This window comes from Anaerobiospirillum sp. NML120448 (genome assembly GCF_023050945.1).
Classification (GTDB): Bacteria; Pseudomonadota; Gammaproteobacteria; order Enterobacterales; family Succinivibrionaceae; genus Anaerobiospirillum.
Window position 1 is genome coordinate 1 of record NZ_JALKIM010000018.1, and the last position, 56,348, is coordinate 56,348.

The 56,348-nt window shown below is 40.7% G+C and carries 41 protein-coding genes, 3 tRNA genes, 1 other RNA gene and 1 pseudogene; 28 read left to right on the top strand and 18 right to left on the bottom strand.

Annotation, left to right across the window (positions count from 1 at the left end; genetic code table 11):
• The first annotated feature begins 321 nt into the window (after nucleotides 1–321).
• The 7 genes and pseudogenes from MXE38_RS04920 to MXE38_RS04950 all read left to right on the top strand — a co-directional run bounded on the left by MXE38_RS04920 (nucleotide 322) and on the right by MXE38_RS04950 (nucleotide 7,729).
• A complete protein-coding gene (locus MXE38_RS04920) occupies nucleotides 322–984 on the top strand; it encodes a flagellar protein MotX (RefSeq protein ID WP_246912777.1) in 663 nt (220 codons plus the stop codon).
• Between the two features lie 304 nt (nucleotides 985–1,288).
• Nucleotides 1,289–2,695: a signal recognition particle protein gene (gene ffh, locus MXE38_RS04925; RefSeq protein WP_246912779.1), complete on the top strand. Its 1,407-nt coding sequence runs from the start codon at nucleotides 1,289–1,291 to the stop codon at nucleotides 2,693–2,695.
• A gap of 274 nt (nucleotides 2,696–2,969) precedes the next feature.
• A pseudogene (gene rpsP / locus MXE38_RS04930) lies at nucleotides 2,970–3,200 on the top strand (30S ribosomal protein S16); the annotation flags it as partial.
• A 148-nt stretch (nucleotides 3,201–3,348) separates the two neighbouring features.
• A complete protein-coding gene (rimM, locus tag MXE38_RS04935; RefSeq protein WP_246912783.1) occupies nucleotides 3,349–3,879 on the top strand; it encodes a ribosome maturation factor RimM in 531 nt (176 codons plus the stop codon).
• 69 nt (nucleotides 3,880–3,948) lie between these two features.
• Nucleotides 3,949–4,695, top strand: coding sequence for a tRNA (guanosine(37)-N1)-methyltransferase TrmD (trmD, locus tag MXE38_RS04940; RefSeq protein ID WP_246912792.1), 747 nt, complete (start codon nucleotides 3,949–3,951; stop codon nucleotides 4,693–4,695).
• Nucleotides 4,696–4,724: 29 nt separating this feature from the next.
• The gene (gene rplS / locus MXE38_RS04945) at nucleotides 4,725–5,075 is read left to right on the top strand and encodes a 50S ribosomal protein L19 (RefSeq protein ID WP_246912794.1); all 351 of its coding nucleotides are present in this window, start codon (nucleotides 4,725–4,727) and stop codon (nucleotides 5,073–5,075) included.
• A gap of 176 nt (nucleotides 5,076–5,251) precedes the next feature.
• Nucleotides 5,252–7,729 carry a hypothetical protein gene (locus MXE38_RS04950; RefSeq protein ID WP_246912796.1) on the top strand — a complete coding sequence of 826 codons (2,478 nt, stop codon included), beginning with the start codon at nucleotides 5,252–5,254 and terminating at the stop codon, nucleotides 7,727–7,729.
• Between the two features lie 237 nt (nucleotides 7,730–7,966).
• On the opposite strand, the gene MXE38_RS04955 is transcribed toward MXE38_RS04950, so the two are convergent.
• The 4 genes from MXE38_RS04955 to MXE38_RS04970 form a co-directional block, all read right to left on the bottom strand.
• A tRNA-Met gene (locus MXE38_RS04955) sits at nucleotides 7,967–8,043 on the bottom strand.
• A gap of 87 nt (nucleotides 8,044–8,130) precedes the next feature.
• Nucleotides 8,131–8,207 (bottom strand) — tRNA-Met (locus tag MXE38_RS04960).
• Between the two features lie 163 nt (nucleotides 8,208–8,370).
• Nucleotides 8,371–8,691 carry an isoamylase early set domain-containing protein gene (locus tag MXE38_RS04965; protein ID WP_246912798.1) on the bottom strand — a complete coding sequence of 107 codons (321 nt, stop codon included), beginning with the start codon at nucleotides 8,689–8,691 and terminating at the stop codon, nucleotides 8,371–8,373.
• Between the two features lie 642 nt (nucleotides 8,692–9,333).
• On the bottom strand, nucleotides 9,334–10,050 hold the full coding sequence (locus MXE38_RS04970; protein ID WP_246912799.1) for a MutH/Sau3AI family endonuclease: 717 nt from the start codon (nucleotides 10,048–10,050) through the stop codon (nucleotides 9,334–9,336).
• A gap of 469 nt (nucleotides 10,051–10,519) precedes the next feature.
• On the opposite strand from MXE38_RS04970, the gene MXE38_RS04975 reads away from it, so the two are divergent.
• The 3 genes from MXE38_RS04975 to thyA all read left to right on the top strand — a co-directional run bounded on the left by MXE38_RS04975 (nucleotide 10,520) and on the right by thyA (nucleotide 14,773).
• Complete coding sequence (locus MXE38_RS04975) at nucleotides 10,520–11,047, top strand: RNA pyrophosphohydrolase (protein WP_246912800.1); 528 nt, start codon at nucleotides 10,520–10,522, stop codon at nucleotides 11,045–11,047.
• A gap of 296 nt (nucleotides 11,048–11,343) precedes the next feature.
• Nucleotides 11,344–13,653 carry a phosphoenolpyruvate--protein phosphotransferase gene (gene ptsP, locus MXE38_RS04980; RefSeq protein ID WP_246912801.1) on the top strand — a complete coding sequence of 770 codons (2,310 nt, stop codon included), beginning with the start codon at nucleotides 11,344–11,346 and terminating at the stop codon, nucleotides 13,651–13,653.
• A 325-nt stretch (nucleotides 13,654–13,978) separates the two neighbouring features.
• Complete coding sequence (gene thyA / locus MXE38_RS04985; RefSeq protein ID WP_246912803.1) at nucleotides 13,979–14,773, top strand: thymidylate synthase; 795 nt, start codon at nucleotides 13,979–13,981, stop codon at nucleotides 14,771–14,773.
• A gap of 238 nt (nucleotides 14,774–15,011) precedes the next feature.
• On the opposite strand, the gene MXE38_RS04990 is transcribed toward thyA, so the two are convergent.
• The gene (locus tag MXE38_RS04990) at nucleotides 15,012–15,338 is read right to left on the bottom strand and encodes a hypothetical protein (RefSeq protein ID WP_246912806.1); all 327 of its coding nucleotides are present in this window, start codon (nucleotides 15,336–15,338) and stop codon (nucleotides 15,012–15,014) included.
• A gap of 396 nt (nucleotides 15,339–15,734) precedes the next feature.
• On the opposite strand from MXE38_RS04990, the gene glmS reads away from it, so the two are divergent.
• The 4 genes from glmS to nagA all read left to right on the top strand — a co-directional run bounded on the left by glmS (nucleotide 15,735) and on the right by nagA (nucleotide 20,825).
• Nucleotides 15,735–17,624: a glutamine--fructose-6-phosphate transaminase (isomerizing) gene (gene glmS, locus MXE38_RS04995; RefSeq protein ID WP_246912808.1), complete on the top strand. Its 1,890-nt coding sequence runs from the start codon at nucleotides 15,735–15,737 to the stop codon at nucleotides 17,622–17,624.
• Nucleotides 17,625–17,761: 137 nt separating this feature from the next.
• Nucleotides 17,762–18,031 carry a succinate dehydrogenase assembly factor 2 gene (locus tag MXE38_RS05000; protein ID WP_246912811.1) on the top strand — a complete coding sequence of 90 codons (270 nt, stop codon included), beginning with the start codon at nucleotides 17,762–17,764 and terminating at the stop codon, nucleotides 18,029–18,031.
• Nucleotides 18,032–18,096: 65 nt separating this feature from the next.
• Nucleotides 18,097–19,500, top strand: a complete 1,404-nt coding sequence (locus tag MXE38_RS05005; protein ID WP_246912813.1) for a DEAD/DEAH box helicase — start codon at nucleotides 18,097–18,099, stop codon at nucleotides 19,498–19,500.
• Nucleotides 19,501–19,658: 158 nt separating this feature from the next.
• Nucleotides 19,659–20,825 (top strand): N-acetylglucosamine-6-phosphate deacetylase, encoded by a 1,167-nt coding sequence (nagA, locus tag MXE38_RS05010; RefSeq protein ID WP_246912828.1) that lies wholly within the window; start codon nucleotides 19,659–19,661, stop codon nucleotides 20,823–20,825.
• A 224-nt stretch (nucleotides 20,826–21,049) separates the two neighbouring features.
• Here nagA and MXE38_RS05015 read toward each other — a convergent pair whose 3' ends face one another.
• From MXE38_RS05015 to ptsP (MXE38_RS05030), 4 genes are all read right to left on the bottom strand, one after another.
• A complete protein-coding gene (locus MXE38_RS05015; RefSeq protein ID WP_246912829.1) occupies nucleotides 21,050–21,775 on the bottom strand; it encodes a hypothetical protein in 726 nt (241 codons plus the stop codon).
• A gap of 332 nt (nucleotides 21,776–22,107) precedes the next feature.
• Nucleotides 22,108–22,181: transfer RNA gene (locus MXE38_RS05020), tRNA-Gly, on the bottom strand.
• A gap of 86 nt (nucleotides 22,182–22,267) precedes the next feature.
• Nucleotides 22,268–23,587, bottom strand: a complete 1,320-nt coding sequence (locus MXE38_RS05025) for a four-carbon acid sugar kinase family protein (RefSeq protein WP_246912830.1) — start codon at nucleotides 23,585–23,587, stop codon at nucleotides 22,268–22,270.
• A 130-nt stretch (nucleotides 23,588–23,717) separates the two neighbouring features.
• Nucleotides 23,718–25,664 carry a phosphoenolpyruvate--protein phosphotransferase gene (gene ptsP, locus MXE38_RS05030; protein ID WP_246912831.1) on the bottom strand — a complete coding sequence of 649 codons (1,947 nt, stop codon included), beginning with the start codon at nucleotides 25,662–25,664 and terminating at the stop codon, nucleotides 23,718–23,720.
• A gap of 466 nt (nucleotides 25,665–26,130) precedes the next feature.
• On the opposite strand from ptsP (MXE38_RS05030), the gene gltX reads away from it, so the two are divergent.
• Nucleotides 26,131–27,546 (top strand): glutamate--tRNA ligase, encoded by a 1,416-nt coding sequence (gltX, locus tag MXE38_RS05035; protein ID WP_246912833.1) that lies wholly within the window; start codon nucleotides 26,131–26,133, stop codon nucleotides 27,544–27,546.
• A gap of 181 nt (nucleotides 27,547–27,727) precedes the next feature.
• Here gltX and glgA read toward each other — a convergent pair whose 3' ends face one another.
• Both glgA and glgC read right to left on the bottom strand, forming a co-directional pair.
• Nucleotides 27,728–29,182, bottom strand: a complete 1,455-nt coding sequence (gene glgA, locus MXE38_RS05040) for a glycogen synthase GlgA (RefSeq protein WP_246912835.1) — start codon at nucleotides 29,180–29,182, stop codon at nucleotides 27,728–27,730.
• Nucleotides 29,183–29,780: 598 nt separating this feature from the next.
• Nucleotides 29,781–31,025, bottom strand: a complete 1,245-nt coding sequence (glgC, locus tag MXE38_RS05045) for a glucose-1-phosphate adenylyltransferase (protein ID WP_246912836.1) — start codon at nucleotides 31,023–31,025, stop codon at nucleotides 29,781–29,783.
• Nucleotides 31,026–31,903: 878 nt separating this feature from the next.
• Between glgC and rcsF the strand changes: the two genes are divergently transcribed.
• From rcsF to MXE38_RS05070, 5 genes are all read left to right on the top strand, one after another.
• On the top strand, nucleotides 31,904–32,692 hold the full coding sequence (gene rcsF / locus MXE38_RS05050) for an Rcs stress response system protein RcsF (RefSeq protein WP_246912837.1): 789 nt from the start codon (nucleotides 31,904–31,906) through the stop codon (nucleotides 32,690–32,692).
• 213 nt (nucleotides 32,693–32,905) lie between these two features.
• The gene (tsaA, locus tag MXE38_RS05055; protein WP_246912842.1) at nucleotides 32,906–33,595 is read left to right on the top strand and encodes a tRNA (N6-threonylcarbamoyladenosine(37)-N6)-methyltransferase TrmO; all 690 of its coding nucleotides are present in this window, start codon (nucleotides 32,906–32,908) and stop codon (nucleotides 33,593–33,595) included.
• Nucleotides 33,596–34,168: 573 nt separating this feature from the next.
• Entirely contained in the window at nucleotides 34,169–35,458 is a 1,290-nt protein-coding gene (locus MXE38_RS05060) for an NUDIX hydrolase N-terminal domain-containing protein (RefSeq protein ID WP_246912844.1), read from the top strand.
• A 131-nt stretch (nucleotides 35,459–35,589) separates the two neighbouring features.
• On the top strand, nucleotides 35,590–36,336 hold the full coding sequence (locus MXE38_RS05065; RefSeq protein WP_246912848.1) for a phosphatase: 747 nt from the start codon (nucleotides 35,590–35,592) through the stop codon (nucleotides 36,334–36,336).
• 411 nt (nucleotides 36,337–36,747) lie between these two features.
• Nucleotides 36,748–37,296 (top strand): GNAT family N-acetyltransferase, encoded by a 549-nt coding sequence (locus MXE38_RS05070; RefSeq protein ID WP_246912852.1) that lies wholly within the window; start codon nucleotides 36,748–36,750, stop codon nucleotides 37,294–37,296.
• A 77-nt stretch (nucleotides 37,297–37,373) separates the two neighbouring features.
• Here the strand turns inward: MXE38_RS05070 and ettA are convergent, their stop codons facing one another.
• Nucleotides 37,374–39,038, bottom strand: a complete 1,665-nt coding sequence (gene ettA, locus MXE38_RS05075; RefSeq protein ID WP_246912857.1) for an energy-dependent translational throttle protein EttA — start codon at nucleotides 39,036–39,038, stop codon at nucleotides 37,374–37,376.
• A 393-nt stretch (nucleotides 39,039–39,431) separates the two neighbouring features.
• Here ettA and MXE38_RS05080 point away from each other — a divergent pair, with 393 nt between their 5' ends.
• Entirely contained in the window at nucleotides 39,432–40,373 is a 942-nt protein-coding gene (locus tag MXE38_RS05080; RefSeq protein WP_246912863.1) for a flagellin, read from the top strand.
• A 162-nt stretch (nucleotides 40,374–40,535) separates the two neighbouring features.
• Here MXE38_RS05080 and MXE38_RS05085 read toward each other — a convergent pair whose 3' ends face one another.
• Together MXE38_RS05085 and ssrA are read right to left on the bottom strand one after the other, a co-directional pair.
• A complete protein-coding gene (locus MXE38_RS05085) occupies nucleotides 40,536–41,519 on the bottom strand; it encodes a calcium/sodium antiporter (protein WP_246912864.1) in 984 nt (327 codons plus the stop codon).
• A gap of 150 nt (nucleotides 41,520–41,669) precedes the next feature.
• Nucleotides 41,670–42,034, bottom strand: a transfer-messenger RNA (tmRNA) gene (gene ssrA / locus MXE38_RS05090).
• Between the two features lie 189 nt (nucleotides 42,035–42,223).
• Between ssrA and nlpI the strand changes: the two genes are divergently transcribed.
• The gene (nlpI, locus tag MXE38_RS05095) at nucleotides 42,224–43,276 is read left to right on the top strand and encodes a lipoprotein NlpI (RefSeq protein ID WP_246912866.1); all 1,053 of its coding nucleotides are present in this window, start codon (nucleotides 42,224–42,226) and stop codon (nucleotides 43,274–43,276) included.
• Nucleotides 43,277–43,520: 244 nt separating this feature from the next.
• Here the strand turns inward: nlpI and MXE38_RS05100 are convergent, their stop codons facing one another.
• Nucleotides 43,521–44,618 carry a LacI family DNA-binding transcriptional regulator gene (locus tag MXE38_RS05100; protein WP_246912867.1) on the bottom strand — a complete coding sequence of 366 codons (1,098 nt, stop codon included), beginning with the start codon at nucleotides 44,616–44,618 and terminating at the stop codon, nucleotides 43,521–43,523.
• A 452-nt stretch (nucleotides 44,619–45,070) separates the two neighbouring features.
• Between MXE38_RS05100 and MXE38_RS05105 the strand changes: the two genes are divergently transcribed.
• The 6 genes from MXE38_RS05105 (at nucleotide 45,071) to MXE38_RS05130 (ending at nucleotide 52,693) form a co-directional block, all read left to right on the top strand.
• Nucleotides 45,071–46,639, top strand: coding sequence for a sugar ABC transporter ATP-binding protein (locus MXE38_RS05105; protein WP_246912868.1), 1,569 nt, complete (start codon nucleotides 45,071–45,073; stop codon nucleotides 46,637–46,639).
• Between the two features lie 50 nt (nucleotides 46,640–46,689).
• Nucleotides 46,690–47,712 (top strand): ABC transporter permease, encoded by a 1,023-nt coding sequence (locus MXE38_RS05110; RefSeq protein ID WP_246912869.1) that lies wholly within the window; start codon nucleotides 46,690–46,692, stop codon nucleotides 47,710–47,712.
• Between the two features lie 377 nt (nucleotides 47,713–48,089).
• Complete coding sequence (locus MXE38_RS05115; RefSeq protein ID WP_246912870.1) at nucleotides 48,090–49,007, top strand: substrate-binding domain-containing protein; 918 nt, start codon at nucleotides 48,090–48,092, stop codon at nucleotides 49,005–49,007.
• Between the two features lie 917 nt (nucleotides 49,008–49,924).
• Nucleotides 49,925–50,608, top strand: a complete 684-nt coding sequence (locus MXE38_RS05120; protein ID WP_246912871.1) for a D-lyxose/D-mannose family sugar isomerase — start codon at nucleotides 49,925–49,927, stop codon at nucleotides 50,606–50,608.
• Nucleotides 50,609–50,725: 117 nt separating this feature from the next.
• Nucleotides 50,726–51,679, top strand: coding sequence for an ROK family protein (locus MXE38_RS05125; protein WP_246912873.1), 954 nt, complete (start codon nucleotides 50,726–50,728; stop codon nucleotides 51,677–51,679).
• An 18-nt stretch (nucleotides 51,680–51,697) separates the two neighbouring features.
• Entirely contained in the window at nucleotides 51,698–52,693 is a 996-nt protein-coding gene (locus MXE38_RS05130; protein WP_246912875.1) for a hypothetical protein, read from the top strand.
• Nucleotides 52,694–52,780: 87 nt separating this feature from the next.
• Here MXE38_RS05130 and MXE38_RS05135 read toward each other — a convergent pair whose 3' ends face one another.
• The 3 genes from MXE38_RS05135 to MXE38_RS05145 all read right to left on the bottom strand — a co-directional run.
• Nucleotides 52,781–53,971, bottom strand: coding sequence for a cysteine desulfurase family protein (locus tag MXE38_RS05135; protein ID WP_246912878.1), 1,191 nt, complete (start codon nucleotides 53,969–53,971; stop codon nucleotides 52,781–52,783).
• Nucleotides 53,972–54,382: 411 nt separating this feature from the next.
• Nucleotides 54,383–54,841: a metalloregulator ArsR/SmtB family transcription factor gene (locus tag MXE38_RS05140; protein WP_246912881.1), complete on the bottom strand. Its 459-nt coding sequence runs from the start codon at nucleotides 54,839–54,841 to the stop codon at nucleotides 54,383–54,385.
• Between the two features lie 724 nt (nucleotides 54,842–55,565).
• On the bottom strand, nucleotides 55,566–56,348 hold a 783-nt coding region (locus MXE38_RS05145; RefSeq protein WP_246912883.1), incomplete at its 5' end, for a transposase.

Here is a 56,348-nt window from a genome sequence, read left to right on the forward strand (position 1 = left end):
GTGGGGAGCCATTTTAGAGCTTAAAAATAAGCAAGCTGATTGAGCTATTTATAAAATTAAATTAGCTATCAACATATTAATTAATTAAAAAAAATTTACCAATAAATAGCTAAATTTAGCGATTTATAGCCCCTTATGAGTTGATATTTCTTTATAATAGGGAAATTTTTGCCATCTTGGCAAAAAATTAAAGAATTGGCAAAGCCGTTCCGTTAGTACAAATATGAAAATCCGAAACTAAAACTATTTAAAGAGGGCTCATTTATGAGACAGCGCTTAGCACTAGCAATAGCCTTTTTGGCTGGCTTTTCTAGCTGTGCTATGGCTTCGGTTTCTTCTACCTATGATAAAGTCACCGATGCTCAAGCTTTAGTAGCACGTAAAGCTATTGAAAGTACACTAGAAAAATATAAAGACGATAATACAGCAGTTAATGTATACACTGTTGATGAGCTCAATACTTATGTAGACAGTGGTGTCTACGTTCAGGTTATTCGTGATCGTGATAAGTGTCAGTTTACCCCTGATATTGAAGATCGTGCACGTATTGTAGGCATGCCTGCTTTTGAATATGTTTGGGGTGATATGTTGATCTCAGGCATTTGTGTTAAGCAGGATGTTGAATTAGGTTTAGATTACCTACAAAAGTCAGTTAATCACGCATATGCTCCAGCAATGATTAAGTTATCTGACTATTATGAGCGTGGTTATTTAGTGCCACGTAATAAAGAAAAGGCTGTAACTTTAATGCGTACAGCTGCTTCTTTAGGCTCTCGTACTGCTCGTTTACAATGGGCTGATATGTTGGTACGAGGTCTAGGTGCCCCTGCATATTATGAGGAGGCTTATTCTTGGCTCTATCATTCTCTGTACTTTACAGAGTATGAGAAAACTAAGCGTAACTTCTTGCAAAATGAAATGCAAAAGTTAATGCCACCTAATATTGTCGCTAGAGCCATGGGTGATGGCTTCTACGATATCTAGCTAAGTTTTACGCAAAAAGATTTAGTTTCGGTTCAAACCCCGACATCAGTGCTGGTGTTGGGGTTTATTTTTTACCAACAGCGAAAATAATCATAGATTTAGCCTATATAGTTAGTAGTGTATAATATTGAAGCCGTGATTGAGCTGTGCTTTGCTTATTAGTGCTTTATACATAATAGTAGGGCTGTTTGATCTTGTTAACTGAGAATACCATTGTGAATAGTAAATGGGTTAAGCCATACTAATCAATAGCACAGACAAGGTAATTCTTTGTGTTTAATCTCGTTAGAGTTTAGTTATCTTTATGTTTGAAAGTTTAACCGACAGACTTAATAGAACCCTGAAAAATATCTCAGGTCAGGGACGTATTACTGAAGACAACATCAAAGATACCTTACGTGAAGTACGTACTGCTTTGCTTGAGGCTGATGTTGCTTTAAGCGTAGTAAAAGATTTTACTTCTAAGGTAAAAGAGAAGGCCCTTGGTGTAGAGGTTAATACCTCATTAACCCCTGGTCAGCAATTTGTAAGTATTGTGCATCAACAGCTCGTTGATACCATGGGTTCAACCAATAGTGAGCTTAATATTGCTCACCAGCCTCCAGCTGTTATTTTGCTCGCAGGCTTACAAGGTGCTGGTAAGACCACCTCTGCAGCTAAGTTAGCTTTATACATTAAAGAGCGTTTAAAGAAGAACGTCTTAATGTGTTCTGTGGATACTTATCGTCCTGCTGCTATTGACCAATTACATACTTTAGCTAAAGAAATTGGTGTTGATTCCTATCCATCAGATCCAACTAGCACTCCACAGCAAATTGCTAAAGATGCCTTAGCTGAGGCCAAGCGTCGCTTTATTGATGTTCTTATTATCGATACTGCTGGTCGTTTAGCTGTTGATGAAGACATGATGAGAGAGGTTCAAGAGCTCCATCAGATCTGTGAACCAACAGAAACCATGTTCGTAGTTGACGCTATGACTGGTCAAGACGCAGCTAATACTGCCAAGGCTTTTGCTGATGCCTTGCCTTTAACTGGTGTAATTTTAACTAAGGCTGACGGTGATGCCCGTGGTGGTGCTGCTTTATCTGTACGCCAAATCACTGGTAAGCCAATTAAGTTTATTGGTTTGGGCGAAAAGGTTGTTCCTTTAGATCCATTCCATCCAGATCGTATTGCTAGCCGTATTTTAGGCATGGGTGATGTGCTCTCTTTAGTTGAGACCTTACAAAACAATGCCGATAAGGAAAAAGCAGATCGTCTAGCCGCTAAGATCAAGAAGGGTGAAACCTTTGATTTAAACGACTTCTTAGAGCAAATCCATGAAATGAAAAAGATGGGTGGTATTTCTGAGTTATTAACCAAATTACCTGGTGGTGAAAAGTTAATGGCTCAGGCAGGTAGCACCTTTGGTGATAAGCAATTATCCCATGTTGAGGCTATCATTTACTCTATGACTCCAAAAGAGCGTGCTCACCCTGAAATTATTAAAGGCTCACGCAAAAAGCGTATTGCCAATGGTTGTGGCTTAGAGGTGCAAGAGGTCAATCGCCTGCTCAAGCAATTTGAAACCATGCAAAAGGTTATGAAAAAGATGAAGGGCGGTAAGGGCATGAGAGGCATGATGAACGCTATGCGTGGCATGGCAGGCATGCGTAACATGTTTGGTGGCGGTGGCGGTGGTATGCCTCCAATGGGTGGCTTCCGTCGTTAGTCTCTAGCAATCAATTAAAAAAATAAGGGCAGGATTTAATCATCCTGCCCTTATTTTTTAGCCATACTAATGAGGTAGTGAACTTTGGAAAATAACACACCCAAATTATTTTTGCTAGACTCAAATTGTAAAAAATGCGTTATTGATCTTGATTTTTTGTATAAAAGCTGTAAAATCGCTTTTCTGTATTGATAACTTGGCTGATGCGCAATCTAGATTTTTAATCAGATATGCACCTCTCAGCTGTGAACGTATTAAATAGGTAAATTACGAAATGGTAGTCATTCGTTTACGTCGCGCTGGCGCTAAGAAGCGTCCTTTCTATCACGTAGTAGTTGCTGATTCTCGTTATGCAGCAACTGGTCGTTTCATCGAGCAAGTTGGTTTCTTTAACCCAATCGCTCGTGGCCAAGAAGTTCGTTTAAACTTAAACATCGATCGTGTTAACTACTGGAAGGGCGTTGGTGCTCAGCCATCCGATCGTGTAGCTCGTTTAATCAAGGATTTCGAGTTAGGTCCAGAGGCTGTTGCCGCTTACAAGACCGCTAAGTACGAGAAGGCTGTTGCTGCTCGTAAGGCTGCTGCTGAGGCTGCCGCCGCTGAGGCTGCTGCTTCTGAAGCTGCTGAAGCTTAATTAGCATTACTTCCAGCTTATGGCTGATGATGCACCACGCTCCATGGGTAGACTAGGTTCTACTTATGGCTTAAAGGGCTACTTAAAAGTTCAGTCCTTTACCGAGCAACCTGAAAACCTTTTTGACTACTCGCCTTGGTTTATTCGTCGGCGTGGGGAAGATTGGCGTGAGGTTCAGGTCGAAGCTTGGAAGCCGCATGCTGACGGCTTTATTGTTAAGCTAGATGCGGTTAATGTCAAAGAAGAGGCTGCTCTTCTTACTGGCATGGATATCGGGATCAAGCGCTCAAGCTTGCCCCCACTTGAAGACGATGAAATTTATTTAGTGGATCTGGAAGGATGCACTGTCATCGGACTTGAAGGTGTTAACCTCGGTATTGTATCGAGGGTTGTGGATCAAGGAGCTGCCCCTTATATGGTGGTGTCTCCCTCTGACCAAACTAAGGGTGGACCTCGTCAAAGGCTCATTCCTTATGTTAAAGGCCCAATTGTTACGAAAGTTGATCTCGATGTCAAAACAATTTGGGTTGAGTGGGGCGAAGATTACTAAGCCATTCTTTTAAGGATGAATAGGTTTTAAACCTACGTTTATTTGTGTCATCTTTTTAAGGAAATTGCTATGTGGTTTGGTGTAATTTCGCTCTTTCCTGAGATGTTTAAAGCGGTAAGTGAATCAGGTGTAACTTCCCGAGCTGTCAAACGTGGTCTTATTGACATTAATGTTTGGAACCCTCGTGATTTTACTCATGACAAATACCAAACAGTGGACGACAAGCCTTATGGCGGTGGTCCAGGTATGCTCATGAAGGTTCAACCGCTTGCGGATGCAATCAGCGCAGCCCGCTTGCAAGCACCTCCAGGAACGAAAGTCGTCTATATGTCTCCGCAAGGAGAACGTCTTAGCCACTCACTGGTCACACGATTCCATAACTGGGGTTCGTTAATCCTCATAGCTGGTCGCTATGAGGGCATAGATGAGCGTATCCTTCAGAAAGAAGTCGATCTGGAGGTTTCGATCGGTGACTACGTGCTCTCGGGTGGTGAAATCCCTGCAATGTGCGTCATCGATGCGGTATCACGTATGGTTCCTGGTGTTTTAGGGGATATACGTAATGCCTATGAGGATTCTTTTGCCGATGGTTTATTGCACTTTCCTCAATATACCCGTCCTGAGGTAGTAAATGGGATGGGGGTTCCTGAGGTATTAATGAGTGGCAATCACGAAAAGATCCGCCGTTGGCGACTGCAGCAGGCTTTAGCCCGCACTTACGAGAGGCGTCCTGATTTATTGCAGTCAAGGTTACTAAATCGTGAAGAGCAAGAGCTACTTCGCGAATACCTAGAGCAAAAAGAGCTCAAGGTCTAAAAAAGATTTTATTTTAGGGTAGGTAAAAAATGGCTAGCCATCCAATTATTGACCAGCTTGAGAAAGAGCAACTCCGTCAGGATATTCCACAGTTCAATCCTGGTGATACCGTTCGTGTAGAAGTTCGTGTAGTTGAAGGCGACAAGTCTCGTTTACAGGCTTTCGAGGGTAACGTTATTGCTAAGCGTAACCGTGGCTTAAACTCTTCTTTCACCGTACGTAAGATCTCCTCTGGTGAGGGTGTAGAGCGTGTCTTCCAGACCCACTCTCCAATGATCGCCTCTGTTAAGGTTACCCGTCGTGGTGACGTACGTCGTGCTAAGCTTTACTACTTACGTAGCCGTACTGGTAAGGCTGCTCGTATCCGCGAGAAGGTCTAATCTAGATCGTAAATTTTGGTGCTATCCACTATTGCTGATAGCACCTTTAGCGGCTCATACTAAGACTAGTCTTGAGCCTACCAAGAGCCCTATATGTAGCCATATAGGGCTTTTGTTTTTTTTAGCATCTGCATTGAGCGATACTAATTTTTAGCATTATCAATCAAGAGTTAACTATGAAGGAACCACCAGTAGTACTACCGCCGCTAAAGCTACACAAAGGTGCCAAGCATACCTATGTTTTCACCTACCGTGGAGTTTGGGAACCAGCAGTTAAAGATGAGGCTGGAAATATCATCAAGAAGGGCAGAGCTCGCAGCGTTGATCGCAAAACTGTGGGCAAAATTGATGATGGTCAGCATACTGGTGTAATTAAGTTTTATGATGCGTTTTTGAATGATTATCCAGAGCTCAAAAACTATATCGTGATTCGTAATTCAGATGGCACCTTCACTTTTAATAAGCGCTCTGAGGTAGCGGATAATGCCAAAGCTACCATTGAATCAGCCCTCAACACCAATCACAAGTCCCCAAAGCCTACAGCAGCAGCCACAGCTACCGCAACCACTGCCGCAGCTACCGCTGCTGCAGCTGCCACAGCTACCGCTGCCGCAGCAGCTGCCGTCACTAGCGCTAGCGCAGGTGCTAACGCTGCCATACCAGTAGTACTACCGCCTCTAAAGCTACACAAAGGTGCCAAGCATACCTATGTTTTCACCTACCGTGGAGTATGGGAACCAGCAGTTAAAGATGAGGCTGGAAACATCATCAAAAAAGGACAAACTCGCAGCGTTGATCGCAAAACTGTGGGTAAAATTGATGATGGTCAGCATACTGGTGTCATTAAGTTTTATGATGCGTTTTTGAAGGATTATCCAGAGCTCAAAAACTACATTGTGGCTCGTAATGCAGATGGCACCTTCACTTTCCATAAGCTATCTGAGAAGGAGATTCACGCAAACGCAACGCTTGAAACAGACTTCGACACCAATCACAAGACCATAATCAAGCCCCCAAAGCTTACCGCAGCAGCCTCAGCCACAGCTACCGCTGCCGCAGCTACTGTCGCTAGCGCTAGCGCAGGCGCTAACGCTGTCACAGTCGCAGATGTTAAGAGCAATGCTTATGGTGTGTTCTTAGGTACTAAGAAGGCGGGAGCCATTGTTTATCTTGATCACTTGTCCTCTAAAACAGGCGTTAGAGCAGCTCTTATTAAGGCCTTTAGTGAGTCTACAGATGCAAAGCTTCATAATGCTATTAAGTTTGCTAACTTCATTGAGACTGTACTCTACAGCATGCTTATTTCTGGGGAAAACACCTTAGATAGTCTTCCTAAGTTTTGCTCTGAGTATGTCTTAGCTAATGGGGGTTTGGGCAATAAAACAACCTTATTAAAGTACATCAATCAAATTGATGAAGCCTTTGTAGAAAAGTTCCACCAGAACTTTGTTCAGGACTACCTCAAAAGCAATAGCTATAAAGCTCTAAAGAATGGGCTTATGGTTTTTGCTACTAGCACTGAAATTGATAGTGCCCTCCACAGTCAGCTTAACATTCAGTTCATTTGCGATGCTGATAAGAGCCTACTACCAATTTGCTATGAAGTGGGTAGCACCAGCGCTGGCGCTGGCTCTGGCACTGGCACAAGCGCCATTAGCAGTAATTCCAATAAGCCATTACCCTTAGTTGATGTTAAAAACAAGTTTGCCCCTTATGATATAAGTCCTGATAAGGTCTGCATTGTGGCTGACAAGGAATATTATTCTGATGATAATATTGCAAGTCTTTTACGCAGTGGCGAAACTTTTATCTTTAACTGCAAGCTAGGTGACGGAACTGTTGTTCAGGAGGTTATTGAGCAGGCAATTTCACAGAATATTTATGGTAATAGCTCTTTCTCTGAGCTTAAGAGCGCTACTACAACTTGCGAATCTTTCACAAGAGCATACAGGTATGATGAGTCATCTGTACAGGATAAGAGGGATTGCAAGAAGGCAACAGCAGAAATTAGGTACCATGTTTTCTTTGATAGTGAAATTCATTTTTCGGCTGTAAAGAAGTTGAAAGACACTCTATGCGAGCTTAGCGATGCAGTTGAGAATGGTAAAAAACTTACCCCAAAAGATGAGGAATTACTCAAAAAGTACTCAAACTACGATTTATCAAAGTATGTTGAGAGCAAAACTAATCCTGCTCCTGAGTTTTCATCTATTAAGGTAGAAGAAAACACTAAATATAAGGGATTTTGGGTGTTAGCTACTAACGACTTTAATCTTACCAGTGCTAAGGTTCTTGAAAGATATAAGTCTTTGCAAGCAGTTGATACCTTAATGCATAGTACTAATGAGCTTGTAGTTGGTAGCAGCAAAGCTAAACAGGGCATTAATCTGCGCTCTCATATCTTCTTGCAGTATGTAGTTGCTATTTTCAAAGCTGCCATCAGGCATGATATCGATAGGGCTAATGTTAATGTAGGCTCTAGCATCCTTAATGTACCTACAGATAACAGCTCCTCATACCAAGCTGTGTTTGAGGCTCTTAATGTCATCACTGTTGATGAGTATGCTAATGGTATTGTATGTAAGCCTATTGCAGAGGAGCATGCTCTTATACTCAAGTGTCTAGGCGTGCCTATACCAAAGTCGATGCTCTAATTGCAAAGCACGGGTATTAGATAAGCCTGTTCCATAAGCCCAATAAGCTCAAAAAAGTCATAGAATTACGGTTCTATGGTTTTTTCTTTTGTGTGGAAGATGGGATGGCTGATGCTGGCATAGCGCTGAGCGCTGAAAATATGAGTAAGAAGGGAAATTTTAGAGGGCCCAAAAACGAAAAAAGCAGCCTGAGGCTGCTAATCGTATTGTCTTTGGAGCAGAAAACCAGTTTAGTACTGGTTGCGGGGGCAGGATTTGAACCTACGACCTTCGGGTTATGAGCCCGACGAGCTACCGAGCTGCTCCACCCCGCGACAAAAGAGTTATAAAACTCATAAATGAAAAAAAGCAGCAGAGGCTGCTAGTTTCTTGTTATTGGAGCAGAAAGACCAGTTTAATACTGGTTGCGGGGGCAGGATTTGAACCTACGACCTTCGGGTTATGAGCCCGACGAGCTACCGAGCTGCTCCACCCCGCGATTGAATGAGCCCTATTATAGGGAGCGCTAGATCACATGTCAACTCTTTTTTAAATTTTTTTAAAATTGAGGTTGAATATTGACTAGTTTTGCAGTGATATGGATCTCAAATTTTGACAAAAAATATAAAAAAAGCCCAAACATGAATTGTTTGGGCTGGTAATTAGTTAGTGTGAAAAACTGAGTTTTCTTCACCATAAGGATTAGGTGCATAGCTTTCTGCATCCCAGTCGTTTTCAAAACGCTCTTGACCATCTTCCATGATGTATTTAAAGCGATACTGATAGCTTGGCTGAATGCTTGTTGGCACTGAAATAGAGCCACAGTAGGTACCATTTTTTAATGGCTTCATTACTACTGGTTCCCAGCCATTGTGTTCGCAGATTAAGAAAATCTTCTTAGCACCTTGAGCAGCTTCTTTCTTAATGTAGAAAGTAATAGTAACTTTCTTGCCATCTTTAGTGATTCTTTTTGAGATGCTCATAAAACGTCCTCACATATGTGTAAATGCTAAAAATAGGTAAGCCCTTTGTGAGGGGCCTAAGTTACTACGCCTTGGCTTGTTTGTAAGACCGAACTTAAGTACCTACAAGTTGTTTTAGTAAGCAAGAAGTAATTGCTTGAATGGATATACAAATTGAATAGATAAAATAAAAATACACATTCAAAGAATATCCTTACAAGAGATTATAGGACATAAATGCAAAGAACACAAAGCCTAAAAGCCGATATTTATCAAAAATTTTTGAGATATTGGCTACATTGCTAGGTATATCCTACTTTAATGGTTGCAACCTAACTGCCTGTATTTTTACCTCCCATTAACTGCTCTAACCATCCAAGCTACCCTTGATCACGTTCCCATCAAACATATGGTTGTTGGCTCTTACTAGATGATTAGACCTTGGTTTAAGTCTAAGCCAGTACATGGCAGGTTTATGCCTGTTAAGGTCAAGTCTATGGGCCGCTTTATGGTTATTTTGGCCTGTGGCCTTGTGATAGGCAAGCAGGCAAGAAGGTATGTAGGCAAAGCAGGTATGTAGTTAGTCTTGCAAGCTTGCTAGCTGGATAGCTGGCTAGCTTGCTGGCAGGCTGCCTGGCGGATAGTCAGGAGGCTTATAGGGGGTTAAGAGGTGAGGGCGTGGGCTATGAGCTTTTTGGTGTAGCTGGCTCGGAGGTAGTAGCCCTTGGGGCCTGCATAGGTAGTTTGACCTTGGCTATCTCTAATTGGGGTAAAGACGTTGCTATGAGCTGCCTTAGGACGCATTTGAATAATGTTACCTAATGAGCCATTAATGCTACGGGCATTAGAGGAGAAAATAAGCTCACAAAACTCATTGTAGTCAGTGGCTATTTGATTAAGCTCATTTTGATCTGGTTGGTAAAAAAAGTAACCAATAATTCTGCGATCTTTAATAGGTAGTCCCTTAGGGGCTAACAATAAGACAAAAAGAATATTTTTAATTTTGTGGTACAAGGCTGAATGCTCAAAAGGTATATAGCGTTCAGGATTAATATCGGCACTACAAATAAAGGTACTTTCTTGAGGGCTGAGATCTGAATTTACAGGTAAAGTTTTGAGCTCAATTTGCAAATTAAGAAAATCAGGCTGACTAAGATTATGAGCGTTGGCTCCTAAAAATATTTCTAATAATTGGCCACAAAAGCCTTTGCCACTTAGGTTGTTTTCAGGAATATGAACCTTAGCTAGGGTTGCTAACTCTTGTAGCGAACGTCCAACTATTAAATCAAGTCTCTCAAGCAGAGTAGTTAGATCTTTAGGCGGAGCAAAGAATAGTGGGCTATTAAGCTCATTGTTAGTCCAATCTACTGTATTACTCATAACAAACATCCCTTATCCATCTAACAAGGCTAATTTACCAAAAAATTTTGCACTTGTGCCTAGTGGCTATCCAAACTTTGCTACTTTTACCATTAAATAAACTAACTTAATTTAAGCACATAAAAAACTTAACATTTGCTCTTGGCTTTTTTCTAAACAAACATAAGCTAAGATCTGATTAGCGCTTAGCGCTTAGTGGTTAGCCAATGCTCTTAACAACGTTTTAGCATGATTGATGTTTGATTTTGAGAGCTAGCATAATTAATTGTTAGCCTCGATATGTGATAATTAATACTTGAGCAAGATTTATATTCTTTAAGCAAACAATAATCATGGAGGAGCATCTCTTCTAAGCTATGTAGCTCATATATAGCTCAAAGAGGAATGCTCTTTTTCATGTCTTGGATTTAAAGTGAAAAACTTGCTATTAAGGTAATGGTTTGATGATGTTTTGGTATTTAAGATCACTATGAGGTTTAGCGAATTAGATGAAGATGGCTACCGACCTAATGTAGGTATGGTGATCTTTAATAGCAAAGGTCAGGTACTATGGGCCAGGCGTGCTAGACAAAATACATGGCAGTTTCCTCAAGGAGGAGTTAATGATAACGAGACTGAGGAAGAGGCTATGTATCGAGAGCTATATGAAGAGCTAGGACTAAGCCAGAATGATGTCTATATAGCGCAAACTTCACGCCGCTATCTAAGATACCGTGTACCCAAACGTATGCTTGATGATTATAGAGATCGTAACTACCAAGGACAGAAACAAAAATGGTTCTTGCTTGGGCTAACTGATGACGATTGTTTAGAAAGAGCATTAAAATTTAACAATGGTAAGCATCCTGAGTTTGATCGCTGTAGTTGGGTTAGCTATTGGTACCCCTTAAGACATGTAGTAGCTTTCAAGCAGGAAGTTTATCGTAAGACTTTAGTTGAGTTTGCTCCTACTGTCCTTCGTTTAGATAGTTGTGAACTTGATTTAGGTTTATTTTAGTTAAGACATCACAAACTAAAGTATTGTTCTAAGCTTTAGTGGTATTTTGCTATACTGTGTGTGGTATAGAGCACGTGCAATAAGCTAAAAGATTTACATAAGTTTTTAAGGTTAGATTGAGTTTTGAAGTTTGTTTGATACAAAAGCTACTTTTGACTAGACTTTGGTTACCAAAGTTTTCAGGTAGCGCCCGTATAAGTTTATTAGTGGGGCAAAACTTATCTAATCGAATTTTAACAAGGAGGCTTCCGCAAGGATTTAGCTAGTTTTAACTAATTGTTTTGCGGAGTGATGCTATGGACGGACAAATTTTTTTACAAGCTTTGCGCCTGATTACTCAAGAAGTTTCTAAGGAACATGACTTAAAAAAAGCCATGAACCTGCTTGTTCAGCATATCCGTCAAACTACACAAGCAGATTGCTGTTCTCTGTATTTGCTCGATGAATTTCGTAAAAGATATCGCCTCATGGCCACTGATGGCCTCTCCCAACAGGCGGTAGGCAAAGCTACCTTGCGTTATGATGAAGGCTTAGTAGGTGTAGTAGGCACTAGCAGTGAGATCCTAAACTTAGCTGATGCTACCTCTCATCCTAACTTTAAGTACTTACCTGATGTGGGTGAGGATGAGTATTTATCTTTCTTGGGCGTGCCGATTTTAAATCAAGGCGCTAAGCTTGGCGTATTAGTCGTACAAAGTAAGTACAAGCAATTATTTGGAGAGCAAGAAGAATCCTTTATGGTGACTTTAGCTGCTCAAATTGGCTCTATTATTGCCCGCTCTAAGCAAGAAAATAGCGTTGAAGATGATGTCCTACAGCGTCTTAAGGGTATTAGCTCCACAGGTGAAGTAGCTATTGCTCCAGCTTTAGTATGGCAACCAGAAGTATCCTTAGAGGAAGTAAAGATCCAGCAATGTGACGACCCTATGATGCAGGTTGAGCTCTTTAACCAAGTCATGTTCCAATTGCAAATCGAAATGGATCGTGCCACCTTAAAGATGCAAGAGGGTGAAAAGAGATCGGCTGCTTTTGGCTATATTTCAAGCTATGGTCGTTTACTTGATGACTCAACTTTCCAAGATGAGGTAGTTTCTTCTATCGAAGATGGCAAGTATATGGCTACCTCAGCTGTTAAATTTGTTATCGAGCGCCGCCTTAAAGAAGCCCAAATTTCAGGTCAAGATGATAAGGTAATTGATATTCAGGACTTTGGTCAGGTATTAATTTCACGTTTAGTACATGCTTGCAATCGTGAATTTGATATTAGCGAGCCTGTCATTTTGATTATGGAAAGTATCCCTGCATCATTAGTAGCAGATTTGCCTAAAGATAAGATTGTAGGTTTCGTAGCTACCTCCAAAGTTGCCAGTGCCCATGCTTCTATCTTGACTCGTGATTTTGGTATTCCATCAGTCTTGGGTGTTAACCTTAATATCAATGATATTGATGGTCATACCATTATCGTAGACGGTCGCAATTGTGAGGTAATTTTAGATCCTCCTGAGAGTGTAGTAGACGAGTTTAAGCAATTAGTTAATCAAAGCCGTGAACAGCATAGCTTATTTGATCGTGAGATCAATAACTCAGTTGAGTGCTTAGATGGTCGCCATATCACCATTGGTTTAAATGCTGGCTTAAATCAAAAGTCTGATGATATTGTGCAGTGTAGTGACAATATTGGTTTATTTAGAACTGAAATTGCCTTTATGCTGTGTAAGACTTTCCCTAGTGAGCAGCAGCAGTATGACTGGTATGCTCGTATGCTAGAACAGTTTAGCCCTAAAGCTGTATGCATGCGTACTTTAGATATTGGCTCAGATAAAGGCCTATCTTATCTGCCTAATAAGGAGAATAATCCTGCCTTAGGTTGGCGTGGTGTGCGTGTAACTATGGATATGCCTAATATCCTCTACACTCAATTGCGAGCCATGCTTAAGGCGCATCAAAAGTATGGCAACTTAGAGATTATGATCCCAATGGTGTCACGCCTTGAGGAAGTGCTCTTTGTTAAGCAGGCTATTATTGAGGTTGCCAATGAGTTACGCTCCAAGACTGGCGAGGAGGTAACCTTACCTCGTTTTGGTGTCATGATTGAGGTGCCATCTTGCATTTACCTCATGGATGAACTTGCAAAAGAGGTGGACTTCTTCTCAATTGGTAGCAATGACTTAATGCAATACCTATTAGCTGTTGATCGCTCTAATCCAAAAGTACAACGCTTTTATGATTGCTTCCACCCATCAGTGGTACGCTGCTTAAAGGATTTAGTGAACAAAGCTAATGAGCATGGCAAGTTCATTACTGTTTGCGGTGAAAGTGCAGGCGATCCTTTATCTGCATTGTTGCTTTTATCCTTAGGCTATACTTCATTGTCTATGAATTACTCATATATTTCACGCATCAAGTATATTTTGCGCCGTGTCAGCTATGAGCAATTACAAGAGTTGGGTAAAAAGGCTTTAACCTTGAGCTCAGTCAATGAAATACGTTCTTTATATGAGGTGTATGCTATTTCTCAGGGGTTAGGAAAAATTATTGCTCTTTATAAGCAAGAAAATGCTCAGCATGATCCTAATGCTAAGCAAGATCCAAGCATTAACCAATAATAATTTGAACTTAATTTTTTAGTTAACAAGCCCCTAAACTGTCTTTGGTCTTAGGGGCTTTTTATTGATAGCAAGGTAAGTTTCCCATAGTTCGTTAACAACTATACCTGCCTTGGAGCAGACGTTATCTTTAATGATGTTGATTTAGACAGCAAACGAACTTTCGGAAACTTTCACTAGGCATAGTGCCTTGGTAGGTTTTATAATTTCATGTCTTTTGTTTCAGACATAGGAAAGATGCTTAGTCACTTTCAAAACATCTTTCCTATGTCTGTTGTTTGATACAAGCATAGCTTTAGTATGCTTCTAATGGAGAGTGGCTATCATGCAGGTTTATCTCGACTTAATGAAGAGAATTATGGAAGAGGGTGTAGTACGTGAGGATCGCACAGGTACTGGCACTCGCTCTATATTTGGCACACAAATGCGTTTTGATATTAGTGAGCACTTTCCTTTGTTAACTACTAAGAAGGTTCACTTAAGATCTATTATTTATGAGCTCTTATGGTTCCTTAACGGTGATACCAACATTAAGTTCTTAAATGATAATAAGGTTACCATTTGGGATGAGTGGGCTGATGAGCATGGAGAGTTAGGCCCTGTATATGGCAAGCAATGGCGACGCTGGGAGTGCGCTGATGGCCGTGTCATTGACCAAATTTCTAATGTGGTTGAGCAAATTAAAAACAATCCTAACAGCCGTCGTTTAATTGTTAATGCCTGGAATGTAGCTGATGTGGATAATATGGCTTTACCTCCTTGCCATTTATTATTCCAATTTTATGTAGCTAATGGCGCTTTAAGCTGCATGCTTTATCAACGCAGCTGTGATTTCTTCTTAGGTGTGCCTTTTAATATTGCCTCTTACGCCTTATTAACCATGATGATGGCTCAACAGTGTAATTTAAAGCCAGGTGAGTTTGTTTGGACTGGTGGTGATACCCATTTATATCTCAACCACTTAGAGCAAGCTAAAGAGCAATTAAGTCGTACTCCACGTGCTTTACCAAAAATGTTAATCAAGCGTAAGCCAGATAGTATTTTTGACTATAAGTTTGAGGATTTTGAGCTAGTCGATTACGACCCATATCCAGTCATCAAGGCTCCTATTGCTGTTTAGTCGTGCACAGCTAGCAAAAGTTTACTAAATATGAAAAAAAGCTAAGAGCGCTTTAATGCCCTTAGCTTTTTTCTTTTAATAAATAGCAATAGCTTATCTTGCCCACTGTGCTCTTGTTCCTTCTAGTTAAAGTAAAGCGCAGGGCTAACATAGCTAAAATTAATTAAGTGCTAAGCTCTGTTTTAAGAAAATATTCACTAATTGGCATTAGCTATTGCGTGGCTTAAAAATCATAGTTTTAGTAGAAATAGCCGCCATTGCCATCAGAGCGCACATGTCCATCAGGGGTAAAGTAGCCGCCATTACCATCAGAGCGCATATGACCATCAGGGGTAAAGTAGCCACCATTGCCATCAGAGCGTATATGACCATCAGGGGTAAAGTAGCCACCATTGCCATCAGAGCGTATATGACCATCAGGGGTAAAGTAGCCACCATTGCCATCAGAGCGTATATGACCATCAGAGGTAAAGTAGCCGCCATTGCCATCAGATCGCATATGACCTGCTAAGCAGGTGCCTGAAACAAGCACCATTGTAAGAACTAATAAATTTATAATTTTCATAATAAAGATCACCTACAACAAACAATGAGAGCCATAAATAATACACCCAAAAGCGTCAACAGGAAGTGATGCTGATTTTTTATAAATTATGGCTCATACTGACTCAATTTAGGTATAGTTTCCATTATGTCAAAAGAGCTAGGTTCAGCCTGCTCTCCTGGAGCAACCTGCTCCAATGTAGCTGCCAGTATCTGTCCTATGGCGGTGCAAAGACACCACCATAGTGTACGCATGTAAGGTGCCATTGCGGGCGCTGGTGCAGTGCCATTGCGGGTGCACGATGCTTGCATGGTAGGGCTGGTTTTGGTCTTGGAACGCATGTAAGATTTTTTTTGAGAGTGTATGTGTGTGGTTGTAAGGCTTATGAGGCTTTACAGATATTAATAAGGATAATGTATGTGTGGAATTGTGGGCGCTGTTGCTTTGCGTCCTATTGCCGAAATCTTAATTTATGGGCTTAAGTCTTTAGAGTACAGAGGCTATGACTCATCAGGCATCTGTATGTGTGATGATGATTGTATGGTGATTATTAAAAGCCCTGGTAAAGTTAGTGCTTTAGAGAATTTGGTCAAAGAGCAACAGCAAAATGGCAAGATAGGTATTGCTCATACCCGCTGGGCTACTCATGGTCGTCCTAGTGTAGAGAATGCTCACCCTCATCAGGTGGGAGCTGTAACTTTAGTGCACAACGGTATTATTGAAAACTACCAAGAGTTAAAAGCGCAATTACTTAATAGTGGCTATAGCTTTAAGAGTTCTACTGATACTGAGGTATTAGCTGCTTTAATTGATAGTTGTTACCAAAAACAGGAAAAACACGGTGCTCAAGGTGAGCTCTCTTTAGAGCAATTAAACTATCAAGCTTTATCTCAGGCCTTATCCTTGGTTAAAGGCTCTTATGCAATAGCAGTAATTTTTGATAATGACCATGACCATATTTATATTGCTAAAGAGGGCTCACCTTTAGTATTGGGTCTGGGCATTGGTGAAAACTTTGTTGCCTCTGATGTTTTAGCTCTCACTAGTGTTACCTCTCGCTTTATTTACTTAGAAGACGGCGATAGAGGCATAGTAGGACGTAATGATTATCAGCTTTTTGATAGCCATGATAAGGCCGTGACCCGTGAGGTTAATAGCCTAGAACATAGTAGTGAGTTGTTAGGTAAAGGCCCATATAAGCACTACATGCAAAAGGAAATCTTTGAGCAAACCGATGCCTTAGTTAATACTATGATGGGTAGGCTTAAGGATAGTGATATTGATGAAGATAGCTTTATTGCTAACCACGATAAGGTTAAGTGCTCTTTTACCGAGCTCTTAAAGGACATTGATCATTTAGAGATTGTTGCCTGCGGCACTTCTTATCACGCTGCCTTAGTAGGTAAGTATTTAATAGAGCAATATGCTGAAATTAGCGTTAATGTTTCTATAGCATCTGAGTATCGCTACAAAAAGACCATTGTGCCTAGCAACAGTCTCTTTGTGACCATTTCACAATCTGGTGAAACTGCTGATACTTTAGCTGCTTTAAAGCTTGCTAAAACACAAAACTATCTTGCTTCATTATGTATTTGTAATGTAGCTAATAGCTCTTTAGTAAGAGAGAGTGACTATAGTCTATTAACTCGTGCAGGCACTGAAATTGGCGTGGCTTCTACTAAAGCTTTTACTACCCAATTGCTATGCTTTAATTTACTTACTATTGCTTTAGGTAGGGCTCATAATCATATTGATACAGAACAAGCTCAAAGCTTAATTGCAGATCTTAAGAGTATTCCTAATCTCATTAGTGAAGTCTTAAAGCTTGATAAGGTTATTGAGACCTTAGCTCAAGATTTTGTCTCTTTAGATCATAGTTTATTTTTAGGCAGAGGCATGATGTATCCTATTGCTCTAGAGGGTGCACTCAAGCTTAAAGAAATTAGTTATATCCATGCCGAGGGTTATGCCTCAGGTGAGTTAAAACATGGCCCAATAGCGCTAATTGATAGTCATATGCCTGTAATTGTCGTAGCCCCTGACAATCAGCTGTTGCCTAAACTGATTTCCAATATCCAAGAGGTTAGCGCAAGAGGCGGCAAACTTTATATCTTTACTGATACTACAGTAAAATTAGAAGTTGATGATAAACATCTTAAGGTCTTTACTTTGCCTCATACTCCTGATTTTATCAGTGCCTTAGTCTTTACTATTCCACTACAACTGTTGGCTTATCATGTGGCCTTAATCAAAGGTAGTGACGTTGACCAGCCTCGCAATTTGGCTAAATCTGTCACTGTTGAGTAGGGATGGTTCCTAATTTTTTTAGGATAAAAATAGACTTTTGGTATACCATAATAAGATATTTGGTTGAAAATAGGAGGCAGTAGAGCCTCCTTATTAATTATTGCTGAAAAAAGGCTTGGGAAAAGGATTTTTATATTATGAGCGAAATTAACTGGGGCAAGATTAAGTGGCAGTCTCGTCGTGGTATGCGTGAGCTTGATCTGATGCTATTGCCTTTTGTTGATATTGATTTGCCTAAGATGGATCCAAGTGTAGTTGATGATTACATTGATTTATTGGATGCTAGCGATTTAGAGTTGTTCCGCTGGCTACATCAAACGGCTACCCCAAATACTGAGCGCCGTCAGAAAATGGTTGATACCATTATTGCTTGTCATGCTACCCGTGCAGGTCGTGAGGGCGTTTAATAATTAGTGCTTGAGCCTAAGGGTTTATAGACGGGCTGTAATTTAATAATTTGAGAGTTTTTTGAATGTTTGAAGAGTTTACTCTACCTGGTTTTGTGCTTGATGCTGTAGAAAAAATGGGGTGGGAAGAGCCTACTCCTATTCAAAGTTTGGTTATTCCTCAAGCTTTGGAAGGTGCTGATATTTTAGGTGGCGCTCCTACAGGAACAGGTAAAAGTGCTGCTTTCTTATTACCTATTATTGCCCGTTTAGCACAAAGACCACGTAAAGGCGTGCAATGTATTATTTTAGAGCCAACCAGAGAGTTAGCCGTTCAAGTTATGTCGGTTGCTCAAAAGCTCTTAGAGTCCCAGGATGAGGCTTTAAGCTCTGGTGAGGGCGAAATTGTTGAGCCTATTACCTGTGGCAGTATTATTGGTGGTGAAGATAGAGCCAAACAACGTGACTCTCTTCCTACTATTGTTTGTGCTACCCCTGGTCGTTTACAAGAGTTCTTAAAGAAGTCTTGGTTTGATAGTAGAGATGTTGAAATCTTAGTTATTGACGAAGCCGATCGTATGCTTGATATGGGCTTTAGAGATGATATTGCTAATATCACTATTAAGCTTGATCGCCGCTATCAAACTATGCTCTTTTCTGCCACTTTAGAGGGCTTTGGTGTACGTGATTTTGCTAGCAACGTGCTCAATAATCCTTTTGAGGTTAAGGTAGGCGAGAGCGAGGAAAGCCAAGAAAAGCTACCTGAACTGTTACAGTCTCGTGCTTATTATGCTGCTAATGATACGCAAAAAGTTAAGATCTTATTGCACTTGCTTAATACCGTTAAGGGTAAAAGCATTATCTTTGTGAGAACTAAAGATAATTTATCAAAGCTTTCTTCTATCTTAAAACGTCAAGGCACGGCATTTGCTAGCTTAAAGGGTGAAAGTTCACAACAGGAGAGAAAGGCTGCTTTACGTCGTTTTAGTGACGGTGAGGTATCCTTACTGATTGCTACTGATGTAGCCTCACGTGGTCTTGATTTAGAAGATGTAGCCTATGTTTATAACTTTGATTTACCTTCAAAAGGTGAAATCTATGTTCATAGAGCTGGTCGTACCGCACGTGCAGGCGCTAAGGGTGTAGTAATTAGCTTAGTACAAGCGGACGAATTTGCTACTTTAGAGCGTATTGAGCGCTATACTGAGCGTACTATTGAGCGTCGTTCCATTAAGGGCTTATGTGCCTCCTTTGATGAGGTTGGTGTAGTTCATCAAAGTGAGAAAAAGCGTGGTCGTGCTTCACCTAATGGTGGCTTTGATAAAAAGGCCAAAGAGGATAAGAAGCCTCGCAAGAAAGTACGTTTACGTGATAAGAAGAATAAAGGCAAGCCAGATTTTGCAGCTAAGCGCCAAAAAAAGGCAGCCCGCTTAGTAGGTAAAACTCAAGAGCCAACACCAGCTGATAATGGCTCAGCAGTACAAGAGTAATCTCCTTTAGTGACCGATTTTTACAGAGGTTCTGTACTCCGCATTTTTTCTGCTGGAGCGAGCCCATTAAGCTTAGCCTTAAAAAAACAAAAAATTAATATTAAAGTTTTTTTGTTGTTGCAGGCTTGATTCTAGCAACCAACTTTGGAAGTGAAACCATGGGAGCAACCATATTACGCAATGCCAAATTACACCTTACTAAAGGTGTTCTTGAAGGCGCTGATAGTTTAGCGGTGCAAAATCACCGTATTATTCCGTTAGATCCTGTCTTGCTTGAGGATGGTACCTCTGAGGAGATCGATCTTAATGGTATGCACGTAGCCCCAGGTTTTATTGATCTGCTGGTCAATGGTTGTGCGGGCGTTACTTTCTCCTCTGACTTAAGTCTTGATGGCTTAGAGCGTATGCGTCGCTGGTTGACCTTACGTGGTACTTTAACTTTTGTACCAACCTTAGTTTCTGGCCCTCGTGAGAGTATGACCCGTGCTTTGGCTGCGGTACGTAAGTTTATGGATAAGCACCCTGGTGTTTGTCCTGGCATTCACTTAGAAGGCCCATTTATTAATCCTGAGCGTAAGGGATTCCATGGTAGTGGTTATATCCGTGGTATTAGTAATTCAGATTTAGCCTACTTGCGTGATAACATCGATAATATTGCCTATATGACTGTAGCTCCAGAGGTGGTGCGCGGTAAGTTCATTATGGAACTATTAGGTATGGGTATGAAGTTATCTTTAGGCCATACTAATGCCTCCTTTAACGATACCGTGGATGCCTTTAAGATGGGTGTAAATAATATTACCCACCTCTTTAACGCTATGCGTCCTATCAATGGTCGTGAGCCAGGTATTATTGGTGCCGTATTAAATGCTCAAACAGTAAGAGCTGGTGTGATTGCTGATGGTCGTCACGTCCACCCTGCTATTGTACGTATTGTGCATCAAATGCTCCAAGATCGTATGTACATCGTATCTGACTCTCAAGCTATTGCAGGTTCACCTGAAATCATGAATAGCTTTACTGTAGCTGGCACTGAAGTATTTAACGACTCTAAGCGTGGTCTTATCGATGCTAAGGGTTCATTAGTAGGTACTAATATCTGTCTTATGGACGGTGTTAAGTTCTTAGTTAAGACTTGTGGTATTCCTATTGATGATGCCCTGATGGCTGCCTCAACTATTCCAGCTCGTGTCTTAGGCTTAGACTACGAATCTGGTTGGATTGACCATGGCTATCGTGCTGACTTAATTGTCTTTAATGATGACTTTAAGATTCGTTATGTAATTCAAAATGGCTTCTTAAAGACCACAGCAGAATTAATCTAATTTATTCTAATTTCGGCAAAAAAAGCGCCAAGGCTCACGATAAGCTCTGGCGCTTTTTTTATTGCCCAGCCTCTATCTGCACTTACTCAGCTGCGCTTACTCTGCTGCGCTTGCTGAGCGCTGGCCTTGCAGCTCTCGCTGCGCTTAGCCTGGCCTGGCCTGGCCTGGCCTAGCGTAGCCTTGCTAGTACTAGGCTTGCAAGGCTGCTACTTAATGCCGTTAGCTTAATCAACTGCATCCTTATCGAGTATTTGTAGTATTTGCTTAGTAAAAGCCGAATCTTTGTCAGTAGCGCATATCTGACGGATTCTATTGAACAGCTCATTATATTGATCTATGGTGTTTTGAGCTTCTTTTTCCCTCTCTTTAAGGGTTTCTAAAAGAGAAGTACCTTTTTCATGAAGCTCACAATACTTATGGCAAACGAGTTCAAGGTTCTCAAAAGTTAATTCTTTCCCAGAGGAGATATTGGCATTAACCATATTACCTAAAGCTTGATAAGAATCATGGATCTCAGTGCATTGCTTCGATAGTGACATTAAGTCAGCATTCATTTGGGGCTTGGAGTCCTGTTTTGAAGCAGTCTTCTTTTTAGAGGCTTTGCGCAAAGGAGCAGCAGTAGCTGATTTAACTAACTTACCTGAGTCGTTAATGGAATACTCTTTGCTGGCAACAAGAGTGTTAATGATTTCTAAATCTTGAGCATTCTCGGTAGAGAAGTTATCAATATGCTTAATGTCATATAAGCCCTTGCCTTTTCTAGAGACAATATAATCTCTAAACTCAGGATAGTCCTTTAGAAACTTATCATTAAACTTAATAGGGCCTTCATTCTTGCCGTCTAAAATCTTACCTACAATAGAGCGCTTATTAGTAGTAGCAATGCCACCAATAGCATTGCCATTCTCATCATAAGTCTTTGGAATCCACTCAGCTTTGTAAGTGTACACGTAAAAAACATTGCCATTCTTTTTTACGAGCAGAGGTGGGAGTTGAGGGTTAACATTGTTCATCTGGATAATCCTGTTAAAAATAGGTGTATGAAATATAGCATAATTACATCTAGACTTATATATAAAATCTGAAAATAGAATTGCCATATATAAGGCACTTACTTTGCAGTGCAAGATTAACCTAAAAGATATACAGTCTGTATTCTAGCTTCCATTCTATCTTATGCTGATATGGTGGGTAAGAGCATATGCAGATTTGTGTAATCAGATGAAAGGTGATAAGGGATAAAGGGGATTAAGTATGGAGGTTTTATGATAGAGGTTGGGGATGGAGCGACTTACGGGAATCGAACCCGCACCAAAAGCTTGGGAAGCTTTTGTTCTACCACTAAACTAAAGTCGCAATACGCCAATTTTAAGCTTTAAAAATAAAAATGCAAGTAAGATTAGAGCCTATTGCCTTTATGGGTAATAGGCTCTTAAGTTAAATTAGATTAGCATCTTACGACGTAAGTATTGGATGCTCTCAATTAAAGTATTTGGATCAGTAGCAGAGCTGGCGGAGGTGACATATTGTAAGCCATTATACGGGCCATCTAATAACTGACCATAAGCAGTAAGAGGTAAAACCTGACCTTGGATATTGATGCCTAAAGACTTAAGTTCACGGCAAATAGCTACTGTGTACTCGGCTCCTGTGGAGTAAATGGCTTTAAAGTTTGGACAACGCTCTAGCACCATACGAGTAATTTGACCATAAGCGGTAGCAATTAAATCCATAGCCTCAACTACACTGCGATTACTCTCCTCTAACATTTGGTCAAATTGCATTAGGATTTGAGAGTTAGCTCCTAAATGGTCGGAAACGGCAATTACAGTGGTAAAGTCATTGTAGCGAGCAACAATGTTGCTAACCACACGCTCAATTTCCGCAGCACGTTTTTGATCGTCCTCAATGAGATCAATGTTTTTAACAGGTACAAAGAGCACTTTCTCCTCTAAGCGTAGCATTTCAACTTGTGCGGCAATAAGAGGATTAGAGCCACCAATTAGACCAAAGATCTTTTGATTGGAGGCTTGCTCGGTGCTGACATTACGCATTACCTTGCGGGCTAAGGTAGCGGTAAATGGGCCTGGATCAACAGCGATAAATTTAATGCCAGATTTAATTACAGCATCAGCAATAATGTTAATGTCTTGTTGAGAGGTGCAATCAAAGATAATAGCTCTAGTGCCGTTTTCAGCGGTAGCCTTAATCTTTTGGGCTAAATAATCTGAGCCATGAAAGAGTTCCTTTAAGTAAAAAGGCTCAGTTTTATAGCGGAATTTCTCAATAAAAAGATCGGCCACACGACCGCTATCAGCAGGGCGTAAATCATCAAGGCCTACTAGTGATTTTTGGATAGGCTTGCCGTCTACTAGAATATAGCCACCAACATTAGAGCGGCGTAATTCAGGGAAGGCTGGAACTACAATAGCTACACGATCTTTATCGCCCAAAGCATCCAATAGTGCTTGGGTTTCAATGCAGGTATTGCCTCTCATAGCAGGATCAATGCGCTTAGCATAGATCTTTACATCTTTAGACTTTAAAAGCTTTCCTGCATAAAAGACCATTTGGTAGCTTTGAGTAGGCATAAGGTTACGGCTGTTAGTAGAGTAAACTAAGCAGTCGTATTTTTGAGTAGTAGGATCTTTTAAACCACGAGAACTCACCAAGGAGCATACACTAGAGCGGTTCTTTTGGAGCATGGCACCTACAGAACTAGCGCCTGTAATTTCATCAGAGATCACAACGCATTGAGCCATAATTTTTAATTCCTATGATTAGATATTACTAATGTATAAGCTCTACAGAGCCGTGCTTTAATAAGCATGTTGTAAGTAATTAGTAATATAAATATCAGGCATAAAGCCTTAGTGCCCATAAGGGCACTGATTATCCTAATGTTGAAATGCGGGCACGAATCATCAAAACAGATGATGGGACAACTGATATCTCATCAACACCCATACGTACTAACTCGTGAGTAAAGCCCTCATCGGCGGCTAACTCACCGCAAACACCAACCCAAATACCATGTTTATGAGCATTTTTTACTGTCATTTCAATAAGGCGAATTACTGCTCTATGGTATGGGTTTAAGAAGCGTCCTACCTCAGCATTCTGTCTGTCTACTGCTAAGGTAAATTGGGTTAGATCATTGGTGCCGATACTAAAGAAATCAACATGTTCTGCCAGTAGGTCTGAGATCATGGCTGAGGCTGGAGTTTCAATCATAATGCCTAATTCGATATTATCAGCAAAACTCTTATTCTCATCGGTGAGCTCTTGCTTTACCTCTTCACAAATACGTAAGCAATCTTTAACTTCCTCAACTGAGGAAATCATTGGAAACATAATGGCTAGTTGTCCAAATACCGAGGCTCGATAAAGCGCACGCAACTGGGTTTTAAAAATCTCAGGATGAGTGAGGCAAATTCTAATGGCTCGCATGCCCATAGCTGGGTTTTCTTCATGCTTAAGCATAAAGTAGTCAGCTGTTTTATCGGCACCAATATCTAAGGTTCTAATAACAACCTTTTTACCTTCCATGGCCAACAGAGCTTCTTTATAAATATTAAATTGAGTTTCTTCTGTTGGGTAATCATTAGAGGATAGGTAGATATATTCAGAGCGGAAAAGACCAATACCCTCAGCATCAGAGCTTTTAACTAAGTCAAGGTCGCTTACTGCGCCGATGTTGGCATAAAGGCTGATTTTACGGCCACTTAAAGTGCGAGTCTCTTTACCTCTAAACTGTTCTAAGCGAGCTCTTAAGGCCTCTTCGGTACGCTTGCGATCAGCGTACATGCTAAGAGTTTTCTCATCAGGATCAATGATAACAATACCAGCTCCGCCATCAACAATAGCCAGCTTGCCCTCTAAATCAGGGGTTAGCTTATTGCCAATGCTAATTACCGCAGGGAGGCCTAAAGTGCGGGCGAAAATAACAGTATGAGAGCGGGAGGAACCTGCTGAGGTAATAATGCCTTTTACTAAATTTTGATCTAGTTGAACAGTCTCAGATGGAGCTAAGTCATCTGTGGCTAATATGATAGGTTCTTGAGCATTTACCAGTTGATGTGGTTTTTTTAAACCTGAATCTTGGTTGAGAATATCACTTAAACGGCGGGATACATCAATGACATCAGCAGCTCTTCCTTGCATATAGTCATTGTCCATTTGACTGAACATTTCAGCAAATTTTTGGCCCGTTACATCTACTGCGTATTCTGCGTTGACCTTTTCATCCCTAATAGTTTGCTCAATGGCATCAACATAATCAGGATCATCAAGCATCATTTGGTGAATTTGGAATACTACAGCATTCTGTTCACCCAAACGCTCAACAGTAACTTCATATAAGTAGCCTAATTGAGAAATGGCCTCTTGGCGGGCATTTTCAAAACGCTCAACTTCAGCTTCGGCATCTTCAATATTATGACGTGATGCAAGCTGAGTATTGCGTTGCAAGAAGGAAATACGTCCTACTGCAATACCACGGCTAGCTGGAGTTCCATGAATAGACTCATGATCAGGTTGAAGTACTAAAGGTTCTTGGAAATTATAGCTAGTGCTATTGTCTTCATAAGAAAGGCCGCTAGTAGCTACCTGAGAGATTAAATCTTCGTCATGATGCTCAAAAGTAGTATTGCTATTCTCTTTTGCCACAGACTCAGGAGGGGTAGGCAGAGAATCTAATTTATCTAAAGAGTTAGGCACGGTAACATTAGCTGCACTGTCATTATGATCAAGTGCTTGTGAGTTAGTTATCTCACAAGTAGTGCTCTCTTGAGATAAAGTTACTTTTGAGAGTTTGTCCTGTAAGTTGTGATCGCTCAATTTAAGATGTCCTTAATTCACAGCAATTATCTAATGTTAACCCAATAAATCAAAAATTTTGTTAAAGGTCGTTAAATATAATAGAACTATAATTTATAGTAACTGCCAAAATATGATATTTAAGGCAAAAGCAAGCAGAATAAGATATGAGTGGGATTTTGTTGCTTAGAGTAAATTTTGACTAAGAATGAGTTAAATCCTAGTAATCTTAATTTCATAATTTCAAGAAAGTGTCATTGAAGTGCTAAAATAGCACCACTTATTTTGATTTTTCGTTCCTGTAATAAAGTGAACTATTCCCTCCAAACTTTACGCTTATAGATTGAGTAGTTCACTTTATTACAGGAACGCCTTTGTCCCGACTTTTTTAAAGAGGAGACCGCAATAATTTTTTTGTTATAGACATAGGTGGCTTTACTTATTAGGCCCAAACCAAGTCTTAAAAAGAAGTTAAAGCGGCGTAATTATGGAAAAAGTAAAAACTCGTTTTGCCCCATCTCCAACTGGTTATCTACACGTTGGCGGTGCTAGAACTGCTTTATTCTCTTGGCTTTATGCTAAGCATTGTGGTGGTACCTTTGTGCTCCGTATTGAAGATACCGATCGTGAGCGCTCTACCCAGCCAGCTATTGATGCCATTTTAGAGTCTATGGAGTGGCTCAACCTTTCATGGGATGAGGGTCCATACTACCAAACCAAGCGTTTTGATCGCTATAAGGAAGTTATTGACCAGCTTATTAAAGAGGGCAAGGCTTATAAGTGCTATTGCTCTAAAGAGCGCTTAGAGCAAGTTCGTGCTGAACAAATGGAAAAGGGCTTAAAGCCACGTTATGACGGTCATTGCCGTGATGATAAGACTGAACACAGCCCAGATGAGCCATATGTAGTACGCTTTAGAAATCCAGACACTGGCGTAGTTGCTTTTGATGATATGGTAAAGGGTCGTATTGAGTTCCAAAACTCAGAATTAGACGACTTTATTATTCAGCGCTCTGACGGTACTCCTACTTATAACTTCTGTGTAGTAGTAGATGACTACGATATGGGTATTACCCATGTTATCCGTGGTGACGACCACGTAAATAACACTCCTCGCCAGATCAATATTTATCGTGCTTTAGGTGCTAAAGAGCCTATCTTTGGTCACGTAGCAATGATTTTAGGCGATGATGGTAACAAGTTATCTAAGCGTCATGGCGCAGTAAGCGTAATGCAGTATCGTGAAGATGGCTACTTACCAGAGGCTTTATTAAACTATTTAGTACGTTTAGGCTGGTCTCACGGTGATCAGGAAATCTTTAGTGTTCCTGAGATGATTGAGCTCTTTACTCCAGAGCAGATTAACAAGTCTGCATCAAGCTTCAATACTAAAAAGCTTGAGTGGTTAAATGCTCAATACATGAAGTCCTTACCTCGTGAGCAGGTAGCTGCTGAGCTTAAGTGGCACTTTGCACGTTTAGGTATTGATACTGATAAGGCTCAAGGTCCAGCTTTAGAGTTAGTAGTTAAGAACTACTGCGAGCGTACTCATACCTTAAAGGAAATGGCAGAGAAAACTCGCTGCTATTTTGAGGACATTACCTCTTATGATGCCGCTGGTGTTAAGAAGTGGATTAAAGAAGGCTCAGTTGAGATCTTACAAGACAGCTTAAAAGCGCTGCAAGAATTATCCTCTTGGGATGCTCCAACTATTGATAAGGCCTTAGAGCAAGTAGCTGCTGCTCATGAAGTAGGTATGGGCAAGGTAGGTCAGCCATTACGTTTAGCTATGACTGGTACCCCAACCTCTCCAGGTATTGGTGATACTATGGAGTTAGTAGGTCGTGAGCGTACTTTCAAGCGTATTGAAGATGCTATTGCAGCTTTCTCTAAGAAAGACTAATAGCTAAACTACTACTAAAGTTTTTATGAAACAAAAAAGGATGGGGCAAAACCCATCCTTTTTTTTTGCTTGCGCTTAGCCAAGCTGAGCTGAGCTTAGCCTGTCCTGGCTTAGGCTAAGCCAAGCCAAGCTAGGCCAAGCTTGGCCTGGCTAAACTAACTTAAGTTTAGTTATTACTCTATTACCACCACTTTGGCTTGGTAAGAGCGTCAGCATAAAGTTGTTCGTATTTAGCGCAAGAATCAGCCCAGCTAAAGCGTACCTTCATAGCATTATGACGTAGACGCTTCATCTCCTCTGGAGCCTCTAAATAGAAAATTAAGGTACGGCGTAAGCAGCTTAATAGAGCTCCTGCATTAGGATCCCAGAAAATAAAGCCATTACCTTGTTCTGGATTGTCATCATAGTTGATAACAGTATCACGTAAACCACCAACACCACGTACAATTGGTAAAGTGCCATAGGCTAAGGAGTACATCTGGTTAAGACCACATGGCTCAAAAATTGATGGCATTAAGAAGAAGTCAGAGGCGGCTTCAATGCGGTGAGCTAAGGTATTGTCATAGACGGAGCGGAATACCATCTTATCTGGATGACGCTTAGCAATTTCATGCATTTGATGTTCTAAGGCAGGATCACCTGTGCCCTCAATGACAACTTGAACACGGTGGCGTAAGAACTCTTCTAAAATAGGAATTAAAATACCAACACCCTTTTGGTCGGTAAGACGAGCTACCATACCATACATAGGGATATCGCCAATAGGTAAGCCTAGCTCTTTTTGTAATAGCTGCTTGCCTAAAGCTTTTTGCTCAAGGCTATCGATATTGTAGCGAACCTCTAAGTGAGGGTCGGTTGATGGATCCCAGTCTGAGTAATCACAGCCATTAATAATACCTACTAAATCGCCTGCACGATTTTGGAAGTTAACAGTCATACCATGACCGCCTAAGTAGGTAGTAAGCTCAGCTGCATATCCTGGTGATACAGTAGTAATCTTATCTGCGTAGAAGACACCACACTTTAAGAAGTTAATGTAGGTACCTTGTAAGATAAAGTCGTTGTAAACTTGGCCAACTTCAGGAATAAAGTAAATCTGACCACGATCAAAACAACCTTGGAAAGCGCCATTATGTACAGTAATAATTGAGCGAGTCTTATCAAAGAAAGGATCGTTATTGTACTTAATGCGTAAGATCATTGGGCTTAAAGCAGCATGCCAATCGTTAGAGTGAACGATATCTGGACAGAAGTTTAAGGCCTTACAAGCATCAAGAGCAGCAGAGGCGAGGAAAGCAAAGCGCTCACCATTATCCCAGTAAGCTTGGTTATTATCGCCATAAATAGAGGTTCTGTTAAAGTAACGAGGGCATTCTAAGAGCCATACCTCTAAACCATCAGCAATAAAGGTTTGACGGATGCTGTAATCAATCTGACGATCTGTGCCTGGATTTAAAGTTGATGAGCCAATGACAGGAAAGTTCTCTACACCTTTAATTAAGCTATAGCAAGGCATAATGACACGTACATTGTGTCCATTGGCTTTGAGTTGCGCTGGTAAGGCCTTAGCAACATCAGCTAGACCACCAGTTTTAATTATGTCTGCAACTTCTGATGAGATAAATATGATGTTCAAAGAGTCACCTTCCTTTTGGTACAGAACGAGGAAGCTCTTTCAAGCCTATACTACAACAGCAATATGCTATTTAAGCTTATCAAAGCACCCTAGTCCAAGACTGAAATTGGGTACTTATGTGGCAATTAACAGCTCAACAATTAAAAGCTCAACATAAGCGCTTTTGAAATTAAAATATTTTTAAAACCATATTTTGCATCTAGCACTTTATTTTAAGCTAAGAAAGAGCCCAAATTATGACTTATTCAAAAATATTTAGTTTGGGGACACATAAAAAATCTTTCCATTTGCACAGACGACAAAGTCACTTTTCAAGTAGTAACTAACTAAAAAAGTGTGTTCTATCAGGCTATTGTAGATATAGCGTGGAGAACTATGACTATACTGCCATTAGATATACTTCATTGCAGATATTACAGACAGTTATTGCAGATTAGGTTAACGTTGTCCGTACAGGTGGAAATCTTTAGTCTATTATATTGAACCAAGAGCGTCGATAGGGCTTATAAACTAATAAAGCCCATAATGGCACATAAAAAGAGGCGACCATTACTAATGGAGGCCTCTTTTTTAAAAATTTAATAAAAGTTAGAGCTTATTAGAAACCTAGTTTCATACCCTTTGGAATAACAATAATGCCATTTGATGAAATGCGTGGGCCATTAGGATCATCAGAGGTAATTAGCTTCTTATCAGCCTCTGCGTCGTAGCCTAAGGTAAAGCCAGGGGCAAGCTCTACATCACGGTCAATAATGGCACGTCGGATCTTACAATTAGCGCCAATCTTTACATCACCAATAAATACAGATTCTTCAACAACAGCACCATCGAGTACTGAGCAACGGAAGCCTAGAACGCTCTTATTGATATGAGCACCCTCAATATTGCAGCCTGCTGAAATCATGGATTGTGAAACCATAGATTGGTTGTGGGCTGTATCGGAGAAGTGTGCTGGTGGAAGTGGTGGGTAGAAGGTGTGCAGCGCCCACTTAACGTTCATTAAGCTAAATGGTGCATTATCCTTCAATAGATCCATGTGAGCATCCCAGTAAGCATCAACGCTTCCTACATCTCGCCAGTAAACCTCTTTAGGCTCACCATCAATGACATTATTAGAGAGGTTGTAAACAAAAACATTACCACGAGGGAAAAGCTTTGGAATAATGTCCTTACCAAAATCATGAGAGGACTTACTATCCTCAGCGTCTACACGTAATTCATGAGACAAGATATCGGTCTTGAAAATGTAATTACCCATAGACACTAATGAATAGCCTGGGTCTCCAGGAATTTCTTTTGGAAATTCTGGCTTTTCCTCAAAGCCAATCATACGGCCATTTTGGTCAACTTCAATGACACCAAAGTTCTTAGCGCAGTCTTTAGATGGTAGTCTAATAGCAGCTACCGTTAAGTCAGCCTTATTAGCGTGGTGGTATTGGAGCATCTGGCGGATATCCATCTTGTAGATGTGATCAGAGCCAAACACACAAACATCGTCTGGATATTGGTCTTCAATAAAGGTGAGGTTTTGGTAGATAGCGTCTGCAGTGCCTTGATACCACTCTTTGCCAGTACGCATTTGAGCAGGAATAGGATCAATAAAGCATCCTGGAATACCTGATACTGTCCAACCATTCTTCAAGTGCATATAAAGAGATTGAGACTTATATTGAGTAATTACAAAGAGACGTAAAATACCTGAGTTAACAAAGTTGTTAAGCACAAAGTCAATTAGTCTATAACTGCCACCAAATGGTACTGATGGTTTAGAACGAGACTTGGTCAGTGGCATTAAACGAGTACCTTCGCCACCTGCAAGAATCATTGCCATTACGCCTGACATATTGTTTCACCTCATATTAATTAGGACAGCCAAGATCCAAACGAATTTTAGCAAAGCATTATTTGCACTAACTGTCATTGCTTGTGTAGTACAGGCATGGTTAAAGATAACTAATGTGCTAAAAATTTAAGTTAAAAAGAGTTAAGTACAAGGTAAATATAGGCTAGTACAAAAATCTTTTTTTATGTTTGCTTGGTTGCCTAAAGTACAATCAAATCTTTAACTATGGAAGCTAAAGCTTTTTTTCAAAAACCATGTCTAAGCATACGAAAAAAAGACTAGATTAATTATGATGCAAGGCTCACTTTTGCAAATATTAAGTCAATAACGAGCTTTTACTTATTAATTTGAGTGCTATCTCTCATTTTTCTACAGCACCAAAATCATCGTAATGCACCACACCACGCCCCTCTTGCCCCCTTACTAGCTACAAAATAGTGCCATGCTCTGCACTGCAGTGCTTTACAGTGCTCCGCTCTGCGTCGCACCGCCTGCCCTGCCATGCCATGACTTGCAAGGCATGGCTTGGCATGGCTTGGCATGGCTTTGCAGGGCAAAGCCCACTAGGGCCGATTATCTCAAGTAGGGCTAAATGAGCTTATCTCATGGTGCTATGGCCATATTGGAGGGGAGCTAGAGCTTAGACTAAAGCCCCACTCAAAGAGTATGAGCTAGAATGATGCTCTAGTAATTTTCTGGAACTAATTTCTAGTTTTGGGTCTCTAATAAGGGTACAAAGCCTAAGAAAATGCACTTTTTACACAAAAATTTGATTTTAAGATTAGTTAAATTTTTGTATGATAGTGCGCACCAAGTTAATTTTCCTAAAGCTGCTTGTGGTCAGCTTAAGCGCAAGTTTTAATCCAAGGATTTTTTTTATGAAGAGCTCTTTATTGCTTGCTGCCTCTGTGGGCACAACATTATTAATCAGTGCTTGTCAGAATGTAGCTGTTGAAACTAATGTTTCTCCAAGTAACTTTGAGGAGTACTTCAAGCCATCTTCCGTAGAAGTTTACGATAAGAAGAGTATTTTAGATCAGCGCTACCACTCTTTAGGTTTAGTAGTAGGTCTTGCATGCCAAGAGAAGCCTGATGACTTTGTGGCTAGAGATACTGAGGCTCGTTTAGATGCCTTAATTCAAACTGCTGATATGGGTGGTAATGGTATCGTCTTTAATAAGTGCATTAGATTAGAGCGTACCCAGTCTTGTCATGTATCTGTAACCTGTTATGCCGAAGCTTTTGTGGTAGATAATGGCAAGCCAAATCAAAATGCTAAGAATCTGCAAGCTCAAGCAAGCACCAAGAAAAAACCACAAAGCTTTGATAAGGCTCAGCAAGCCAATCCATCAGATGACGCTGCTAAGGCAACCCCACTGGTCGCCCCTGTAGTTGCCCCAACAGAGCCAGCCGTCGCTGCCGCACCTGCTCCAGCAGCTGCCCCAGCAGTCCCTGCTGCTCCTGAGGTAGCAAAGACCAACACTATTCCTGTAAATAATGACAAGGCAGCTGTTGAGTCACAAGAGATTAAGACCTTTAAGATTGATGATAGCGGCATTGAGAACATGACTGATAATATGCCAGCTCATGTTCAAAAAACTCCAGAGGTGCGTGAGTCCAAGCAATTACAGCGCAGAAATCGCATGTACAAGATTCAGCTTGATTAATTAATAGGTGAGTGCCACCCACACTAAGATAGCGGCAATAAGTCAATGGTGAGGTGAGCCTCATGGTGTGGCTATCGGCTTATAAGCGTGCTTATAGCCTCACCAACTCAAATACGTTAAAACTATGATTATTAATAGGGCGTAATGGCTAGTAAAATATAGCTCTTACGCTCTTTTTTTGTTTCAAGTTGTCTTAATTTTGGAAAATGACTTATGAGCACTTTTAATATTGAACCTATTGGTTTTATTAGAACTCCTTATGGGCAAAAGTTTGCTGTTCCACGTCAGCCTGGTTTGGCCTCAAGTGCTCATTGTCAGATTGAGCTTGTTCCTCCTTATAGCGATCCCCAAGCTTTTATTGGTCTTGAGGGCTTTAGCCATATTCATGTGATCTTTGTTTTTGACAAGGTTGAGGTAGATAAATTTAGGCCTATGATTAGACCGCCACGCTTAGGAGGTAATCAAAAGGTAGGTGTATTTGCCTCTCGCTCTCCCTTTAGACCTAGCAGATTGGGCTTATCAGTACTTAAACTTGAGCGCATAGAAAATCATAATGGTAAAACAGTGCTACATGTCCTAGGGGCTGATATGGTCGATGGCACTCCAATTTTGGATATTAAGCCTTATATTCCTTTTGTAGATGCTATTAGTGACGCACAAGGTGGCTTTGCCTCTGCTCCTCCTGCCTTAAAAGAGGTAGCTTTTGATAACTTGGCCTTACAAAAAATCGCAAGCTTAAAATTAGACCAGGCTTTACTAGAGCAAATACTAGCCCAAGACCCTCGCCCTGCCTATAAAGGCAACGAAGATGATAAGCCTTATTTTGCGCTGCTCATGGGCTACAACATTAAATTTAAAGTAACTGACCATGTAGTTACAGTATTAGATGTTCTAGAGCCTTAATTAGTACCTAATAGCTTATATGATCACCTCTTATGGGCAAGCCTCTCCCTCTTGCCCAGCCCATCCTGTTCTTGCCAGGCCAGGCTGGGCCTTGCCATCCATACAGATAGCCCCTTTATCTTCCTTCCGTCTAGCCAGTAAGATAGATGGCCTGTCAGCCTGAGTGCCTTCCTTAGTCATTCCTTAATTCCTTTCTTCTTTACTGATATGGTGAATTGCTTGGGTGGTTTGGTATTAACTTCACTTGTCTTGGGGTGGTTTGCCTTTGCTTTATTGGGGCTTGCTGTTGTTGGCTGTGGCTTGGTTTGCCTTGCCTTGCGGGGGCTTGATTGGTGGCGCTGATGTGCTGATGTGCTGGGCGGGCGTTAGAGTGATACTTAGATTTAACGAAGTGGTAGTAAAGTGGCATATAGATCTTTTACTCTATGAGCGGGAGCTCACAAAGTTTAAAACAAGGGCTATTTGCACTGGTGCAATAGGGTAATAAGATAGGTTTGCTAAGTATAATGATTACCATACATGCAATGATAGGACTAAGATAGTTAAGAATTTGGTCTTGGGAGTTTAGTTTGTATGAGCAAGTATAAGCATATCCTTTTTGATGTTGATGGCACTTTAGTAGATACCTATGAAGCTAATATCTCAAGCTTAATTGAGCTTTTAGATCGCTATGTACCTAATCATGGCCGTGGCTTAAATGATTTTGCTGATATCTTTGGTCTGCCAGGGGTAGAGTGCTTAAAAATCTTAGGTGTGCCGCAAGACAAGGGCCAAATGATTTTAAAAGAGTGGATTGAACTTGTTCATACCAAGAGCCATATGTGTCGCTTGTATGATGGCGTTATTCCACTACTATCAATTTTAAAAGAGCAAGGCTATCACTTGGCGGTAGTAACCTCTAGAACCAGAGGTATGCCTATGGGCGGCCCATTGGGTGGCCATATTCCTGAGCCTCTTAGTCCTTATATTGAACGAGCTATTTGTGCTAACGATGTAAAAAGACCAAAGCCTGCCCCAGACTCCATTTTGCTTTATATGGAGCAAACAGGAGCTAAAAGAGAGGAAATTCTCTTTATTGGTGATGCACATACCGATTTGCAGTGTGCTAATAGTGCGGGCGTTGATTTTGGTTTAGCAGTATGGGATTACCGAGGTGCAGATTTTCTTAAGTGCGCCCATTATTTTAAGAATGTATGGGAAATTCTTAGTGTATTAAGCGCCAAAGAGGATGATCACTCTCTTGCTCGTCAACTTCATAATTGGGCACGTGAAATTAATGCTATAGGACAAATCGGTCTAACTTATGTAAAGGATCGTTTTGATAAAGAGCGCTATGAGCGTCTAGGGGAAATTGCCTCTCAAATGGCGGCTTTATATGTTGATGAAAAGGCAGAGGTCATTAAAAGTAATTGGTGTACTGAGGGCTATAAGACTCCGCAGCTTGATACTCGTGGCGCAGTTTTTAATGAGCAAGGTCAGATCTTGCTTGTTAAAGAAAAACTATCTGGAAAATGGAGTTTACCTGGCGGATGGTGCGATGAAAACCTCACTATTATGCAAAACACGATTAAAGAAATTCGTGAAGAGGCATGTATGGAGGTCTGCCCTGTTAAGCTTATTGCGATCTTAGATAAAAACAAACACAATGATCCTGAAAATTTAGCAGGTTGTCTCAAGGCCTTTGTCTTATGTAAGGCAGGCCCTGGTCATTTTGTGGATAATATTGAAACTTCGCAGCGACGTTTCTTTAGCCTTGATGAATTGCCTACTGACAATTTAAGAACCTCAACTACATCGCTAGAGCAACTAAAGATGTGTTTTGCCGCTTATGAGACTCCAAACTGGCAACCAATTGTTGAGTAAAGAGCTCTACTTTACAAACTAGCAAGTAAAGATAATAAGCTCTAAAATATTAATCTTAATCGATAAGAATTTAGTGGGTGCATGTCAGGCAACAAGCTCACTATTAGCCATAAATTGACGAGGAGATGAAAATGCGTTTCTTGGTAGATCTTCACACCCATACTGTTGCAAGCGATCATGCCTACAGCACTATCAACGATTATGTTTTACAAGCCCAGAAAAATGGCATTGCTATGTTTGCCACCACAGATCATGGCCCTGATGTTCCTGACGCTCCTCATCCATGGCATTTTGGCAACTTACGTGTTATCCCTCATGTAGTAGATAATATTGCTATTTTACGTGGTGTAGAGGCTAATTTACGTGCTGATGGCACTATTGATCTTGAAGACTACATTCTTGATCGTCTCGATATTGTATTAGCTGGTTTCCATCCAAGTTTAGATCCTACTACTGAGGCAGAGCACACTGAAATTGTTAAGAAAGTTATTGCCTCAGGTAAAGTAGATATCATTACTCACCTAGGAAATCCTAAGTATCCTGTAGATATTCGTGCTGTTTGCGAATGTGCTAAGGAACATAATGTAGCAATCGAGCTTAATTCCTCTTCTGGTATTAATACTCGTTTTGGTAGCCATGACAATTGCGTCAAGGTAGCTAAGATGGCTAATGAGGTAGGTAATATTATTGCTTTAGGCTCAGATGCTCATGTTTGCTACTTCTTAGGTAACTTTAAGGAGGCAGAGCAGGTTATTGAAGAGGCTGGTATCCGTTATGATAAGGTAATCAATACTAGCCCTATGAAGGTATTAGACTTCTTAGAGTCCCGTGGTCACAAGCCAATTGAGTCTTTACATAACCTCTTTACTCTTTACTAAAAATTTCTAATTTTTAATTAATAGGCCTCACTATAAGTAATTATGGTGGGGCCTTTTGTTTGGCTACCGCCAACCTTGTGAGCCTTAATATCTAAAATATTGGTAGCTAAGCTTTGCCCTGCATCACAAAACTACATAATAGTTAATATATTTTACTCAGCATCTAGAAATAGGATATAAAGTAGATAATTACAAGCTTGGCTTAGACCAAGAGACCAAACTGAATTTTATTGTCGCCCTTATTAGGTGCTTTTTGTATTGAGCTTAGAGGCGCAATTGGGTATTTTTATTAGGGATAAGTGCTTTTTTGAGAAAACACATGCTCTTACAGGTAAGCAATAGTTTTTAAAACTTTTAGCATGGCGCTTATGGGTAACTATTGTCGAAGGATTGTAAGTAATAAGGAAAGTCATGGAACTACATCATTTTAGCCATAACATTCAGCTATGGAAAATGAATCAGCGATATGCTCGTCATATTATGCGCCATCACGAAACCGAGCAATTTGGAGAATATACTTTTGCCACTGGCAAAGTTAAATACTTAAAAGAAATCCAAATTTTACACTCACAGCTATTTCGTGTGCCTATGCTTAATTGGCTAGTATGGCTTTATCGCTTTAGATCTCCAGAGCTGGTTTCAGTGGTACTGGATAAAGAAGGTAAAGTAGTAGGATATGAGTGTTTCATGCTCAATGAAGGCGAAATTGAGCAACATATCTTACATGGCCTTTATGTGGGGGTTCATCCAAGTTTACAGGGTAAGGGTATTGCAACTGCATTACGTCGCTATTCTATTAAGACTTATGACTTTGGCAATTTAAATGCCCTTTCTACAGTATCTGATATGAACGATATTAAGGCTTTACGCTCAGCTCAAAAGGCTGGCTATGGTATTGAAAAGCAAGCATTAAAACCACCAGGGCATTACCTGGTCAAACATTTAACCTTAGGCCGATAATGTTTTGATGCTAAAAAAAGCGCCGCTCCTTTAATTAGGAGGGCGCTTTTTTTATGAAGTTTAGATAGTTCTAACTATTACTTAGAAACTTTCTTGAACTTGAGACGGTGTGGTTGAGCTTCCTCACCTAATTCTTTCTTCTTCCAGGCCTCATACTCAGTATAGTTGCCCTCAAAGAAGCGTACTTGACCCTCATCACCGTAGTCTAAGATGTGGGTAGCAATACGATCTAAGAACCAGCGATCGTGGGAAATAACCATAGCAGAGCCTGGGAACTCTAATAAGGCATTCTCAAGAGCACGTAAGGTTTCAACATCAAGATCGTTAGTAGGCTCGTCTAACAATAATAAGTTACCACCAACTTGGAGTAACTTAGCTAATTGTAAACGACCACGCTCACCACCAGATAAATCACCTACGCGCTTTTGCTGATCGGTGCTCTTAAAGTTGAAGCGACCAATATAAGCACGAGATGGGATCTCGTAAGTACCGATTCTTAAGATATCCTGGCCGTGTGAAATTTCCTCGAATACAGTATTGTCGTCATTCATTTCATCACGGAACTGCTCTACATAGGCAGTTACTACGGTATCGCCTAACTTAATCTCACCTGAATCTGGCTTCTCAATACCAGTAATCATGCGGAATAAGGTGGACTTACCAGCACCGTTAGGGCCGATAATACCAACGATAGAGCCCTTTGGTAAGGTGAAAGAGAGATTATCGATTAATACCTGATCGTCATAGGACTTACAAAGGTTCTTAACCTCTAATACTGAATCACCTAAACGTGGCCCAGGTGGAATGTATAACTCGTTGGTTTCGTTACGACGTTGGTACTCTACAGAAGAAAGCTCCTCAAAGCGGCTTAAACGGGCCTTGGACTTAGCCTGACGGCCACGAGCGCCTTGACGAACCCACTCAAGCTCACGCTCAATAGAGCGGCGGCGTGCGCTTTCAGTGTTTTCTTCAATTTGTAGACGTTGGTCTTTTTGCTCAAGCCAGCTTGAGTAGTTACCCTGCCAAGGAATACCCTCACCACGGTCTAACTCTAAGATCCAACCAGCTACGTTATCAAGGAAGTAACGATCGTGGGTTACAGCAACTACAGTACCTGGATATTGATGTAAGAATTGCTCTAACCAGTCTACAGACTCAGCGTCTAAGTGGTTGGTAGGCTCGTCTAATAAGAGCATATCAGGACGCTCTAATAATAAACGGCATAAAGCAACACGACGACGCTCACCACCTGATAACACCTTAATTTGGCGATCAAAGTTTGGTAGACGTAAAGCATCAGCAGCTCTATCAATCTGGCTATCTAAATTGTGGCCATCATGAGCCTGAATAATAGCCTCAAGCTTAGCTTGCTCTTTAGCTAATGCGTCAAAGTCAGCATTTTCGTCAGCGTAGGCAGCATATACCTCGTCTAAACGAACTAAGGCATCATTTACCTCACCGAAAGCCTCTTGAATGACTTCCTTTACAGTCTTTTCTGGGTCGAGCTTTGGCTCTTGAGGTAGATAGCCAATCTTAATACCAGGTTGTGGACGTGCCTCACCCTCATAATCTTGGTCAACACCAGCCATGATCTTAATTAAAGTGGATTTACCAGCACCATTAAGACCTAAAACACCAATTTTGGCACCAGGAAAGAAAGACAAAGAAATGTTATTTAAGATCTGTCTCTTAGGGGGCACAACTTTGCCCACACGATTCATAGTAAAAATGAATTGAGCCATATCATCCTCAAGTTAAAAACAATACTGGCAATTTTAGCAAGTTAAGCTTATTTAAGCTAGGAATAAAGACTAAAGCCCACTCAATCTCAGGATAAATATCTTTGCCGCAATAGCAAATTAAGAAAGTAAACATAAGATAAGATTAAACAACAAAGCCCTTATTTAAGCCATTTGCCTGGGGCTTTTAGTGTTGGCACAAATAGTGCATAGCTTAAGATAAGCGATTCAAGATAACAAATCTTGCCGCTTATTCAAAATTGCGATAAATACGCCCATGAATTAAGAGAAATTAAAGAGATTATTAGACTGCGGTCTAATAAAGAGAGAGAGAGAAAACATAGTTCTCATGGGCTCATCGCTTTAAAGCGATGAAACGAAATGGAGTTTAAGGAAATGGCTTTATTTATTAATACCAATATTTCATCTTTGTATGCTCAACGTGCTGCTCAACGTGCTAATGACTCTTTAGACGTTTCTTACCAAAGATTATCCTCTGGCCTTCGCATTAATAAGGCAAAGGATGATGCAGCAGGTATTCAGGTAGCCAACAATCTTACTACCCAGTTAGACGGCTTAACCCAAGGCAATCGTAATACTCAGGATGCTTTAGCTTTCTGCCAAACCATTGAAGGCGCATTGGACGAAGTAACCAATATGCTCCAGCGTATTCGTACTTTATCTGTTCAATCAGCTAACGGTACCAATACCGAGCAAGACCGCAAGGCCTTACAAGTAGAGGTTAATGCTTTAGCTGATGAAATCCAGCGTATCGCTGAGGACACCACCTTTGCTGGCGCTGATGTGCTCAATGGCCGTGCAGGTATCTCTACCTTCCAATTAGGTGCCGATCCTTCTTCTATCGTAAAGATTGATCTTACCCAAGCTATGGACGTAACTGGCATTGCTGCTTTAGCCGCCAAGTACTCTGGTGCAACTTTCGATTACGATGCTAATGGCGATGGTCAGATTGGTCAAAATGAAAAATTAAAGTATTCTGATATCTTTCAGAACAACCATGGCAACACTCCAGGCATCAATATTTCTACTGCTGAGAATGCTCAGAAAACTTTAGCTGGTATTGATGGCATGATTAACGCCATTAACCGCAAGCGTGCTGAGCTTGGTGCTTTACAAAATCGTTTTGAGGCTACTGTACGTAACCAAGATTCTATTAAGGAAAATGTTGCCTCTTCACGTGCTACTATCCGTGATACTGACTTTGCCGAAGAGACTGCTAACTTAACTCAGCAGAACATTATTCAGCAGGCAACTGCAACTATTCTTACTCAAGCTAACCAGCGTCCACAAGTAGCTTTAAACTTATTAAACCGTTAATAAGAACAGAATTTCTCATAATTTCTTTAGACTCTCATTAGGCATGGGATCTAGAGTAGCTACTAAAGTTCTCTTAATTTAGTGGCATTGGATGCTATGCCAACAAAAAACCACCAAGTTAACACCTGGTGGTTTTTTTATATATGCACAAGCCATTAGTTTCTAATGGCTAGTTGCAAAGAAGGCTGTGCTTATTAAATATACAGTGTAGGCAATATAGCTAAGTAATAGTAGCGCACCTTCAAAGCGATTAATGCGAGCTTTACCCTTTTTGCCTAAGGCAAAGATTAATAGGGCCACAGTTAAAGCGCACATTACAGTGACATCTCGAGTTAATACCTCAAAAGACACTTCCATTGGCGCAATAGAGCCTGCAATACCTACCACAGCTAAGGTATTAAAAAGATTGGATCCAATAATATTACCCAGCGCAATATCATGCTCATTTTTAATGGCGGCAATAATTGATGAGGCAAGCTCAGGTAGTGAAGTTCCTACGGCAACAATGGTAAGTCCAATAATTAAATCACTAATGCCTAAAGCATGAGCTATTTCTACAGCGCCCCATACCAACATACGAGAGCTAACAATCAAGAGCACTAAACCTAATACTAGCCACATAATAGCTTTTGGCAAGGACATGCTGCTCTCTTGAGCGTCTTGGGTGTCTTGGGCATCTTGAGGGGCATGATTTTTCTTTTTGAGCTCTTGGTAAATGGTGGTGCCCATAATCAAAGCAAAGACAGCTAATAAGATAATGGCATCAAGGCGAGTTAGCTCACCATCATAGATTTGCCAGGCAGCCATGGCACTAATAGCTAATAAAATAGGTAATTCTTTACGTACCACTTGGCTAGAAACAGCAATTGGGCTAATTAAGGCAGTAAAGCCAAGAATAAGACCTATATTAGTAATATTTGATCCATAAGCGTTGCCAAGAGCAATACCAGGATTACCCGCAGTTGCCGCCAGTGCTGAAACTACCATCTCAGGAGCTGATGTTCCAAAGCCTACAATGATAATTCCAATGAGCAGTGAGGGCATACCAAAATAGCGTGCGGTCGCAGCAGAACCATCTACAAAGCGATCGGCACTCCAAACCAATAAAATAAGGCCAGCAATAATGGCCGCAATAGGCAAAAGCATAAATACCTCAATAGAGAAAAGATAGATGCGTTGTGTAGCTTAGATTTTAATGCAAATTAGGCAGGATGTTGTATGAGATAAAAATGCAAACAGGCCTCAAATTGGACGGGCTAACGTGCAAAATGAGGCCTGCTCTTAGAAATCTAGATTTGGTGGAGGTGGTGGGATTTGAACCCACGTCCCAAAAGGCTCTACCGTTGGTACTACATGCTTAGACTTCTCTTTGATCTTAGTACTGGCTGCGGAGAGTCACGCCACCGAGTACCCAGCTTGATAAAAAATTTAATGCTTCCACCTCAAGCGGGGCTTCCACACGAGCTAGTGAAGAAACTGACACCAGATTTGCTAAGCGACACTAGCAGGGCATTAGCTCTGATGGCCTTACGCAGTGTTTTAAGCTGCTAAAGCGTAGTTTTCGTCGTTTGCGACTATTTTAATGGACTTTTAGCGAGGCAATCCGCCCTCGACATGCACCTCAGGCTCGGCAACTTCCGGTCGAATCCAGAATCACCCCCTAAAGTAGCTTGATTATATGGCAAATAGTAGGTATTTTGCAATAAGAATTTTTTTGCGAAAAACCAATATGATTAATTTTGTACAAGGATCCAAAAGATCTTATTAAGCTCATATAATAAGAAATTGTTGTCTTAAGGTTTTTCTATAGCTTATCAAGCAAAGTTGAGTGGCATTTTTGAGGTTGGAACATGGCGGATTTAAGCTTAAAGCAGGTGTTTTATAAAGTTATTTTAGGGGCAAGTCTAGGCTTGTCTTTAGGTGCTTTAAGTGCTTGTTCTGTAGTAAGTGATGAGGTAAATGTCTTTACTCCAGCTTTAAATTCAAAGTTTTCTATTCCTAGTGATGAGATCATATTAGTAACACCTGATGTTATTGAGCGTGAACAATATCAAATGTTAATTACTCAATTTACTCAGGCTTTAGGTAAAGAAAACTTAACTCATGAGCAAAAGGCCCAAATACTCTATCAATTAGGCATTATTTACGATCGCTTAGGATTGGATGTAACAGCCCGCAATATGTTCCTAAGCTCCCTTATCGAAGTGCCAGATTATGCTCAAGCCTATAATTTCTTAGGTATTTACTTAGCTAGTGCTGAGCGTTTTGCTGATGCTTACGATGCTTATGACTCGGTTTTAGAGTTAGATCCTGATGAGAAGTATGCCTACTTTAATCGTGGCATTGCCCTTTACTATGGAGATAGAGCTAAATTAGCTATTAGTGATTTAGAAAAGTTTTACTCTTTTGACCACAATGATCCTTTCCGTATGGCTTGGTTATACATTGCAGAGCGTCAGGCCTATGGTAAAGACTATGCTTTAGAGCATTTAGCTAAGCGTAGAGCTGCTGTGGATAAGGAAGTGCCTTGGGGCTTAGAGGTGCTTGATTTCTTAGCAGGAGATATTAGCTCTCAAACATTGATTCAGGATCTTAAAGAGGCCGATATTGATAAGGTAGAGCGAGCCCGCCGTCTTTGTGAAGCCTATTTTTATATGGCTAAAGATGCCGCTTTTGATGGTCAATATAAGAGAGCCTATGATCTTTTCCATTTATGCGCTGCTACCAATGTAACTGGCTATTTAGAATATCGCTATGCTCTTATGGAAATCATGCGTTTTGAGCGTCAAGAACTAGTAGCCAAAAGCGATCAAAAAGCTATCGAGCAGCAAAATTTAAAAGACAAACTCCTCAAAGACCAAGCTAAAGATGTCCTAAAGAAATTTGAGGCCCTAAAAAAGTAAGCAAGTAAGCATGCATGTTTACTGCTTAATGCCTGTTAGGACTGGCATTAAGATGGTTGCTTAGGCTGGCAACAAGTTGCCAGCGCCAGCGCCAGTACCAGCTTATGCTCTAGATTAAGCTCTGGCTCTAGCTAGTACTAAGAGGGCCTTTAGGGCTTGTGGTGCGTGCAGGGCCTGGCATGCATAACAGCGCCATCTGGGCAAGATAGGCTGGCAGGGCCTTTAGGGGCTGGTAGGGGGTGCCTTAAGCTTGGCTGCTTTTGTCTACACATAGTTGAGGTCTTAATAGACGGGCTTCAACATTATCTGAGTATTTATGCTCAATACGATCTATTAGGCGATTAATGGCTAAATCAGCTGCCTTAACTAAAGGATGGGTTAAAGAAGGCATCTTATAAGGCAAGATAGAAATCCAATCAGGGTTATCAAAGGTAAATACCTTTAAATCTTTATTAACCTCAAGTCCCTGATCATAAAAGCCTTGCACAATACCAGCTGCAATGGAGTGGTTAGCTGCAATAAAGCCATCAATAGGATTTTGCCCTGTGATCTTAGCAGGGTTATCACTACTCTCAAGCAAAAGCTGCGCTACCTCTTTATTTAAGTCTGAGCCTATTTCTTCTACAGAGAAATTCTTATTACTCTCAATAATGGTATTAGTAAGTTTGCGGGCACCATCAATTAAATCTTGAGCATTTACTCCTTTAATAAAGTAAGAATTGTACTCAAGCTCTTGAGAGCAGTTTAAGAGTGCTAAATGACGTGATTTAAAAGATGAAATACGGTCGATATTGCCAAAGATAACACTAAGATGTTTACAGCCTTGCTCCTTTAAATAGGAAGTAGCCATTTGCATAGCTGCGGTGTCATCCATTCTAAATTCATCATTCTTACAAGTTGAGGTGGAGCGGTCTAATTCCACTACTGGAATATGATTAAAGTGATCCAGTAAAGAGGCTGTGGTAGAGGATGGAATAATAACCACACCACAAACATTGAGTACTAAAAGACGCTCGATTGACTCACGCTCTTTAGTGCGACTTTCATCAGTGGAAAGCAGTACAGGGAAATAACCTCTTTTAAAAGCTATGTCCTGCATAATGTTGGCAGCTTGAGCAATGAGGCTGTCGCACAAATCATTTACTACAATACCAATAGTCTTAGATTGTTGCTTTCGTAAATTGCGAGCTGAAATATTTGGATGGTAGCCTGTTTCTTTGATGTAGTTGAGAATCTTTTGGCGTGTTTTGGCTGCAACCTTATCAGGTGCTGATATGGCGCGAGACACAGTAGATGGGGCTACGTTCAGCTTACGAGCAATATCAATTAAAGACTCAGGCATAGCAGATACACTCTCCAACAATAAGATTAGCTATTATGCAAACATTAGCATTAAGTCCAGATTAAGAGCAATAGTTGTTAGTGCCAATCTCGAACTACTAAGATAATTGTATCAGACCTAGTTAGGTCTCTTTATAACCTAAAATCATAGCAACGTTAGCTTAACTTTTGCAGTTTTGCGGAGGCTTGTAGGGCTCAATGCTGCTATGTTAATAGCCATTTTACTAAAAATAACTACTAATTATTTAAAAACATTTGGCTTAGATATGAGAAGTTAGACAATTTTAACAACACCTTAATAAAATGTGATCTGCGCTTGAATAATTGCAATCGTTTGCAAAATATACCAACCAAATGAGAACTATCTCTCGTTTTTATGATAGATACCTGTCTAAAATTAACAAGCCTGCCATTTTTGTAGTTTTATTTCACATGTTTCTGAGGGTATTGAATATGGAAAACAATGTTCAATCAAATACCACCAACGCTGCTGAATCTAAAGAGGTAGTAGTTAAATTATCTAAGATCTGCAAGTCGTTCAATGGCGTGCCTGCCTTAGTTGATGTTGATTTTGAACTACGCAAGGGTGAAGTATTAGCCCTATTGGGTGAAAACGGCGCTGGTAAGTCCACCTTAATGAAGATCTTAAGTGGTATTTATACCCGTGATAGCGGTCAAATGCAGATCTTCGGTCAAGATATTAAGGTGCAAACAGGTGATTTAGCTCGTGAGCTAGGTATTGCTATTATTCACCAAGAGTTAAATATGTGTCAGCACTTAACTGTAGCTGAAAATATCTTCTTGGGTAGAGAAAAGGTATCAGCAGGCGGCTTTTGGGTACGCCAAAAGGAAATGAACGCTGCCGCTAAAGAAGTATTAGATCACTTGAATGTAGACTTCCCTCCAACTGCTATTACCTCTACTTTATCTGTTGCTAAGCAGCAGATTGTTGAAATTGCTAAGGCTCTTTCTTGTAATGCTCGTATTTTGATTATGGACGAGCCAACCTCTGCCTTAACCTCCAATGAAATTGCAGATTTATTCAATATGATTCGCCGCCTCAAGAGTGAGGGCGTGTCTATTGTGTATATTTCCCACCGCTTAGAAGAACTCAAGCACATTGTTGATCGTGTATCCATTATGCGTGATGGTCACTACATTACCTCTATGGATTTTGATGAGAACAAGATGGATCAAATCATTGCTCATATGGTGGGCCGTGAGATTACTGATCGCTTCCCACGTGTTGAGTGTGAAGTAGGTGAGACCTTATTCGAAGTTAAAAACCTCAATGCTGGCCGCATGGTACGTAACGTTAGCTTAAATGTTCGTCGTGGTGAGATTTTAGGCATTGCAGGTCTTATGGGTGCAGGTCGTACTGAGACCACCCGTGCTATTTTCGGCGTAGACCCTAAAGAGTCAGGTCAGATTATTGTTAATGGCCAAGAGGTCAAAATTAATAGTGTAGCTGATGCTATTAAGGCTGGTATTGTGCTTGCCCCTGAGGATCGTAAGCGTGACGGCTTATGCACCAAGCTACCTATTCGTGAAAATATTGGTTTGCCAAATTTAGATTGGTTATCTCAAGCCTTAGGTATTGTAAATCGTAAACAAGAGATGGATACCGTAGGTAAGGAAGTTAAGGATTTAGCCATTAAGGTTTCTAATGTAGACAATGATGCTGCTTCCTTATCAGGTGGTAACCAGCAAAAGGTGGTAATTGGTAAGTGGTTAGCTCGTGATTCTAAAGTGGTTATCTTTGATGAACCTACACGTGGTGTAGACGTGGCTGCAAAAGTAGAAATTTACAACATTATGAATAAGCTTAAGCAAGAAGGCGTAGCTGTAATGTTTGTATCATCAGAATTACCAGAGGTTTTAGGCATTGCTGATCGCATTATTGTCATGTGCGATGGCCGTGTTACTGGTGAGCTAATGGCTAAAGAAGCCACCCAAGAAAAGGTCATGAAATTAGCTACCACCTTTGAGGACAAGTTCTCTCAAGAAAGCGCAGAGGCTTAATTAACTTACGCTCTTTGCTCAGTGTTTGACTTATATATCAGGGAAATTCTATGGAAAACCAGAGCTTCTTGGGCCGCCTATTTGCCATTCGTGGCATGGGACAGGTTGTGACAGTAGGTCTAGGCCTTATTATCTTATGTTTGGCTTTCTCCTATTTAAACCCTTACTTTGCAACTAGTCGTAATGCGGCCAACTTGTTACGACAAATTGCGCCAATTTTATTAATTGGTATTGCTCAATCATACGTATTGATTACTGGACAGATTGACTTGTCAATCGGCTCGGTAGTTGGTATGTCATGTATGATCAGTGCTACTTTAATGACCAAGGGCTTTGATCCTTGGGTTGCCTCTGCCATTGCTTTAGCTTGCTGTATGGCTGTGGGTTTAGTAAACGGCTTGTTGGTATCTAAATGTAGGGTTGCTGCGTTTATTGCCACCTTGGGTACTATGACTATTGCTCGTGGTATTGCTCAGATTGTTAACAACAACTTCAATACTGATTCTATTGGTGAAGGCGCTGAGGTTTTCCGTAACTTCTTCTACTATGGCAAAACTATGGGCATCTACAATACTATTTGGATTGCCTTAGTATTATGGTGTGTATTTGCTTTCTTGTTATCTAAGACTCGTACTGGCCGCCATATTTATGCTGTAGGCTCCAATATGGAAGCTGCAAGATTATCTGGTGTATCTGTACCTCGTACCATTACTACAGCCTACTTAATCTCCTCATTCTGTGCTGGTGTCGTAGGTTTAATTACCTGTGCTACTGCTGGTATGGGTACTATGGACTCTGGCAACATGTATGAGTTATATGCTGTGGCGGCCTCTGTTATTGGTGGTGTATCTACCTTCGGTGGTCAAGGCTTACTCTTAGGTACTGTAATTGGTGCTGGTATCTGGGGTGTGCTCCAAAACGGCTTACAGTTTGCTGGTGCCCCACTAGCTATCAGAAATATCGTTATTGGTATTATTGTAGTAGTTTCTGTGCTCTTAGACGTAATGCTCCGCTCTGGCAGCATTAAGAACTTAACTAAGAACTTTAAGTTCTTACATCCAGTCAAGAGCTAGGAATACTTTAAAAATATCATCCAAACCATAGTTGCTCATAATAGTTAATGTTGTGTATCTAAGTTCTTGATCTAAGCTGCAATTTAGACATGAGTTGCTATGGTTTGTTAACTCTTCAGATTAGAATAAACAACAGACTGCTGTTAACTACAGTCTGTAGTAGTTGTTCAATTAAACAATTTTGCTATTTCACTTCTAAAGAAATTAAACACTCTTTAGATCACATGCTAAATAGTTTTTATCTAATTACGGCGACGCATTTAACGGTCTCGTTTATTAGATCATACAATCGTTGTGTTTTTACTGAAAGTGCCACTAACAGTTAAGACTTTTGTTAGCAGGCTGCTTTAATAGTAATGTCTTTTGGAGCCTTATCTATGAAATTTTCTCGTCTCGTATGTGGTCTTTTCGCAGCTGCTGCTTTAACTAGCTCTTCCATGGCTATGGCTGAGGACTATAACGTATTCTTAATTACCATGGATCAAAACGACCAACACTGGGTACGTGTTAATGCTGGTGCCGCAAAAGCTGCAGAAGAGCTTGGCAATGTAAAACTTCAGTGGAATGCTCCTGATCTTAAGGATGACGCTAAGCAAATCGAAGTTATTAACAATGCTGTAGCTGCTGGTGCTGATGTATTGTTGTTAGCTGCAAACGGCCCAACTGCTGTTACTGCCGCTTTAAAAGAGGCTGACTCTCAGGGCGTAAAGATTATTTATGTAGACTCCCCAGCTGATTTCCCTGGTTTAAAGACCTTTGCTACAGATAACTTAGCTGCTGGTACTACTGCGGGTCAGAAGTTAATTGAAACCTTACAGAAAAATGGTGTCGAAGAGGGCCGTATTGGTATCGTAGGTGTTAACGCTGCTACCAACTCCACTGTAAACCGTGAGTTAGGCTTCCGTAAGGCTTTTGAAGGCACTAAGTATGAGATATTGCCAACTCAATACTCTGATGGCGACACTGCAAAGGCTAAGGATATTGCTGCTAACTACTTCAACCAAGGCTGTGTAGCCGTATTCGGTACTAACGAGGGTTCTTCTGTAGGCGCTGGTAATGCTGTAAAAGAGTTCGGCGAGGGCGTTTATGCTGTTGGCTTCGATAAGTCCAATATGATTCTTTCCTTAGTAAGAGGCGGTCAGTTATCCGCTGTTATGGCTCAAAACCCAGAGGTTATGGGTTACGAAGGCGTAAAGGCTGCTGTAGCTGCTATGGAAGGTAAGGACTTAGGTGAGAAGTACGTTGACACTGGCGTATCTGTAATCACCAAGAAGAACATGGCTGATTTCTTATAATATCCAATTAATTCACTCTACACCTCAATTGATAACACTAAAGGTCGCTTAGCCAAAAGGCTAAACGACCTTTTTTACGCTCACCTCACCTCGCATCTAAATCCAATCCTTTCAAGCCCCACGCCACAGCTAAGCCCTCTACCAAGTGGCCAATGCCACAGCCAAGGCTATAGCCATGGCCAAAGCTAATGCCAAGGTCAGATCCCTCACGGCTAGAGCCAGAACCAAGGATAATGCCAGATTCTTAACTATGTCGAGCCAGGGCTAGAGACAGGGCTAACGCCAGATTCTCAACCAAGGCTAACGCCAGAGCTGAATACCCAAATCTAATGGCAATCATAGTTTCATGGCATGGCATGGCATGGCAAGGCATGGCATCGCACCAGTTACTGCGCTAGGAGCTTGACTGTCAGGGGCTAGCTCTTTGCTTTGTTGGCCGTGAAATTATCAGTAGGGCAGTAGCTATTGGCTATTAGATATGGTGTTGATGGGCGTGGATAGATGGTGGTGGGGCGTTTGCTTGTTTGGTGGATTGAGCGGGCGTGAGAGGGCGCTCTTATGAGGTGATTTTATGCAAAGGTTTGCTTTATAGGGAGGGCTTGGCAAAAGTCTTGTAAAGATGCACTTTATAATGTGTTTTAAGTCTCGAATTTATTAATAATTTGCTTACAAAACATGCTTTTTACGTTATGATTAATGCAAACATTTGCATAAGTTATTGAGGGCTTAGCATTGCTTTAGTCTCTCTTAATTTAGTAGATATGAGCTTTTGGCCTTTTGCTTTTAGTCGTAAATATGGCTCAAGGTAGGCAAATCTAAGCTATTAACCTCTGTCGAAGCACAAAACTTTTTTAACCTAAATAAGGAAGGAGGCGGTACTTGCCATAAAGTTTTAATGGTTAGGGTACCGATTTGGAATGAAGCGTTCTTTTATTAATAAAATTGTTGACGAAGCTATCGAGTTCTCTAAGTCTTTACACATGACTTTACCTAAGTTTGCCTATATCAGTGCTGAGGATTGGAAAAAGGCTGATCAGGATTCTTGGGCTGAGGTATTTGATTTAGAGTTAGGTTGGGACGTAACTGATTATGGTTCTGACGACTTCTATAAGTCAGGCACCTGCCTTTTCACTTTACGTAACGGCTCCTTAAAGGACGAGCGCTACAATAAGCCTTATGCTGAGAAGATGATGATCATTGAGGATGGTCAGGTTCTTCCTTATCACTTCCATACCTACAAGATGGAAGATATTTTAAACCGTGGTGGTGGTACCTTATGCATTAAGTGCTATTGGGCTACTGAAGATGATAAGTTAGACACTGAGCGTCCTGTTGAGATTACTTTTGACTCACAAAAGGTTGTTTTCAAGCCTGGTGATGTTATCCGTATTCCTGTAGGTTCTGGTGTAACTTTACCTCCACGCCTCTATCACAGCATCTGGGCTGAGGATGGCAAGGTAATGAGCTGGGAAGTATCTAAGGTTAATGATGATCATACCGACAATACTTACTTAGCTGGCTGCCCACGCTTTAGCGAGATCGACGAGGACGAGCCAATGAAGTGGTGCTTATGTAATGAGTACGACAAGGTTCGCAAGTAATTATTTAGTCTAAGCTCTTAAAGCGAGAGCTAGCTTTAAAGCTCATAGCAAAGGCTTGCCATTACGATGGTGAGCCTTTGTTGTATTATAGCTAAGCAGTTATTGAGGAGTTTTTTTATGAGCAAATTTAGTTTAGGTGTGGATTTAGGTGGTACTAAAACTGAGATTATTGCCTTAGATGACAAGGGTAATGAGTGTTTTAGAAAGCGTGTCAGTACGGTAAAAGGATCTTATGCTGACACCATTAAAACTATTAGTGGCTTAGTCAATGATGCCCAAAAGCATATTAACTGTCAGTGCCCTATAGGTATTGCCATTCCAGGTACTGTCTCCAATAAAACTAATGTCATTAAAAATGCCAATTCCTTTTGGCTCAATGGTCATGATTTAAAAGCTGATTTAAGTGCTGCGGTTAACAATGATGCTATCTTCTTAGAAAATGATGCCAATTGCTTTGCTTTGTCCGAGGCTGTAGATGGTGCTGGTAAAGATGGTTCATTAGTGTGGGGCTTAATTTTAGGAACAGGCTCAGGTTCTGGCTTAGTGCATGATAAAAAGATCTGGCGTGGCCGTAACCTTTTAGGGGGTGAGTGGGGACATAATCCACTACCTTGGTTAAGTGAAGCTGAGATGCAAGACTGGGCAGACGTAAAATGCTTTTGCGGCAAGAAAAACTGTACTGAGACTTTTGTCTCTGGAACAGGCTTAGAGCGTGAATATGCTAAACGTATTAATCAGTTTGACCCTGATGCTTTGGTTTATCCTTTTTCTAGCTTACAGATTATTGAAAAAATGCATGCTCACGATGAGTTAGCTAGTGAGTGTTTTAAGGACTATGTATCACGTCTAGCCCGTGCTATTGCTAACTATGTAAACTTTCTTGATCCTGATGTGATTGTCTTAGGTGGTGGTATGTCCAATATTGATGAGATTTATGACTTACTACCTAATGAAGTTAGCAAATACATCTTTGGCGGCGAGTTTGATACTCCTATTGTCAAAGCTCAATTTGGCGGCAGCTCTGGTGTAAGAGGCGCAGCCTGGCTTCCAGATATGCATAATGCTATGTAGAAATTATCGAGGTGGTCTATGGAAAATCCTATTTATTTACAGTCAAAAACAGGCTCTCTACAAGCTATAGTAGATCTTAATGGCGGCATGCTCTCTCAGTTATATGCCATTAAAGGTGAAAGTAAGCATGCTATTTTCCATCAAGCTCCATGGCTCAAGGAAAATTATTACCAAGATAAAGCAGGCCTCATGGAGCACTTATCTGGAGAGTGGGCTTGTGTGCCTTTTGGCTTTGTTAACTCTGATAGTTCTTTGTTTTTAGCTAATGCTCCTCATGGTCTACCATGCCATAGCACTTGGTCAGTAAAAGAGCTAAGTGAGGATAAGAGCAAAATTACTTTAGTTTATGACTATCCACAGAGCAATGATTTAAAGAGCATTGAGCGTACTATTGAGTTAGGCGAGGATAGGGTTTATCTAAGCTTTAGCGTTATTGCTCATAAGGATTGTGCCGCTCCTATGGGCGTACACCCAGTATTCCCAACTGCTGGTAAGGATAACGAGCTTGAGCTGGAAATTGCTGGCGATGGTATGGTTTATGGTATTGAGTGTGAGCCTAAGGTTAGCCGCTTGGTAGTAGGGGCACATTTTGATGCTTTAAGTGCTATACCTCTACAAGAGCAATATCATAATCTTGATGGTAATAGTAGTGTTATGGATGGCACTCATTTACCAAAGCCTTATCACACCGAAGAAATTGTCCAGATGCTCCATCCTAATGGTCAGGCCATCTTAAAGTACAAGAATAAGGGCATTAAAGTTACTTTATCTTGGGATAAGGAATTAATTCCTACTTGTTTATTGTGGATGAGTAATTATGGTCGTAAATTCGAGCCTTGGCAGGGTAAGAATTGTTGTTTAGGTATTGAGCCTATTGCTGGTGCATGGGATTTAGCTGAGCAGTCCATTAAAGAGGACAACGCTATTGCAAAGGCAGGAGTGGCCACTACAGTAGCCCTAAAAGCACAAGTTCCAACTACCTTTAAGTACGAGATTGCCATTAGCGATTTGTAAGCTAGTGTAGTTGCCCAATTCCAATTCAAATAAAAACCCAAGCTGCTGTTGGAGCTTGGGTTTTTTAGTGTTGTAAGGTAGCAACAATTATTTTTTGGTTAACATGGCTACTGTTTGCTTGATTTGCTCGAAGGCTAGATCAATGTCTTCTTGAGTGTTGTAGCGGCCAATAGAAAGACGTAATGAGGCGCGGGCGAGATCATCATCAAGACCAATTTCACTTAAGACATAGCTTGGCTTTAACTCTTTAGAGGAACAAGCAGAACCAGTAGAGCAGGCTACTTTACGTAAGCTTGGGATAAGATATTGGCCCTCAATATTTTTAAAGCTTACAGAAACTACTCCAGGTAAATGAGGGGTAGAACCATCCTCGTTATAGCCATTAATTTGAGCATTATCGATAGTCTTAAGTAGACCAATCAAGCGCTCTTTTAAAGCACTAACATGGGCAATAACTTGCTCTCTTTCTTGAGCCATGATCTCAAAAGCTTTACCCATAGCAGCAATTTGATGAGTAGCTAAAGTACCGCCACGTAGTCCCTTTTCATGGCCACCGCCAACTAATAAAGGCTCAAGCTCAATATTCAAGTCTTTTTTAAGATAAAGCGCACCTACACCTTTAGGGCCGTAAATTTTTTCTGGGGTTAAAGTTACCATAGCCACAGGTGATTTAGCTAAATGTAAATCATACAGGCCATTGCTTTGGGCACAATCAGAGTGGAATAGAGCACCATGATCCTGAGTAATTTGGGCTAATTCATCAATATCATTCATTGAGCCTAACACGCTGTTGGCTTGAGAGATGGATACTAAGAAGGTATCATCAGTTAAAGCCTCTTTAAGCATAGCGGCGCTAATAGTGCCATCGGTGCGTGGTTTTAAATAGATGATGTTAAAGCCATGATGAGCTAATTGCTCAGTGCTTTCTAATACAGCTTTATGCTCAATGCTACTAGTAATAATAGTGCGGCGAGGATTGTTAATTTTATATTGAGCATAGCTTAGACCCTTAAGGGCTAAGTTATTACTTTCAGTCGCTCCAGAAGTAAAGATAATCTCTAAAGGAGAGCAGCCAATAGCTTGAGCAATTTGATCACGAGCATTTTCAATAACCTCAGCAGCTTCCCAACCATAGACATGATCTTTAGAAGCGCTATTACCAAAAGTGCCCTCTTGAGATAAACAAGCCACCATAGCCTCAATAACTCTTTCATCCATTGGGGTAGATGCGGCATTGTCAAGGTAAATAGGGCGCTGTGTAGCTACTTTAGTTTTCATAAATTCTATCTTTTAATAAACAGTTGAGGGCACATGAGGCTATGCCTGGCTCTGGTCAAGGCCATGGGCCTTCGGCCTATGACCTAAGCCCTGGCCTTTGCCAGGGCCAGGCCCTATGGCCTGTGCCATAGGCCTTGGGCGTGTCTGTGCCTGGAGGCGTAAGGAGTTTAGGATATTGCTAAGGGTAAGTGGTAGTTGCCAAGGCTTGGGTACTTACTCTTGATGAGCTTAAGCTCCATTATCTTTAATAAAGGAATTAGTGAAAGGTTTCCGAAAGTTCGTTTACTGTAGGCAGGTAGTGTTGTTAACGAACTTTACTAAACTTTCACTAGTGCCCGGTTAGCTTGGGACTAATTGGGTTTAGCCCTTAGGGGCTTTGGCAGGTAAGCTAACCAATAGCTAAAGCTCACATTAATCTTCTTTGATATGTTCAATGGCAGTGGCAATTACTTGGAACACATGATCATCACATAATCCATAGTAGTTTTTGACACCATCTCTTTTTACCGTAACCAGTTTGCGCATTCTTAAGGTAGCTAATTGGTGTGAAACAGCCGAGATTGACATATTGGTTTTCAGGGCAATATCGCCTACTGATAATTGCTTGTGCTTAAGTAATAAATAAACAATATTAAGACGGCTAGGGTCGCATAAGGCCTTAAAGAATGCAGCTAAAATTTCTGCATCATCACTTGAGAGCAGCTCGCCATTGGCAACAGCCAATTGATGGTCGTTAGAGCTAGCTCCATGGCAGCAACCACAAGTACACTCTTGAATCTCGCGCTCTTTTGCGCTGTTAAGAGTAGATTGATCTTGGCTACTATCAGCCTTGCTCTTAGAGCGGGATTTACTGCTTTTAGCGGTGGTCATAAAAAATTTTAATTGCCTCAAGAAAACCAATCAGCTACCTAAAAAACTAAGAGGTAAGCCTAACAAAATGAGGCTTATCTTAAGCAGCTTTAAGGTAAAGAAAATAAAATTGCTTAATTGTAAGGTTTAATAGCTGCCATTAAAAGCGATTATTATAAAGTTTCAGGCAATTTATCTTCTTTGAGTAGGTAGTCAACAAACTTAGGTAAAGTAGTGCCAGCCTTGCCATAATAAGCTTTTGTAAAGTTGGAATGAACCGAGCTTGGCTCTAGATTAAACTCTAAACATGGAATGCCACGGTTGCGACAAATGCTAGCAAAACCAGCAGCAGGGTAAACTACACCTGAGGTGCCAATAGCAATAAAGAGATCGCACGTGAACTACTCCCTCCAAACCTTGCGGTTATGGAGGGAGCTTCTTGGGTTGGTTACTAGGTTCCCTTTTATGAGACCTCCTTACTCACTCTTAGGTTACCATAATTATTAACTTCCCTTAATAACCTCGCCAAATCTCATACGGTCAAAGAGTTAACCGCATCGGCTGGTACACGCAGCCGCTATCTACGATAGTCTCTTTACAGGGACATTTCGGATACATTTATTATATAAGCGCTTCATCGAGTAAAAAGCACTTGCAAGGAGCTTGGTTGACTATGAACAACTCCATTATTCATGGAGATTCTTACCTTGATTATTAAGTTGCCCTAATAACCTAAACAATATTGTCAAAGGGTTATCCTTTTCGGCTGGTATATACTGCCGCATTTAAGTATCCCCTTTACAGGATCATCGCCAAATGCTTTTCTTATGATATTAATACTGCCATTAACATCAGCATTGAGTAATGCACCATTTTTAGCTTTATAGAGTCCGCGTTTTACTCTTTTGCCGCTAAATACAGGATTTTTGACTTGTCCGTAAGTTGGAATAGGGTCGAGATCTATACTGCTTGCTTTGCTTGTATAGCTCTCTTCTACTACAACCACATTAATGCCATACTCTTGAGCCTTGTATTTAATCTTCTCTATCAAAGAATTATGAGGGATAAAGACAAACTTTTGATTGTTTACCTTCCCTAAATTACAAGACTGCTTCCAGCCATTGTTATGACCAATCACAATTGTACCAGTACCAGTTTTGATGCATAACTCAACAATATAACGAGATACCTTATGAAAGTAATCATTAATCCAGTTATATCGTTTTGCCGATCTAGCAGGAATAAGATCTAGCTTTCCAATTGAACTAAGTCTAGCTCGTTCTTTGTTGTAGCTATTATTGATGGTCTTGATTGTCTTGCCGTTAATCAGAACAGGGCAACTACCCGGCTGATTGATTACTATGGTTGCAAGATTATCAATGCCAAGATCAATACCCATGATATTCTCTTTATTAAGAGCAACATCCTTGGCAACATCTTCATTTTTGTAAACTACATCAATGAAATAACAGTTTCCTAAAGGTACAAAACGAATATCTTGCACAATAGCTTTATCTGCTTTCTCATT

Excerpts from the sequence above, each read along its gene's own strand:
- MXE38_RS04920 (WP_246912777.1), top strand. The coding sequence starts at position 322 with ATGGCTTCGGTTTCTTCTACCTATGATAAAGTCACCGATGCTCAAGCT.
- ffh (WP_246912779.1), top strand. The coding sequence starts at position 1,289 with ATGTTTGAAAGTTTAACCGACAGACTTAATAGAACCCTGAAAAATATC.
- rimM (WP_246912783.1), top strand. The coding sequence starts at position 3,349 with ATGGCTGATGATGCACCACGCTCCATGGGTAGACTAGGTTCTACTTAT.
- trmD (WP_246912792.1), top strand. The coding sequence starts at position 3,949 with ATGTGGTTTGGTGTAATTTCGCTCTTTCCTGAGATGTTTAAAGCGGTA.
- rplS (WP_246912794.1), top strand. The coding sequence starts at position 4,725 with ATGGCTAGCCATCCAATTATTGACCAGCTTGAGAAAGAGCAACTCCGT.
- MXE38_RS04950 (WP_246912796.1), top strand. The coding sequence starts at position 5,252 with ATGAAGGAACCACCAGTAGTACTACCGCCGCTAAAGCTACACAAAGGT.
- MXE38_RS04965 (WP_246912798.1), bottom strand. The coding sequence starts at position 8,691 with ATGAGCATCTCAAAAAGAATCACTAAAGATGGCAAGAAAGTTACTATT.
- MXE38_RS04970 (WP_246912799.1), bottom strand. The coding sequence starts at position 10,050 with ATGAGTAATACAGTAGATTGGACTAACAATGAGCTTAATAGCCCACTA.
- MXE38_RS04975 (WP_246912800.1), top strand. The coding sequence starts at position 10,520 with ATGAGGTTTAGCGAATTAGATGAAGATGGCTACCGACCTAATGTAGGT.
- ptsP (WP_246912801.1), top strand. The coding sequence starts at position 11,344 with ATGGACGGACAAATTTTTTTACAAGCTTTGCGCCTGATTACTCAAGAA.
- thyA (WP_246912803.1), top strand. The coding sequence starts at position 13,979 with ATGCAGGTTTATCTCGACTTAATGAAGAGAATTATGGAAGAGGGTGTA.
- MXE38_RS04990 (WP_246912806.1), bottom strand. The coding sequence starts at position 15,338 with ATGAAAATTATAAATTTATTAGTTCTTACAATGGTGCTTGTTTCAGGC.
- glmS (WP_246912808.1), top strand. The coding sequence starts at position 15,735 with ATGTGTGGAATTGTGGGCGCTGTTGCTTTGCGTCCTATTGCCGAAATC.
- MXE38_RS05000 (WP_246912811.1), top strand. The coding sequence starts at position 17,762 with ATGAGCGAAATTAACTGGGGCAAGATTAAGTGGCAGTCTCGTCGTGGT.
- MXE38_RS05005 (WP_246912813.1), top strand. The coding sequence starts at position 18,097 with ATGTTTGAAGAGTTTACTCTACCTGGTTTTGTGCTTGATGCTGTAGAA.
- nagA (WP_246912828.1), top strand. The coding sequence starts at position 19,659 with ATGGGAGCAACCATATTACGCAATGCCAAATTACACCTTACTAAAGGT.
- MXE38_RS05025 (WP_246912830.1), bottom strand. The coding sequence starts at position 23,587 with ATGGCTCAATGCGTTGTGATCTCTGATGAAATTACAGGCGCTAGTTCT.
- gltX (WP_246912833.1), top strand. The coding sequence starts at position 26,131 with ATGGAAAAAGTAAAAACTCGTTTTGCCCCATCTCCAACTGGTTATCTA.
- glgC (WP_246912836.1), bottom strand. The coding sequence starts at position 31,025 with ATGTCAGGCGTAATGGCAATGATTCTTGCAGGTGGCGAAGGTACTCGT.
- rcsF (WP_246912837.1), top strand. The coding sequence starts at position 31,904 with ATGAAGAGCTCTTTATTGCTTGCTGCCTCTGTGGGCACAACATTATTA.
- tsaA (WP_246912842.1), top strand. The coding sequence starts at position 32,906 with ATGAGCACTTTTAATATTGAACCTATTGGTTTTATTAGAACTCCTTAT.
- MXE38_RS05060 (WP_246912844.1), top strand. The coding sequence starts at position 34,169 with ATGAGCAAGTATAAGCATATCCTTTTTGATGTTGATGGCACTTTAGTA.
- MXE38_RS05065 (WP_246912848.1), top strand. The coding sequence starts at position 35,590 with ATGCGTTTCTTGGTAGATCTTCACACCCATACTGTTGCAAGCGATCAT.
- MXE38_RS05070 (WP_246912852.1), top strand. The coding sequence starts at position 36,748 with ATGGAACTACATCATTTTAGCCATAACATTCAGCTATGGAAAATGAAT.
- ettA (WP_246912857.1), bottom strand. The coding sequence starts at position 39,038 with ATGGCTCAATTCATTTTTACTATGAATCGTGTGGGCAAAGTTGTGCCC.
- MXE38_RS05080 (WP_246912863.1), top strand. The coding sequence starts at position 39,432 with ATGGCTTTATTTATTAATACCAATATTTCATCTTTGTATGCTCAACGT.
- MXE38_RS05085 (WP_246912864.1), bottom strand. The coding sequence starts at position 41,519 with ATGCTTTTGCCTATTGCGGCCATTATTGCTGGCCTTATTTTATTGGTT.
- nlpI (WP_246912866.1), top strand. The coding sequence starts at position 42,224 with ATGGCGGATTTAAGCTTAAAGCAGGTGTTTTATAAAGTTATTTTAGGG.
- MXE38_RS05100 (WP_246912867.1), bottom strand. The coding sequence starts at position 44,618 with ATGCCTGAGTCTTTAATTGATATTGCTCGTAAGCTGAACGTAGCCCCA.
- MXE38_RS05105 (WP_246912868.1), top strand. The coding sequence starts at position 45,071 with ATGGAAAACAATGTTCAATCAAATACCACCAACGCTGCTGAATCTAAA.
- MXE38_RS05110 (WP_246912869.1), top strand. The coding sequence starts at position 46,690 with ATGGAAAACCAGAGCTTCTTGGGCCGCCTATTTGCCATTCGTGGCATG.
- MXE38_RS05115 (WP_246912870.1), top strand. The coding sequence starts at position 48,090 with ATGAAATTTTCTCGTCTCGTATGTGGTCTTTTCGCAGCTGCTGCTTTA.
- MXE38_RS05120 (WP_246912871.1), top strand. The coding sequence starts at position 49,925 with ATGAAGCGTTCTTTTATTAATAAAATTGTTGACGAAGCTATCGAGTTC.
- MXE38_RS05125 (WP_246912873.1), top strand. The coding sequence starts at position 50,726 with ATGAGCAAATTTAGTTTAGGTGTGGATTTAGGTGGTACTAAAACTGAG.
- MXE38_RS05130 (WP_246912875.1), top strand. The coding sequence starts at position 51,698 with ATGGAAAATCCTATTTATTTACAGTCAAAAACAGGCTCTCTACAAGCT.
- MXE38_RS05135 (WP_246912878.1), bottom strand. The coding sequence starts at position 53,971 with ATGAAAACTAAAGTAGCTACACAGCGCCCTATTTACCTTGACAATGCC.
- MXE38_RS05140 (WP_246912881.1), bottom strand. The coding sequence starts at position 54,841 with ATGACCACCGCTAAAAGCAGTAAATCCCGCTCTAAGAGCAAGGCTGAT.